This is a genomic window from Streptomyces tibetensis (assembly GCF_040647715.1).
Taxonomy (GTDB): domain Bacteria; phylum Actinomycetota; class Actinomycetes; order Streptomycetales; family Streptomycetaceae; genus Streptomyces; species Streptomyces tibetensis_A.
In genome coordinates this window covers 57,672-100,815 of sequence record NZ_JBEZCR010000020.1, presented here as the reverse complement: position 1 = coordinate 100,815, position 43,144 = coordinate 57,672, and the positions used below count along the sequence as shown (strand labels likewise).

The window sequence follows — 43,144 nt, the reverse complement described above, 5'->3', positions numbered from 1 at the left end:
TCCGACTCTATCAGATCTTTCCGATCCGATTTCCTCGGTGCTTTCCAGGTTCCCGCTTCCGCGTTTCCCTTTCCGGCGGTTCCGACTTTATCAGAGGTTCTGAGTCGGAATTTCCTTCCCGGCCGGGCATGGTCACCGTGCCTGAGTTGGCGCGGGTGCCCCGTCGGGAGGAGTTGTAAACCTACTGGAGCGGGGCGCCTCGATGCAAATCGAGGCGCCCCGCTCCCAGTTGGCCCGGGCTCAGGCCCGACGGACCGTCAGACGTCCACCACGACAGGCAGGATCATCGGCCGGCGCCGGTAGGTGTCCGAGACCCACTTGCCCAGCGTGCGGCGCACGAGCTGCTGGAGCTGGTGGGGTTCCACCACGCCGTCCTGGGCGGAGCGTTCGAGCACTTCCGTGATCCTGGGGGCCACCTCGCCGAAGGCGGAGTCCTCGATGCCGGAACCGCGGGCCTGGATGTGCGGGCCGCCGGTGATCTTCCCGGTGGACGAGTCGATGACCACGAAGACCGAGATGATGCCCTCGTCGCCGAGGATCTTGCGGTCCTTGAGGGCCGGCTCGCCCACGTCACCGACCGAGAGACCGTCGACGTAGACGTATCCCGCCTGGACCTTGCCGGAGATCTTCGCCTTGCCCTCGATGAGGTCGACGGCGACGCCGTCCTCGGCGATGACGATGCGGTCGTGCGGGACGCCGGTCAGGGCGCCCAGCTCGGCGTTGGCCCGCAGGTGGCGCCATTCGCCGTGCACCGGCATCAGGTTCTTCGGACGGCAGATGTTGTAGAAGTACAGCAGCTCGCCCGCCGACGCGTGGCCGGAGACATGGACCTTGGCGTTGCCCTTGTGGATCACGTTGGCGCCCCAGCGGGTGAGGCCGTTGATCACGCGGTAGACCGCGTTCTCGTTGCCGGGGATCAGGGACGACGCGAGGATCACCGTGTCGCCCTGGACGATGCGGATCTGGTGGTCGCGGTTGGCCATGCGGGACAGGGCCGCCATCGGCTCGCCCTGGGAGCCCGTGCAGACCAGGACCACCTCGTTGTCCGGGAGGTCGTCGAGCGTCTTGACGTCCACGACGAGGCCCGGGGGCACCCTCAGATAGCCGAGGTCCCGGGCGATGCCCATGTTGCGGACCATGGAGCGGCCGACGAAGGCGACGCGGCGGCCGTACTCGTGCGCCGCGTCCAGGATCTGCTGGATGCGGTGCACATGGCTGGCGAAGCTCGCGACGATGATGCGCTTGCGGGCGCCGGCGAAGACCTGGCGCAGGACGTTGGAGATCTCCCGCTCGGGCGGGACGAACCCCGGTACCTCGGCGTTCGTCGAGTCCGAGAGGAGGAGGTCGATACCCTCCTCGCTCAGGCGTGCGAACGCGTGGAGGTCCGTGAGGCGGCTGTCCAGCGGGAGCTGGTCCATCTTGAAGTCGCCGGTGTGGACCGCCATGCCCGCCGGGGTGCGGATGGCCACGGCCAGGGCGTCCGGGATGGAGTGGTTGACCGCGATGAACTCGCAGTCGAAGGGGCCGATGCGCTCGCGGTGCCCCTCCGCCACCTCGAGGGTGTAGGGGCGGATGCGGTGCTCCTGGAGCTTGGCCTCGATGAGGGCCAGGGTCAACTTGGAGCCGATCAGCGGGATGTCCGGCTTCTCGCGCAGGAGGAAGGGGACGCCGCCGATGTGGTCCTCGTGCCCGTGCGTGAGCACGATGCCCTCGATGTCGTCGAGGCGGTCCCTGATGGACGAGAAGTCCGGCAGGATCAGGTCGATTCCGGGCTGCTCCTCCTCGGGGAAGAGCACTCCGCAGTCGACGATCAGCAGGCGGCCGCCGAATTCGAAGACCGTCATGTTCCGGCCGATTTCGCCCAGGCCGCCGAGCGGGGTGACACGCAGGCCGCCTTCGGGGAGCGGCGGGGGCGTGCGGAGTTCGGGATGCGGATGACTCAAAAGACTCTCCTCACCACACACGCCACGTACCGGTGGCACGTGGCGCGCGTGACGTTCGTGCAGAAGCAGTTGTCTGTGTGGGGTGCGGGCACCGGTGGCCCGCTTATTCAGTTGTGAAGCAGTTGCGCGGAGGTCCGCGCGAAGTCTGTTGTCAGAGCTGTACCCCACCGGCAGCAAGATCGATCTTGAGTTGCTCGATCTCCTCGGGCGCGCATTCGACCATGGGAGCGCGCAGAGGCCCGGCGGGCAGTCCCTGCAGGGCGAGCGCCGCCTTGGTCGTCATCACGCCCTGGGTGCGGAACATACCCGTGTAGACGGCGAGCAGCTGCTGGTGGATCTCGGTGGCCTTCTGGACGTCGCCCGAGGTGTACGCCTCGACCAGGGCGCGCAGCTCGGGGGTGACGACGTGCCCGACGACCGAGACGAAACCGACCGCGCCGACCGAGAGCAGGGGCAGGTTCAGCATGTCGTCGCCGGAGTACCAGGCGAGGCCGGAGCGGGCGATGGCCCAGCTGGCGCGGCCGAGGTCGCCCTTGGCGTCCTTGTTGGCGACGATGCGCGGGTGCTCGGCGAGGCGGACGAGCGTCTCGGTGCTGATCGGGACGCCGCTGCGGCCGGGGATGTCGTAGAGCATCACCGGAAGGCCGGTGGTGTCGGCGACGGCCGTGAAGTGCCGGTAGAGGCCTTCCTGCGGCGGCTTGTTGTAGTACGGGGTCACGACGAGCAGGCCGTGTGCGCCGGTGCGCTCCGCGGCCCGGGCGAGTTCCATGCTGTGGTGGGTGTCGTTGGTGCCGACTCCGGCCACCACGTGGGCGCGATCGCCGACCGCCTCCAGGACCGCCCGTACGAGATCCGCTTTCTCCGCGTCGCTGGTGGTCGGGGACTCGCCGGTGGTGCCGTTGATGACCAGGCCGTCGTTGCCTGCGTCCACCAGGTGGGCGGCGAGCCGCTGCGCGCCGTCGAGGTCGAGTGCGCCGTCCGCCGTGAAGGGCGTGACCATGGCGGTGAGGACCCGCCCGAAGGGGGTCTGCGGAGTCGAGGTCGGAGCCATGGGTTACACGCTACTCGTTGCTCAGGACCGGGTCTGCCCATGGGGCAGGCGACAAGTCGTGACAAAAGTGGAGCCCGGCACTGCCTGCTCGGGGGTTCAAGCAGTGCCGGACCCGTTTGATCAGGCTAGATGAACTTCTCCAAATGCCGCAATACGGACACTTCGCGCGGCTGAACCGTACATCTGTACCTGATCGGGAAAACCGGGACGCCTTACGGCGCCACGCGTCCGTTCGCATTGAAGGCGGCGTAGGTGAGCGGCATCAGCCGGGACCACTCGGCCTCCATCTTCTCGCCGACCATCTCGATCTCGCGCTGCGGGAAGGACGGGACCTTCGCCAGTTCGTGCTGGGTGCGCAGGCCGAGGAAGTGCATCAGCGAGCGGGCGTTGCAGGTGGCGTACATCGACGAGTACAGGCCGACCGGGAGGACCGAGCGAGCGACCTCGCGGGCGACGCCGGCGGCGAGCATCTCCTGGTAGGCCTCGTACGCCTGCCGGTACGAGTCCTCCATCACACGGCCGACCAGTTCCTGCTGGGCCTGGGTGCCCTCGACGAAGACGTACTTGCCCGGGCGGCCCTCCTGGACCAGCTTGCGGGACTCGTCGGGGACGTAGAAGACGGGCTGGAGCTCGCGGTAGCGGCCGCTCTCCTCGTTGTACGACCAGCCGACGCGGTGCCGCATGAACTCGCGGAAGACGAAGATCGGGGCGCTGATGAGGAAGGTCATCGAGTTGTGCTCGAAGGGGCTGCCGTGCCGGTCCCGCATCAGGTAGTTGATCAGGCCCTTGGAACGCTCGGGGTCCTTCTTCAGCTCGTCCAGGGACTGCTCGCCCAGGGTCGAGACGCGTGCGGCGAAGAGGACGTCCGCGTCGGACGCAGTGTGCTTGACCAGCTCGACGGTGACGTCGCTGCGGTAGCTGGGTTTGAGGTCGTCGGCGGGGGTGTCGGTCACGGTTGGCAGGGCCTTCCCATCTCGTCGTGTGGCGACGCCACTCTACGGCCCGGCCGATTCGCCGCGATCGGTGCCGTGCCGCAATGAAGTCGGTGAAACAGGGCACCTCTGAGGGAGTTCGTTCGTCTCTACAGACGAAAGTGATCCGTTCCACCCTTGAAGGAGACGTACCCCTGATGTTCGGTCGGCGTGAACCCGTACCGTTTGCCTTCGTCGCCGAGGCCGACAGGTTCCGCAGCAATGTCACTCCCCCACCGCGCGAGCGGTCGTCCGTCGGTGAGATGGCCGGGCGCTGGCTGCTGGGGCTCACCATCGTGGCGGGGCTCGTGGGGTCCCTGGTCATCGGGACGCCCGCGCTGACGCCCGACAAGACGGCTGATCAGCCTCAGCAGTCGCAGGCGTCCGACAGGCGCTGACCCGCGCCGGGCCGGCGGTGACTCCATCCGGCCCCCGCCAGTGGTGACCGGGGCCACAGATCGGTAGCCTCACCGGGCACAGCCCACGCATGGATCGAGTGAGGACCAGCCGTGCCCCTGCCCTTCCTGACGGCCGACCGTGTTTTCGAGGCGGCGGACGACGTTCCGCTGCCCCACGAAGACCGTGACCGCTGGCGGCGTCCGTACCGGCCCGGTCCGTGGCGCGTCGTGGTGGCCGCGCTCGCGCTGCTGCTCGCCTCGTTCGTGCTGTTCGCAGCGGTCATCATCGCCGCGACGGCCCAACTCCCCTCTGCGGCCCTGGTGTTCGGGCTGGCGCTGCTCGTCATCGCCGCGGCGCTCCGGCTGCTGCGCATGGGCGTGTGGGTCAGCGCACGCGGGCTGCGGCACGTGGGGTTCCTCACGACGCGCACGGCGTCCTGGGGGCAGGTCGTCTCGGTGCGTACGGTGCAGCAGCCGGTGCGCTGGCTGGGGCTGCCGCGGACCGTGCAGGGGCAGGCGCTGCTGCTCGGGCTCCAGGGCCGGGAGGCGGGCGATCTGCCGCCCCTGATGACCACGCACAACGCGGACTTCCTGGGGCGCGCGGAGGCCTTCGACCGGGCGGCCGACTCGGTCGAGGCGTGGGCCGAGGACTACGGCCCGCGCTGACGCCTGAAGCCTCGTGCCTCATGACGGAGGGGCCGGACCGTTTCACGGTTCGGCCCCTCCGTCATACGTGGGCGGCCTTACAAGCCACTGTCATGCGTGGACAGCGGTTCAAGCTGCTTCGGGCTGCTTGCCGTCGTGCAGGGCGATCGCGCGCTGCATCGCCTTGCGGGCGCGCGGGGTGTCACGGGCGTCGTGGTAGGCGACGGCGAGGCGGAACCAGGTGCGCCAGTCGTCGGGGGCGTCCTCCGTCTCGGCCTTGCGCCGGGCGAAGACCTCGTCGGCCGAGTCGCGGTCGATGCGCCCGCTGGGGGTGCGCCGCAGTTCGTCGACGGGCAGCCCGCCCTCGGCGTCGAGTTCGGCGGCCAGTTGACTGGCCCTGCGGGCGAACTGCGTGTTCTTCCAGAGGAACCACAGGCCGATGACCGGCAGGATCAGCACGGCGACACCGAAGGTGACGGTGAGGGGCGTGCCGATCTCGATGAGCAGGACACCACGGCTGCCGACCAGGACGAAGTAGACGACCAGGACGGCGGCGGTCAGAGCGTAGGTGAGCTTCGCGCGCATGACGGTCAGGGGCTCAGTTCAGGTCCAGGAAGTGTTCCAGGCCGAACGTCAGGCCCGGGGTGCTCACCACGCGGCGGGCTCCCAGCAGGATGCCCGGCATGAAGCTGCTGTGGTGGAGCGAGTCGTGCCGGATGGTCAGCGTCTCGCCTTCGCCGCCCAGCAGCACCTCCTGGTGGGCCAGCAGGCCGCGCAGGCGGACGGAGTGCACGGGGATGCCGTCGACGTCCGCGCCCCGCGCGCCGTCCAGGGCCGTCTCCGTGGCGTCCGGTGCCTCGGCGGCACCCGCCTCGGCACGAGCCGACGCGATGAGCTGGGCGGTGCGTGTGGCGGTGCCCGACGGGGCGTCGACCTTCTTCGGGTGGTGGAGCTCGATGACCTCCACCGACTCGAAGTACGGTGCCGCGATCTGCGCGAACTTCATGTTCAGCACGGCGCCGATGGAGAAGTTCGGCGCGATGAGCACACCCGTCTCCGGGGAGGCGGACAGCCAGCCGTTCAGCTGCGCGAGGCGTTCGTCGGTCCAGCCGGTGGTGCCGACGACCGCGTGGATGCCGTGGCCGACGCAGAACTCGAGGTTGGCCATGACCGAGTCGGGCGTGGTCAGTTCGACCGCGACCTCGGCGCCGGTCTCGGTCAGCGTCTCCAGCTTGTCGCCCCGGCCGAGGGCGGCGACCAGTTCCATGTCCTCGGCGGCTTCGACGGCCCGGACGGCTTCCGAGCCGATCCGGCCCTTGGCGCCGAGGACCGCCACGCGCAGCTTGCTCATCTCTTGTGCTTCCTTCAACCAGGGGATCGTCAGGCGACGGCGTCGTTGAGGCGGGTCGCCTGTTTGTCCTTCAGCGGGCCGATGACCGACAGGGAGGGCCGCCGTCCCAGGATCTCGCGGGCGACCTCGCGGACGTCGTCCGGGGTGACCGACGCTATCCGCGACAGCATGTCGTCGACGGACATCTGCTCGCCCCAGCACAGCTCGCTCTTGCCGATACGGTTCATCAGCGCGCCCGTGTCCTCCAGGCCGAGGACCGTGGACCCCTGGAGCTGGCCGATCGCACGCCCTATCTCGTCGTCGGAGAGGCCGTGCTGGGCGACCTGGTCGAGTTCGTCGCGGCAGATCTTCAGCACGTCGTGCACCTGCGCAGGCCTGCAGCCGGCGTAGACGCCGAACAGGCCGCAGTCGGCGAAGCCCGAGGTGTACGAGTACACGCTGTAGGCCAGGCCGCGCTTCTCGCGGACCTCCTGGAAGAGGCGGGAGGACATGCCGCCGCCGAGGGCGGTGTTCAGTACGCCCAAGGCCCAGCGTCGCTCGTCCGTGCGGGACAGGCCCGGCATGCCGAGCACGACGTGCGCCTGCTCGGTCTTGCGGTCGATCAGGTCGACACGGCCCGCGGTGCGCAGGGCTCGCGTGCCGCTGCGCGGGGCGACCGGGTCGGCGGCCGGGTTCTTGAAGGCTCCGGCCTTCTCGAAGGCGGCACGGACCTGCCGTACGACCTTGGCGTGGTCGATGTTGCCGGCGCAGGCCACGACCAGGTGGGTCGGGTCGTAGTGCTTCTTGTAGAAGCGGCGGATGCGGTCGGCGGTGAGGGCGTTGACCGTGTCGACCGTGCCGAGGACCGGGCGGCCGAGGGGGTTGTCGCCGAACATCGTGTGCGCGAACAGGTCGTGCACGCAGTCGCCCGGGTCGTCCTCGGTCATGGCGATCTCTTCGAGGATCGCGCCCCGCTCCACGTCGACGTCGTCCTCGCGGATGAGCGAGCCGGTCAGCATGTCGCAGACGACGTCGATGGCCAGCGGCAGGTCGTTGTCGAGCACGCGTGCGTAGTAGCACGTGTACTCCTTGGCCGTGAACGCGTTCATCTCGCCGCCGACCGCGTCCAGCGCGGCGGAGATGTCCAGGGCCGACCTGCGGCTGGTGCCCTTGAAGAGCAGGTGCTCCAGGTAGTGGGTGGCGCCGTTCAGGGCCGGGGTCTCGTCGCGGGAGCCCACGTGCGCCCAGATGCCGAAGGTCGCGGAGCGGACCGAGGGCTGGGTTTCGGTGACGATGCGCAGGCCGCCGGGGAGGGTGGTCTTGCGGACCGTACCGATGCCGTTCTCGCCCTTGATGAGGGTTTGGGTACGGGCGACGGCCCGCGCCTCCGAGGAGGTGCGGGCCGTCGCCTGGAAGCCGCGGGACGTCACTTGTCGCCGTCGTCCTTCTTCTCGTCGCCGTCTTCGCCCTCGATGACCGGGATCAGGGAGAGCTTGCCGCGGGAGTCGATCTCGGCGATCTCGACCTGGACCTTGGCGCCCACGCCGAGAACGTCCTCGACGTTCTCCACTCGCTTGCCGCCGGCCAGCTTGCGGATCTGCGAGATGTGCAGCAGGCCGTCCTTGCCGGGCAGCAGGGAGACGAAGGCACCGAAGGTGGTCGTCTTCACGACCGTGCCCAGGTAGCGCTCGCCGACCTCGGGCATCGTCGGGTTGGCGATGCCGTTGATCGTGGAGCGGGCGGCCTCGGCGGCCGGGCCGTCGGCGGCACCGATGTAGATGGTGCCGTCGTCCTCGATCGTGATCTCGGCGCCGGTGTCCTCCTGGATCTGGTTGATCATCTTGCCCTTGGGGCCGATGACCTCGCCGATCTTGTCCACGGGGATCTTGACGGTGATGATCCGCGGGGCGTTCGGGGACATCTCGTCCGGGGTGTCGATCGCTTCCATCATCACGTCGAGGATGTGGAGGCGGGCGTCACGGGCCTGCTTGAGGGCCGCGGCCAGGACGGAGGCCGGGATGCCGTCCAGCTTGGTGTCGAGCTGGAGGGCGGTCACGAAGTCCTTGGTGCCGGCGACCTTGAAGTCCATGTCGCCGAAGGCGTCCTCCGCACCGAGGATGTCGGTGAGGGTGACGTAGTGCGTCTCGCCCTCGATCTCCTGGGAGATCAGGCCCATGGCGATACCGGCGACGGGGGCCTTCAGCGGCACACCGGCGTTCAGCAGCGACATGGTGGAGGCGCAGACCGAGCCCATGGACGTCGAGCCGTTGGAGCTCAGCGCCTCGGAGACCTGGCGGATCGCGTAGGGGAACTCCTCACGCGTCGGCAGGACCGGCACGAGGGCGCGCTCGGCGAGGGCGCCGTGGCCGATCTCGCGGCGCTTCGGGGAGCCGACGCGGCCGGTCTCGCCGGTGGAGTACGGCGGGAAGTTGTAGTTGTGCATGTAGCGCTTGCGGGTCACCGGGGAGAGGGTGTCCAGCTGCTGCTCCATGCGGAGCATGTTCAGGGTGGTGACGCCCAGGATCTGGGTCTCGCCACGCTCGAACACGGCGGAGCCGTGGACCCGCGGGATGGCCTCGACCTCGGCGGCCAGGGTGCGGATGTCGGTGACACCGCGGCCGTCGATGCGCTTCTTCTCCTTGATGACGCGCTCACGGACCAGGGTCTTGGTCAGCGCGCGGTACGCGGCGGAGATCTCCTTCTCGCGGCCCTCGAACTCCGGGAGGAGCTTCTCGGCGGCGAGACCCTTGACGCGGTCCAGCTCGGCTTCGCGCTCCTGCTTGCCGGCGATGGTCAGCGCGGAGGCGAGCTCCGGGCGGACGGCGGCGGTGAGCGCCTCCAGGACGTCGTCCTGGTAGTCGAGGAAGATCGGGAACTCGCCGGTGGGCTTGGCGGCCTTGGCGGCGAGGTCCGACTGGGCCTTGCAGAGGACCTTGATGAAGGGCTTCGCGGCCTCGAGACCGGCGGCGACGACCTCCTCGGTCGGCGCCTCGGCGCCGCCCTCGACCAGCTTGATGGTCTTCTCGGTGGCCTCGGCCTCGACCATCATGATCGCGACGTCGCCGTCCTCCAGGACGCGGCCCGCGACGACCATGTCGAACGCGGCGTCCTCGAGCTCGGTGTGCGTCGGGAAGGCCACCCACTGGCCGCGGATCAGCGCGACGCGGACGCCGCCGATCGGGCCGGAGAAGGGCAGGCCGGCCAGCTGCGTGGACGCGGACGCGGCGTTGATCGCGACGACGTCGTACAGGTGGTCGGGGTTGAGCGCCATGATCGTGGCGACGACCTGGATCTCGTTGCGCAGGCCCTTCTTGAAGGAGGGGCGCAGCGGGCGGTCGATCAGGCGGCAGGTGAGGATGGCGTCCTCGGAGGGACGGCCCTCACGGCGGAAGAAGCTGCCGGGGATCTTGCCGGCGGCGTACATCCGCTCCTCGACGTCCACCGTGAGGGGGAAGAAGTCGAGCTGGTCCTTGGGGTTCTTGGAGGCGGTGGTGGCCGACAGCACCATGGTGTCGTCGTCCAGGTACGCCACGGCGGAGCCGGCGGCCTGCTTGGCCAGGCGGCCCGTCTCGAAGCGGATGGTGCGGGTGCCGAAGGCGCCGTTGTCGATGACGGCCTCGGCGTAGTGGGTCTCGTTCTCCACTAGCGTTATCTCCTCGTCTTCGTCCCGTCGCTGCCCGTGTGGCAGGGGGACGGTTGCGGAGAAGCGCTCCGGGCTGTGCGGGCCGGTCTTCGATCGAAGCACCCGGGGCTCGCTTTCCCCGGGGGCCACTACCGAGGACCGGCGGCGGCTAGGTGCGCCTCTCCTCTTCTTGTTGTGCTGTGTCGTCCTTATTGCGTTGTGCTACCACACTACAAAGCAGTGGTGACACTCCGCACGTACAGCAAAGGGAGCGGCCCCCTTTCCTTCGGGAACCGCTCCCCTCACGGCGTCTTACTTGGCGCCCGCCGCACCGCGGCGGATGCCGAGGCGGTCGACCAGCGCACGGAAGCGCTGGATGTCCTTCTTCGCCAGGTACTGGAGAAGGCGGCGACGCTGACCCACCAGGATCAGCAGACCACGGCGGGAGTGGTGGTCGTGCTTGTGGGTCTTGAGGTGCTCGGTCAGGTCCGAGATGCGGCGCGTGAGCATGGCGACCTGGACCTCGGGGGAGCCGGTGTCGCCCTCCTTCTGGCCGAACTCGGTGATGATCTGCTTCTTCGTAGCGGCGTCGAGCGGCACGCGTACTCCTCGTAGTCTGTGGTGGCCACCGAGTGCCCCCGGTCTGTGTCTCGGGGGAGCTTCCATGACTCGGAAGGCGGGGATCCGCTGAGCGCGGCCTCCAGAGCGGTGGGCTCCGGGGGTGCGTACACAAACGGCCGTCGACCAGGGTACCAGGCGAGCGGGGCCCCCTTTGCCCTGGTCTCGCGAACCTCCCGGCTGGAGCCGAGGCGGCCACTAGGGTGAGCAGATTCGGATCGTTCGTACGTCGGGAAGGGGTCGCTGCGGCATGGCGGAGACGGCTGAGGAGATCAAGGCGCGCAAGGAGCGGGAGCGGGACGAGCTCTACGCCCTCGACATCTCCGGTGTCGAGTGGCACGGCGCGCCGGGCACCGAGGCGCACGAGGAGCGGGTCGAGATCGCCTACCTGCCCGAGGGGGCCGTGGCGATGCGCTCGTCGCTCGACCCGGACACGGTGCTGCGCTACACGGAGGCGGAGTGGCGGGCGTTCGTGCTGGGGGCTCGGGACGGGGAGTTCGATCTCGAGCCGGGGACGCACACCGGGGGGCTCGAAGCGGGGCAGTAGGCATCGTCGTGGACGAAGAGGGGCGCGCCTGCGAACGGCCGCCCCTCTCCTCATGTCTCCTGCGCGTGAAGGCGACTGCGTTCTCGTGACCTCAAGGCAGCTACTTCGCAAGGTGGTTCACGACTCTTCACATGTAACGCCCTTTTCCTTCACCGAACTATGTGCCGTATACGTCACTTCCGGGCACCTTCTGGGCAGGTTGTGACGCGGCGGACGGCTGCCAGGGGATGGACGGGCCTGCCGGGGCGGGGCTTGTGGTGATTAGGCTGGGAGGGGGCGCGCCGTCAGAACCCGTGGTAGGCGTCGGCGTCCCAGGGGGAAGGCGGGGGAGCCTGTGGAACGGACGACCTCTGACGACCCTCGATACGCCGCAAACGACGTCGCACGACTGCGTACGACGTCGGACGACAAGCAAGGGTCGCCCCAGCACGCATGAGGGTGCTCGACCACACCAGGAGGAACACTGTGAGCAGCGATCGGGACGGGATCCGCGGGGGCTGGGCGACACCCGGCGATGACCAGCCCGACGCGGAGTCCGCAGCGGAGATGACGGGCGAGTTCACCATCGACTACGCCCCGCCCGCCTGGTACACGCAGAACGCCTCGGGGAGTTCGTCCTCGGGGCAGGGGGCGGAGGCGTCCGAGGACTCCAGCGCCGCGGGGGCGTCCGGTTCCGGGGCGGGGGCTTCCGGGGTGCACGGCGGTTCCGGAGTGCCTGGGGGCTCCGGGGCGAACGGCGCATCCGGGGTGCCCGGTGGTTCCGGAGCGGCTGGGGCTGCCGGGGGGTCTGGCGGTGCCACCGCGCCTAAGGGGCCGGTGCCGCCGCTGCCCGGGCTGACTCGGCCCGCGCACGCCAATCCCGACGGCGGGCCTTCTGCTCTGCCGACCTCTCTGCCGGGGCAGGGCTCCGCACCGGCTCCGGCGCCTGGGGCGCCCTTCACACCTCCTGCTCCGGCTCCTGCTCCGGGCGCCCCGTTCACACCTCCCGCGCTGGCTCCTGCTCCGGGCGCCCCGTTCACACCTCCCGCGCCCGCGCCGGGTGCGCCCTTCGCGCCGCCGGTGCCGCCCACACCCTCTTCGGGCGGTCCTTCGGCCGTGCCCAGGCTTCCGATGGGGAGCGGGTTCGAGCCGCAGGGGTCTCCGCACAGGGACCGGTCTCCCGGGCAGGCCGAGGCGCCCGCGGGTGATCCCCCGGTGAATGCGGCCACTCCTACGGCCGTGCCGCACATCCCCGTCGGCGGGTATCAGTCGCAGTGGACGCCGCCGGCTCCGCGGCAGGCCCCGGCCGTTCCCGAGGCTCCGGCAACTCCGCCTGCCGCTCCGGCAACTCCCGCCGCTCCGCCGGCTCCGCCTGCAACTCCGGCGACTCCGCCCTTCGCTCAGGCGCCTTTGGCCACTCCCGGGGCTTCGAGCACTCCCCAGGCTTCGGACTCCCCCGCGGCTTCGGCTGCGGCGGCTTCCGGTGATGCCGCGGAGCGGGAGAACGGCGATCTGGAGAGCGGCGCCACCATGCGCTTCTCCGCCGTCGCCCTGAAGCGGGAGATCGAGGAGCGTGCCGCTGCGGAGGCGGCTTCCACGTCCGGCGCCCCCGAAGACGCCGTAGAGAGCGCCGCCCCCGCCGCCCCCGGGGTCGCCGGGGTCGCCGAGGCGAAGGACGTCGGCGAGGCCGGTGACGCTGCTCGTGCCGAGGGCACGGAGGACGGCGCTCCTGACGTGGAGGCAGACGACTCGGCTACGGTTTCGGATTACGCGCTGGACGCGGACTCCTTCACCGACGTGCCGCCGGCCGATGAGGCCGAGTCGGAGAAAACGCGGTCCGAAGCGGAGGATGCGGCACCCGAGGGCTTGGAGCCGCAGGTGGCAGCGCCCGCAGGCACTGAGGCCGAGGACACCGAGACCCAGGACGCAGGGGCGGAGGACGCGGAGTCCTCGGACGGCAACGCCGACGAGGCTGAACCGGAGCAGTCACGGGTCGAGGACGCGCTGCCCGAGGGCACGAAGTCCGAGGACCCGAAGTCCGAGGACCCGAAGGCTGAGGACGGCCCGCACAAGGACAGCAAGTCCGAGGGCCCGAAGTCCGAGGACGGCCTGTCCGAGGACCCGCGCCCCGAGGACGCGCAGCTCGAGCCCGCGATGCCCGGTTTCGACGAGCCTGTGGACGCGGTACCGGCCGGTGCCTCGCACGACGAGGGTGAGGACTGGGTCGCGCCCGCTGCCGAGCCGTCTGACGCGCCCCCCGCCGATCGCGCGCCCGCACAGAGTGAGCCCGAGGACGCCGTACCGGCCGCCCCGGCGTCCCCCGACGCCCCTGTCAGCACCCCGTCCGACGTCACTCCCCCGCCCCCGCCGGGCGTGCCGCCACTGCCGCCGTCGTACCAGCCGGCCGCCCCGGCCCCGGCGAGTGAGTGGCCCGCCCAGCCGCAGCAGCAGCCGACGGCGCAGCCCTCCGACCCGCACGCGCCCGCCCAGCCGCAGTCGGCGGCCGCACAGGGACAACCCCCGGTGCCGCCGCAGCCCTCCGTGCCGGCACAGCAGCCGCCGTTCCAGCCGCAGGCGCCGCAGCCCGCGCCCGCCGCGTGGAACCAGCCCGCCGCGCCGACGCCGCCTCACCAGCAGCCCCCGCAGCCCACACCGCAGCCCGGCGGCTACGGCTTCCCCCAGCAGGGCACTCCGCCCACTGCCCCGCCCGCTCCGCAGGGCGCCTATGGCTTCCCGCACCCCGGCGCACCCACCCCGGCCGCACCCAACCCCCAGGGCGGCTACGGCTTCCCGCACCCCGGTGCCCAGCCGCCGCACCAGCAGGTTCAGCCGCAGCCTCACATCCCCCCGCAGGCCCAACCCCACCCCGAAGGCCAGTCCCCGCAGCACGACCCGTCGGGGCAGCCGCAGCAGCCCGTCGACCCCCGTACCGGTGCCGCCTGGCCGCAGCCCATCCAGCACGACCAGCGGCAGCCGACCAACCCCGGTGCCGCGCCGCTCGGTTACACCGCTGCCGTGGAGCTGTCGTCCGACCGGCTGCTCAACAGCAAGAAGCAGAAGGCGAAGAGCAGCCGTCCGGCGGCCGGTGGCGGGCGGTTCAAGATCGGCGGCAAGAAGGAGGAGGCCGAGCGGCAGCGCAAGCTCGACCTGATCCGCACGCCCGTGCTGTCCTGCTACCGGATCGCGGTGATCAGCCTCAAGGGCGGTGTCGGCAAGACGACCACGACCACCGCGCTCGGCTCCACCCTCGCCACCGAGCGGCAGGACAAGATCCTCGCGATCGACGCCAACCCGGACGCGGGCACCCTCGGACGCCGGGTGCGGCGGGAGACCGGGGCCACCATCCGTGACCTCGTCCAGGCGATCCCGTACCTGAACTCGTACATGGACATCCGGCGGTTCACGTCGCAGGCGCCCTCCGGCCTGGAGATCATCGCCAACGACGTCGACCCGGCCGTGTCCACGACCTTCAACGACGAGGACTACCGGCGCGCGATCGACGTGCTGGGCAAGCAGTACCCGGTGATCCTCACCGACTCCGGTACCGGTCTGCTGTACAGCGCCATGCGCGGGGTGCTGGACCTCGCCGACCAGCTCATCATCATCTCGACGCCGTCGGTGGACGGGGCGAGCAGCGCGAGCACGACCCTCGACTGGCTGTCGGCGCACGGGTACGCCGACCTCGTCTCGCGGTCCATCACCGTCATCTCCGGGGTCCGCGAGACCGGCAAGATGATCAAGGTCGAGGACATCGTGTCGCACTTCGAGACGCGCTGCCGGGGTGTCATCGTCGTGCCCTTCGACGAGCATCTCGCCGCCGGTGCCGAGGTCGACCTCGACATGATGCGGCCGAAGGTGCGGGAGGCGTACTTCAACCTGGCCGCGATGGTCGCCGAGGACTTCGTCCGGCACCAGCAGTCGCACGGTCTGTGGACCTCCGACGGCAACCCGCCACCGGTTGCGGCGCCGCCGATGCCCGGCCACGCCATGCCTGGCCAGCCCTACGCCCAGCCGGAACAGCCCATGCCCGGCCAGCCCTACGCCCAGCCGGAACAGCCCGCGCCCGGCCAGCCCTACGCCCAGCCGGGCCAGCCCGTGCCCGGCCAGCCGTACGCCCAGCCCGCGCAGCCCTCTCCCCAGCCGGGTCAGCCCCCGTACCCCGGCCAGCAGCAGCCGGCTCCCGGACCGCAGGTTCCCGGCCAGCCAGGCGCGTACCCGCCGCAGCCTCAGCCGCAGCCCGGGGAGCCGCACGCCCAGCCCGGCCAGCCCTACCCGCACCCCGGCCAGCCCTACGCCCAGCCGGGGCAGCCGTACCCGCAGGCCGCCGGCCAGCCGCCCTACCCTCAGCCGGGGCAGCCGGGGCAGCCGGGCCAGCAGCCGGGCCAACCGGTGGCCCACCCCGGCCAGCCGTACCCCCAGCCCGGTCAGCCCCCGGCCGCTCCCCCGCAGCCGGGATACGGCTACCCCCAGCCCGGACAGCCGGGCTACGGCTACCCCCACCCCGGGCAGCCGGGTCAGCCCGGCCACCCGCCCCAGCCCCAGCCCCAGCCCGACGGGCAGACTCCGCCGCCCCCGCCTCCGACGCAGTAATCGCTCCACCCGATCGGCCCCTTCTCAGGGGCCGATCCCCTTAGGGCCCGCGCCGCTTCGACTCGGTGCGGGCCTCGGCGCGTTCAGGGACGAATTCCGTTGCCAGGCCCTGGCCAGGGGCGCGTCAGTGGTCTCGACCAATGGGGGCAGAAACCTCGCCAATTCGTTATTTCCGCAGGCCACAAGGGGTGAATGCGCCGTTGACGGTGGACTGGGCCACTGGTACACACACATCACGCATCTGACAGCTGATCAACCCGTCCTTCCCGTCCGAGCGATGACGCGAGGTCCGACCATGGGCACGAACGATCAGAAACGCAGCCTCCCGCACGGCCTCCGGCTCGTCGCCCTGGCCGGGGCGGCCGCGCTCACCCTCACCGCCGGTCTCGCGACCCCGCTCGCCCCGGCGCCCCAGCAGGCCCGGGCGGCCGACGACGGCAAGAAGGTGCTGACCGTCGCCGTGGCGCAGAGCGTGGACTCGCTCAGCCCGTTCCTGGCGGTCCGGCTGCTCAGCACGAGCATCCACCGGCTCATGTACGAGTACCTGACGAACTACGACCCCAAGGACAACCACGCCATCGCGGGCCTGGCGACCAAGTGGGAGCCGTCGGCGGACAAGCTGACGTGGACGTACACGATCCGCGACAACTCCAAGTGGTCGGACGGTAAGCCGGCCACCGCCGAGGACGCCGCGTGGACGTTCAACAAGATGATGACCGACTCCGGCGCGGCCACGGCGAACGGCAGCTACGTCGGGAACTTCAGGAAAGTGACGGCCCCTGGCCCCACCAAACTCGTCATCGAGCTGAAGAAGCCGCAGGCCACGATGGCCGCCCTGGACGTGCCGATCGTGCCGAAGCACGTGTGGGAGAAGGTCTCGGACTTCTCCGAGTTCAACAACGACAAGAGCTTCCCGGTCGTGGGGAACGGGCCGTTCGTGCTCAGCGGCTACAAGGCCGACAGCTATGTCCGGCTCAAGGCCAACAAGAGCTTCTGGCGGGGGTCGCCGAAGTTCGACGAGCTGGTCTTCCGCTACTACAAGGACCAGGACGCGGCCGTGTCGGCGCTGCGCAAGGGCGAGGTGTCCTTCGTCGCCGGGTCCCCGTCCCTGACGCCCGCTCAGGCGGAGTCGCTGAAGGGCGCGGACGACATCCAGGTCAACGACGCCCCCGGCCGCCGCTTCTACGCCCTCGCGACCAACCCGGGCGCGAAGGCGAAGAACGGCGAGAAGTTCGGTGACGGCCACCCCTCCCTGCTGGACCAGCGGGTGCGCAACGCGCTGTTCCGGGCCGTGGACCGCGAGGCCATCATCGACAAGGTGTTCCGGGGCCACGCCGTCGAGGGCGAGGGTTACCTCCCGCCGCGCTTCAAGGACTACTTCTGGAAGCCGTCCGCGGACCGGAAGCTGGCGTACGACCCGGCCGAGGCCGCCCGGCTGCTCGACCAGGCCGGGTACAAGAAGAACGGCGACGGCAAACGCGTCGGCAAGGACGGCAAGCCGATCACCTACCGCGTGCTGTGCCACGCCACTGACCCGAACGACAAGGCGGTCGGCAAGTACCTCCAGGAGTGGTGGGGCGACCTCGGCATCGGTGTCCGGCTCGACTGCCTGGACAACGTGACCGACCCGTGGCTCGCCGGCACGTACGACCTGGCGTTCGACGGCTGGTCGGTCAACCCCGACCCGGACTTCGTGCTCTCCATCCACACCTGCGGGGCGCTCCCGGCGACCCCGAAGGACACGGGCGCGACGGACAACTTCATCTGCGACAAGAAGTACGACGAGCTCTACGCCCGGCAGCTCGCCGAGTACGACCCCGCCAAACGGGCGGACATCGTCAAGCAGATGGAGTCGCGGCTGTACGACCTCGGGTACATGAACGTCATGGCGTATCCGAACGCGGTCGAGGCCTTCCGGACGGACCAGATCAAGTCGATCACGACCATGCCGGCGAAGGCGGGCAACATCTACGGCCAGGACGGCTACTGGAGCTGGTGGTCGGCGGTCCCCGCCGACTCCGACGGCTCCTCCGACACCGCGTCGTCGACGGGGGTCGTGGTCGGGATCGTCGCGGGGATCCTGATCCTCGGCGGGCTCGGCGCCTTCGCGGCGATGCGGCGGCGGGCCACCGCAGAGGAACGCGAGTGAAGCGGCGAGCGGGTGCCCATGACCGCTGACGCGACCCCCGCACTGGTCGAGGACAAGCAGCAGGCGGCGTCCGGGCCGCGGGTGCGCAAGAGCTCCGCGTACCCGCGCTATCTGGCGGGCAAGCTGGCCGGTGCCGCCGTGTCGCTGCTGGCCGTCCTCGTGACCAGCTTCTTCCTCTTCCGGCTGATCCCCGGCGACCCGGTGAAGACCATGACGGGCGGCCGTCAGGTGTCGGCGGAGCAGCTGGCCGCCTATCGCGCGGAGTTCGGGCTCGACCTGCCGTTGTGGCGGCAGTTCACCGACTACTGCGGCAAGGCGCTCACGGGTGACTTCGGGACGTCGTACCAGTTCCGGGCACCCGTCATCGACAAGATCACCGAGGCGCTGCCGAACACCCTGCTGCTCACCGGGACGGCGTTCGTCCTCTACACGGCGCTGGGCATCTTCCTCGGCACCCGGTCGGCCTGGCGGCACGGCAGGCTGGGCGACCGCCTCAACACGGGCCTCGCGCTGACGCTGTACTCCATCCCGTCCTTCTGGCTGGGGCTGCTGCTGATCATCGTGCTGTCGGTGGGCATCGGCCCGCTGCCCGGGATGTTCCCGACCGGGGGCATGGAGTCGGGCGGCGAGCAGGGCTTCGCCCACGTGCTGGACGTGGCGCACCATCTGGTGCTGCCGGTGGTGACGCTGGTGGCCGTGGAGTACGGGCAGACGCTGCTGGTCACGCGGTCGGCGCTGCTGGACGAGATGGGCAGCGACTATCTGACGACCGCGCGGGCCAAGGGGCTGCGCGACGACCTCGTACGCCGTCGCCACGCCGTGCCGAACGCGCTGCTGCCGACCGTGACGCTGATCTTCATCAATCTCGGCCGGACGGTGGCGGGCGTGATCCTGGTGGAGACGGTGTTCTCCTGGCCGGGGCTCGGCGGGCTCTTCTACCAGGCGCTGAGCGTGCCCGATCTGCCGCTCGTGCAGGGCCTGTTCTTCGTGTTCGCCGCCGCGGTGATCCTGATGAACACCCTCGCCGACCTGGTCTATCCGCTGCTGGACCCCCGGGTGGCCCGATGACGACGACCGAGGTGGCCCCGAGCCCGCGTGCCCTGGCCCGGCAGCGGCGCCGGGCGTCCGTCGCCCGCTTCTGGCGGCAGTACCGCTCCGAGCGTGCGGGGCTGTACGGGCTGACCGCACTGACACTGTGCGCGCTGCTGGCGCTGTTCGCACCGCTGTTCGTCGGGTCCGACGTGAGCAGCGTGACCGACGCGCCGGGGCGTCCGATGCAGAGCCCGAGCGCCCGGTTCCCGCTCGGCACCGACCAGTTCGGCCGTGACCTGCTGGGCCTGGTGATCTGGGGCTCGCGGGTGTCGCTGCTGGTCGGGCTGCTGGCCGCCGTGCTGTCGGTGGCGATCGGCACCCTGATCGGGGTGACGGCGGGGCACTTCAGGGGCTGGTACGCGACCGTGATGATGCGGATCACCGACTGGTTCCTGGTGATGCCGACGCTGGTGCTGGCGATCGCCCTGGCGACCGTGATGTCCCGCTCGCTGACCACGACCGTCGTGGCGATCGGCGTGACCACCTGGCCGACCACGGCCCGGCTGGTGCGCGCGCAGACCCTGGCGGTGGAGACCCGGCCGTACATCGAGCGGGCGAAGGCGCTCGGCGGCGGCCACTGGCACGTCATGTCCCGGCACGTGCTGCCCAACGTGATGCCGCTGGTGCTGGCCCAGACGACCCTGGTCATCTCCTCGGCGATCCTCGCCGAGGCGACGCTCGCCTTCCTCGGCCTGGGCGACCCCACGGTCGTGTCGTGGGGCGGGCTGCTCCAGGACGCACGGGAGGCGGGCGCGGTCAGTGCCGGGCACTGGTGGTACCTGGTGCCGCCGGGCATCGCCATCGCCGTGGTGGCGCTGGCGTTCACGCTGTGCGGGCGGGCCGTGGAGTCGGTCCTCAACCCCAGGCTGGGGGTGTCGCGTTGAGTCTCCTCGACGTCAGGAACCTGACGGTGACGTACGCGGGCGGGGCGGCGGCCGTGCGCGGGGTGGATCTGCGGCTGGACGCGGGCCGCAAGCTCGGCCTGGCCGGCGAGTCCGGCTGCGGCAAGTCGACGCTGGCGCTGGCCCTGCTGCGGCTGCTGCCGGCGGGCGCCCGGATCACCGGGGAGGTGCTTCTAGACGGCGAGGACGTGCTGGCCATGAAGTGGGGCCGGGTCCGGGCGGTCCGCTGGGCCGGGGCCTCGATCGTCTTCCAGGGCGCGATGCACTCCCTCAACGCCGTGCACCGCATCGGCGACCAGATCGCCGAGCCGATCCTGCTGCACCGGAAGGCGACCGCCGCCGGGGCGAAGAAGAAGACCGGCGAGCTGCTGGAGCAGGTCGGCCTGCCGGCCGCCCGCGCACACGCCTACCCGCACGAGCTGTCCGGCGGACAGCGTCAGCGCGTCATGATCGCCATGGCGCTGGCCTGCGACCCGCTGCTGATCATCGCCGACGAGCCGACCACCGCCCTGGACGTGATGATCCAGGCCCAGATCCTGCGGCTCATCGAGCAGCTGGTCGCGGACCAGGACCTCGGACTGATCATGATCAGCCACGACCTGGCGGTCCTCGCCGACACCTGTGACCGGCTGGCGGTGATGTACGCGGGCCGGGTGGTCGAGGAGGGGCCCGCCCGGCAGGTGTACGAGGACGCCCGGCACCCGTACGCCCGGGCCTTGTCGGCCGCGTTCCCGCGGATCGGCGACCCGGCGTCCCGATTCGCGCCGCAGGGGCTCGCGGGCGATCCGCCGGACCCGGCCGCGCTGCCGTCGGGGTGCACGTTCCATCCCCGGTGCCCGGTGGCCCTGGAGTCGTGTTCCGCGCAGGATCCGGTGCTGCGCGCGGCGGGACCGGAGCGGCGGGCGGCGTGTGTGCTGGCCGGGCCGCCGGGAGCCGAGACCGCCCAAGAGCGCGCTGCGGTGGAACCGGGCGGCGGGGAAAGGGGCCCGGCCGCCGGACCGGGAGCCCTCGAGGAGCGGTCGGCCGAGGGCCCGGAGGCCCTGGAGGAAGCGAGGCGCAGCACGCCATGACCACGTCCCCCACCGCCCCCGAGGTCACCACGGCCCCGCTGCTGAGCGCCCGGGGCCTGCACGTCACCTTCCCCGGACGGCACGGCGGCCCCCGGGCCCGGGCCGTGGACGGGGTCGACCTCGACATCCGCCCGGGCGAGATCGTCGCGCTGGTCGGCGAGTCGGGCTGCGGCAAGACGACCCTGGCGCGCAGTCTGCTCGGCCTGGTCGCACCTACGGAGGGCCAGGTCACCTTCGACGGCCGCCCGCTGGAGTACTCGGGCCGGTCCCTCAAGGCCTACCGCAAACGCGTCCAGCTGGTCCTCCAGGACCCCAGCGGCTCCCTCAACCCCCGCCACACGGTGTATGACGCGGTCGCCGAGGGCCTGCGCATCCACGGCCACGGCGGCGACGAACGCACAGCGGTCGCCGACGCCCTGTCCCGGGCCGGGCTGCGCCCCCCGGAGCGCTTCTTCCTGCGCTACCCGCACGAACTGTCCGGCGGGCAGCGCCAGCGGGTGGTCATCGCGGGCGCGCTGGTCCTGGAACCCGAACTCCTCGTCGCGGACGAGCCGGTGGCCTCCCTGGACGCCTCGGTGCGCGGCGAGATCCTCGCCCTGCTGCTGCGGCTGCGGGCCGAACTGGGCCTGTCCGCCCTGGTCGTCACGCACGACCTGGGCCTGGCGTGGAACATCGCCGACCGGGTGGCCGTGATGTACCTGGGCCGGATCGTGGAGACGGGCGCGGTGGAGCAGGTCCTGACGGCCCCGAGGCACCCCTACACCCAGGCCCTGCTGTCCGTGCTCCCGGAGGCCCCGGGTGCCCCGGTGGTCCTCACCGGCGAGCCCCCGGATCCCTCCCGCGTCCCACCCGGCTGCCGCTTTCACGCCCGCTGCCAGATCCTGGCAGGTGGAGAGGCGGAGGCAGCGGGCGTGGCGGACGCGTGCAGAGGCCAGGACCTGCCGGTGCTGAGCGGGGGCGGGGCGTCACAGGTCGCTTGCCATTGGGCGACGTCCCTCAAGGGCGCGGGGAACTGCGCGACAAGCCACAACCCACCCGCAGACGGCCCACAAGGGGACTAGGCAGCCCCCTCGCCGGCCACCAACTCCCTGCACTTCTCGACGTCCTGCCCCATCTGAACCAACAACGCATCGAGCGTCTCGAACTTCGCCTGCCCCCGCACGAACGCCAGGAAGTCGACCGCGACATGCAACCCGTACAGATCGAGCCCCACCCGGTCGATGGCGTACGCCTCCACCGTCCGCTCGGTCCCCTCGAACTGCGGATTCGTCCCCACGGAGATCGCCGCCGGCATCGCCTCGCCCTGGGCGTGCAACCAGCCGGCGTACACACCGTCGGCCGGAATGGCGGTGTGCGGCAACGTCTCGACGTTGGCCGTCGGGAAACCCAGTTCGCGTCCGCGCTGGGCGCCCCGGACGACGACGCCCTCCACGCGGTGCGGACGCCCCAGGATCTCCGCCGCGCCCCGGACGTCGCCCTCGGCGACCAGCCGACGCGTCAGGGTGGAGGAGAACGGCTCCCCGCCGCCCGCCTCACCCGTCACGTACAGGTCGACGACCTCAACCTCGAAGTCGTAGGTCTTGCCCTGCGTGGACAGGAACTCCACGTTCCCGGCGGCCTTGTGGCCGAAGCGGAAGTTGGGGCCCTCGACGACGGCCTTGGCGTGCAGCTTGTCGACCAGGACCTTGACGACGAAGTCGGCCGGGGACAGCTTCGAGAACTCGGTCGTGAAGGGGAGGATGAGCACCGCGTCCACGCCCAGGTCCGCCATGAGTTCGGCGCGGCGGTGGTGCGGGGCGAGCAGTGGTGGGTGGCTGCCGGGGCGGACGACCTCGCTGGGGTGCGGGTCGAAGGTCACGACGACGGCGGGCACGCCCAGTTCGCGGGCGCGGTCCACGGCATGCCGGATGATCAGCTGGTGCCCGCGGTGCACTCCGTCGTAGGAGCCGATGGTGACGACGCTGCGCCCCCAGTCCTGGGGGATGTCCTCCAAGCCACGCCAGCGCTGCACTGTGCCTGCTCCTTGTCGAAAACTCGTCGAACCCGTGTCCGGTCGGTTGTCCGTGGTTGCCTCGTGCGCAGGTCTAAGGGTGCCATGCCGGGTGCCTCCTGCCCGCATCGGCATGGGGGCTGTGACAGGGCGCACGACACCGTACTGCCCTCCCGGCCCGCAAGGGCGGTCACACGGGGACGCCGGCACCCGCCAGGTTTCCGATCATCCGGTGGGAACTGGGCCCGACCAGCGTCGCCCATTCCCCGGGCGCCTCGGCCAGCCAGGCGGCCACGCGGGCGGCGAAGCCGGGCACGTGCCGGCCCAGATCGACCAGGGCGCGGTCGAAGCGGGTGGCGCCCTGAGGGGTGCGCACGAGGAGCAGTCCTACGCGGTGGACGAGGTCGCGCAGGTCGTCACCGCCGTTGCGGGCGGCGGTGTGCAGCAGTGCGTCCAGGACGTCCGTGTCGTGCTCACGGGCCAGGAGGACGTCACGCAGTTCTCGGCGCAGCGGGCGCGAGGCGGGGATGCCGGGCGGCGTGAGGACGGCGGCCAGGGCGCAGCGCAGCCGCACGTCGCCGTCCTCCAGCAGGCCGGTGACCAGGGGCAGGAGTACGGGCCGGGCGGCGGGGCCCCGGTCGAGCCGCTGGTCCGCGTACGCGGCCACCTGCCCGGCGAGTTCCGGCCGCCCGTGTGCCGCCCGGCACAGCAGCGCGGCGATCCGCCGGGCCTGGTCCGGCGGCGTCGCGTCGGCGAGTGCCCGTAGCGCCTCCTCCGCGTCCGGCCGCTCCAGCCGGGCCGTGAAGGCGGCGAGGACCGGCTCGGGGTCGGTCAGGAGGGCCCCGGCCAGTGCGTCCGGCGAGAACCGCGGGTCGCCCGCCGCGAAGTACTCCAGCGCCCGCGGGAGGTAGCGGCCCCGTGTGTGGGGGTCCTGGACGAGGAGGGCGAGTGCGCCGCCGTGCAGGGCGCGGTCGGCGGGGCGGGCGAGCAGGGTGAGGGCCGCGTAGCGCAGGAGGGCCCGGTCGCCTCCGGTGCTCACGTGGGGCGCGACGCGCAGTCCGTGCGCGACCGCGGCGCTCCGCCGCGCGGGCCGTTCGTCGCGCGCCCACCGGTCGGCGGCCCGGCACACCGCCGACGGCTCCTCCTCCGCGAGCACCCCGAGCAGTTCGTCGGCCCGTGGGTGGGCGCGGTCGACGAGCACGTCCGTCAGATCGTCCAGGGCGGTGTGGCGGTGGGTGTGCAGCAGCACCTGCGCGGCCGTGGCGACGGTCGCGTGGGGGGTGGCGGGCAGCGGCTGCTCGTCGTCGAACCAGTGGACGAGCTGGGGTTGCACGGCGGTCGGGTCGGCGGTGAGGAGTCCGGCGACGGCGTCCAGGAACCGGGGCCCGGCCTCGCACGGCGGCCGGTCGGCATGGACCAGCCGCCGCAGCAGCGCGCAACGCGCCTCCAGCGGAAGCCGTACGCCGGTCCAGAAGGGGGGCCCGAGCTCCTCCGGGACGGGCCGCTCCCGCCGCCGCCAGGCCACGATCCGGTCGGCGAGCAGCCGCAGCACGTCCGTGTACGGTGCCGCGTCGGGCAGGGCCGACAGCGTCCCGGCGAGCAGCCGTACGGCCCACCAGGACCGCGGGTCGGAGTCCAGCGCGTGCACCAGGTCGGCCAGGCGGGAGGCCAGGTGACCGGCGCCGCGCTGGCGGCCGAGGCACAGCAGGGCCTGGATCACCGGCCCGATGCGGTGACGCGGCACGGGGCCGGTCTGCGCGTCCTCGCCGCGGTGGACGAGGGCGTGCAGCGCCTCGTCGAGGTCGAGGTGCGTGCCCTGGAGCCAGTCGGCGAGCCCCTCGTACGCGAAGCGGTAGCCGGGTCCGGTCGGCACGAGCAGGCCCTCGGCGAGCACGGCCGACGCCCAGCCGGAGCAGTCGCCGAGTCGCTCGGGCCCGGTGTCCCAGGGGAACACCGCCGCGAACGTCTCCCGGTCCAGGTCCCCCTGCCCCGGCCCGAGACCCCGCCGGGCGGCCTCGTGCACCTGCCCGGCGACCCTGGCCGCCAGCCGGCGTACGGCCGTGCCGTGCAGGCCGTTGCCTGCGGCCAGCCGGGTGGCGATGCGCAGCGACATCAGGTCCAGGTAGGCGGAGAAGATGTCGTCCCGGCCGAGGGGACCGGCGAGCAGGACCGGCGTTTCCGACGCGTCGGTGAGTTCCTCCCGGATCTCGGCGGCCAGGCGCAGGGTGAGGGGGTGCCGGGCATCGGTGCCGGCGAGGGCGCCCTCGCCGATGCCGTACCGCAGCCGGGCCTCCCGGGCCTCGTCCTCGGTGAGGTCGCCGAGTCGCACGCACGCCGGACGGTGCAGCAGACCGGACACCTCCTCCCAGTACTCCGGTCGGCACGCCATCACCAGCCGCGCTCCTGTCGCCGTGAGCCACCGCAGGGTCCCGCCCGCCCAGTCGGCCAGGCGTCGGGCCGCCGCCGGGGGCATCTCCTCGGGGCCGTCCAGGAGGAGCAGCAGGGGCCTGCCGAGCGAACCGGCCAGGCGGGCGAGGCGCTCGGGCGTCACGTCCCCCGGGCCGGCCGGGGAGGGCAGGGAGGGCGGAGAGGGGGCCTGTGCGCCGGCCACGACGGGGGCGGCCCGGGTGAGCGCCCTGCGGACCGCGTCCGCCACCGACACGTCGTCGTCCCGCAGCTCGCAACCCCGCAGCCAGAGCGTGGGATGCCCGCTGCGGCCGCGACGCGCGGCGAGTGCGGCGAGTTCGGTCGTGCGACCGCTGCCGGGTGCCCCGACGAGACCGATGACGGCCGCCGTGCCTGCCGTGAAGGCCTCGAACTCGGCGGCCACATCCGCCCGTTCGACCGGCTCCGGGACTCCCGTCCCGCCGGGCGGACCGTCCAGCGCCACTGATGCGCCGATCAGCTCCAGCACCCCGGCGAGGTTCAGGTCGGGTCCGAAGGCGGGGACCGTAGCGGCGTTCTCGGCGAGCAGCCCGGCGAGCGGGCCCGCCGCACCGGCGGTTCCCGCACACAGCGGTACGGCGAACCCGGCGTCGCGATGGCCGGAGCTGAGCGCGGTGCCGAGGACTCCGACGACGGCGCCGGTCCCGGCGTCGAGCACGGGGCCGCCGGCCGCTCCACCGCCCTGCCGCAGCGCGTCCCGCCCCGCGGTGCCGATCGCCAGCTCCAGCGCGTCGTCGAGGCGGTGGAAACGGTCCGTGGCCGCGTAGGTCACACAGGCCGGGCCGAGAACCCGTGCCTCGCGCCAGCCGCCGGCGGCGATCCGCACATAGGCGCCGGTCTCTGCCCCGTCCCGTACGGACACCGGCAGCGGCGGCACGCCGAGCCCCTCGGTCCGTACGAGGGCCAGGTCCAGCGCCGGCAGCGGAGTGACCGCGTCGGCGGACACGACCCGGCGGCGGCCACCGGCCCCGTGCAGCACGAGCCGGGGCAGGCCGTCGACGGCCTCGTGGCTGGTGACCAGCGTGCCGTGGTGATCGGCCAGGAAGCCGGTGCCGCGCGGCCGACCGGCCGGATCGTGGATACGGACGAGACGGTCGTCGGGGACCGCCCCCTCGTCGGACCCCGCTGCCCCCGGGCCGGGGGCCGCCCCGCCCACGTGCCCTGTCCCAAAGCCGGGGACCGCCCCGCCTACGTGCCCTGTCCCAGGGCCGGGGGCCGCCTCTCCCTCGTGCCCCGCTGTTCCGGGGCGGTCCGGGGAGCCTTGTGGGCTGTCGTCCGTCTCCCGGGACCGGTTCCGCGACGCCATCGTCGAGCCTCCCCGCCGTACACCCGTGCCCTCGTGTTCGACAGTAGGGGCGAGATGATCAGCGGGACAGATCGCTCGGTGAAAGCGCCCCCTTCCGCTCCCCCGGTTCACTCCGAGCGCCCGCACAAACGGGTGAAGGAACGGGGGCGGCTGGATAACCCTAGGGGTGGGGGAACCGAGGGGGGACCGTGGAGCGGCGGCGATGGAGGCATCCGTGGCCGCCGCTCCACGGGCGGACACCCGCTCGGCGAGCCGTCAGGCGAAGACGGCCAGACTCCTGGCCTTGCCCCGCTGCTCCTCGACGAGAGCGAGGAAGCGGCCCTCCGGGTCGAAGACGGCGACGGGGCCGGCAGCCGCGTACGTCTCGGGCATCTCCAGCCGCACGCCGTTGGTCAGCAGCTTGGCCCGCCGGGCGTCGACGTCCCACCGGGGGAACGCGGCGGCGGCGGCCTCGGCCATCGGCATCACGGTCAGCTCCTGCTGGAGCTGGTCGAGGGTGCGGGCCGCGTCCAGCTTGTAGGGGCCGACGCGGGTGCGGCGCAGCGCGGTGAGGTGACCGCCGACCCCCAGACCGGCTCCCAGATCGCGGGCGAGGGCCCGGATGTAGGTACCGGAGGAGCAGACGACCGAGACGACCAGGTCGAGGACGGCCGTGCCGTCGTCGGCGACGGCGTCCCGGACGTCGTACACACCGAAGGACGAGACCGTGACCGGCCGGGCCGGGATCTCGAACTCCTCGCCCTCCCGCGCCCGCTTGTACGACCGCACGCCGTTGATCTTGATGGCGCTGACCTTGGAGGGCACCTGCATGATGTCGCCGGTCAGCGCTGCGATGCCGGCGTCGATGGCGTCGCGGGTGACCTTGGAGGCGTCCACGGAGGAGGTGATCTCCCCCTCGGCGTCGTCCGTGAGGGTGTTCTGCCCGAGCCGGATGGTGCCCAGGTACTCCTTCTCGGTCAGCGCGAGGTGGCCGAGGAGCTTGGTGGCCTTCTCGACGCCGAGGACGAGGACGCCCGTCGCCATCGGGTCGAGGGTGCCGGCGTGCCCGACGCGTCGCGTCCTGGCGATGCCGCGCATCTTGGCGACGACGTCGTGCGAAGTGAAGCCCGACGGCTTGTCGACGATGACAAGGCCGTCGGGCGTGGTGGGCTTCTGGGTCATTCGGCGCTGTCGTCCGTCTCGTCGTCCTCGTCGGGCTTGCGGTACGGGTCGGCCTCGCCGGCGTACTTGGCGCCCGCGGACGCCTCGCGCACCTTCTCGTCGGACTGACGCGCCTTGTCGAGGAGGTCCTCGATGTTCCGGGCGGTGTCCGGGAGGGCGTCCATGACGAAGGCCAGGGTCGGCGTGAACTTCACACCGGCGGCCCGGCCCACCTCGGAGCGCAGGATGCCCTTGGCGCTCTCCAGGCCGGCTGCGGCCGCCGCGCGCTCCTCGTCGTCCCCGTACACCGTGTAGAAGACGGTCGCCTCCCTGAGGTCGCCGGTGACCCGGGTGTCCGTGATGGTGACGTGCGAGCCGAGCCGCGGGTCCTTGATCCCGCGCTGCAGCTTCTGGGCCACCACCTCTCGGATGAGGTCCGCCAGCCTTTTGGCGCGCGCGTTGTCGGCCACTGGTCCGTCTCCTTAAGTGCTTTCTTGTTGCTTCAGTCTTCGTCGCTGTGGAGCCTGCGTCGAACCGAGAGCAGTTCGATTTCGGGCCGCCCGGCGACGAGCCGCTCACAGCGGTCCAGTACGTCGGTGAGGTGCCCGGTCTCCCCCGAGACCATCGCGAGCCCGATCTCGGCCCTGCGGTGGAGGTCCTGGTTACCCGTCTCGGCCGCGCTCACCCCGTACTTGCGCTGGAGTTCGGCCACGATCGGACGGACGACGGAGCGTTTTTCCTTGAGCGAGTGGACGTCGCCGAGGAGCAGATCGAAGGACAGAGTCCCCACATACATGTGTGTATCCGGATGTCCCGCCGGTTCGGGGTACGGGCGCCACGCTTCGACGCCGATACGGGAACCGTACACGCAACGGCCGGGGCCGATCGACGGAATAAGTCCCGCCGACCGGCCCCGATCGTGGCTCAGGTCAGACGCGCGGCTTCTCGCGCATCTCGTACGTCGCGATGACGTCGTCGACCTTGATGTCGTTGAAGTTGCCGAGGTTGATACCGCCCTCGAACCCTTCGCGGATCTCGGTGACGTCGTCCTTGAAGCGACGCAGACCCTCGATGTTGAGGTTCTCCGCGACCACCTTGCCGTCGCGGATGAGGCGCGCCTTGGTGTTGCGCTTGACCTCGCCGGAGCGGATGAGAACACCCGCGATGTTGCCCAGCTTGGACGACTTGAAGACCTCGCGGATCTCCGCCGTACCGAGCTCGACCTCTTCGTACTCCGGCTTGAGCATGCCCTTGAGGGCCGCCTCGATCTCCTCGATCGCCTGGTAGATGACCGAGTAGTACCGGACGTCGACACCCTCGCGCTCGGCCATCTGCTGCGCACGCCCGGCGGCGCGCACGTTGAAGCCGATGACGATGGCGTCGGAGCCCATGGCCAGGTCGATGTCGGACTCCGTGACCGCACCGACGCCGCGGTGCAGGACGCGGATGTCGACCTCTTCGCCGACGTCCAGCTGGAGCAGCGAGGACTCGAGCGCCTCGACGGATCCGGAAGCGTCACCCTTGATGATCAGGTTCAGCTGCTGGACCTCGCCGGCCTTGAGCACCTTGTCCAGGTCCTCGAGCGAGACGCGGCGCGTGCGCTTGGCGAACGCGGCGTTGCGCTCACGGGCGGCGCGCTTCTCGGCGATCTGACGGGCCGTACGGTCCTCGTCGACCACCAGGAAGTTGTCGCCCGCACCCGGGACGTTGGTCAGGCCCAGGACCTGAACCGGCGTCGACGGGCCGGCCTCGGCCACGCTGTTTCCGTTGTCGTCGTGCATGGCCCGGACTCGGCCGTACGCGTCGCCGACCACCATGGTGTCGCCGACCCGCAGCGTGCCTCGCTGGACGAGGACCGTCGACACGGCACCACGGCCGCGGTCGAGGCGGGACTCGATCGAGATGCCCTGCGCGTCCTGGTTCGGGTTGGCCCGCAGGTCGAGCGAGGCGTCGGCGGTGAGGACCACGGCCTCCAGCAGGGAGTCGATGTGCAGACCCTGCTTGGCGGAGATGTCGACGAACATCGTGTCGCCGCCGTACTCCTCGGCCACCAGGCCGTACTCGGTCAGCTGACCACGGACCTTGGTCGGGTCCGCGCCCTCGACGTCGATCTTGTTGACCGCGACGACGATCGGAACGTCGGCCGCCTTGGCGTGGTTGAGCGCCTCGACCGTCTGCGGCATGACGCCGTCGTTGGCCGCGACGACCAGGATCGCGATGTCCGTCGACCGCGCACCACGGGCACGCATGGCGGTGAACGCCTCGTGACCCGGGGTGTCGATGAAGGTGATCTTGCGCTCTTCTTCGTTGACCTCGGTCGCGACCTGGTAGGCACCGATGTGCTGGGTGATGCCGCCGGCCTCGCCCGCGATGACGTTCGTCTTGCGGATGGCGTCGAGGAGCCGGGTCTTACCGTGGTCGACGTGACCCATGACGGTGACGACGGGCGGACGGACCATCAGGTCCTCCTCGTCGCCCTCGTCCTCGCCGAACTCGATGTCGAAGGACTCGAGGAGCTCGCGGTCCTCCTCCTCCGGGCTGACGATCTGAACCGTGTAGTTCATCTCGTCGGCGAGGAGCTGCAGCGTCTCGTCGGAGACGGACTGCGTGGCCGTGACCATCTCGCCGAGGTTCATCATGACCGCGACGAGCGACGCCGGGTTGGCGTTGATCTTCTCCGCGAAGTCGGTGAGCGAGGCACCGCGCGACAGGCGAACGGTCTCGCCGTTGCCGCGAGGCAGCATCACACCGCCGACCGACGGGGCCTGCATGGCCTCGTACTCCTGGCGCCTCTGCCGCTTCGACTTGCGGCCACGACGCGCGGGACCGCCGGGACGGCCGAAGGCACCCTGCGTGCCACCACGGCCACCGGGACCACCGGGACGGCCACCGAAGCCGGGACGGCCACCGCCACCGGGACCACCCGGACGGCCGGCGAAACCGCCGCCACCGCCACCGGGACCACCGGGACGACCGGCGAAACCGCCGCCGCCACCGGGACGACCGGCGAAGCCGCCGCCACCCGGGCGACCGCCGCCGCCACCGGGACGACCGCCGCCACCGGGACCGCGGCCGCCGGGGCCACCGCCACCGGGACGCGGGCCGGCAGCCGGACGCTGCGGCATCATGCCGGGGTTCGGACGGGGGCCACCGGGACCGCCGCCGGGACGCGGGCCGCCGCCCTGCGGACGGGGCATGCCGCCCGGGGTCGGACGCGCGCCGCCCGGAGCCTGCGGACGAGGACCGCCGCCGGCACCCTGCGGACGGGGACCGCCCTGACCGCCCTGGCCCTGCGGACGCGGGGCGCCACCGGGCGCACCGGGGCCGCCCGGACGCGGGGCGCCGCCCGGACGGGGCGCCTGCGGGCGCGCCATGCCGGTGGAGCCGCCGGAGGTGAAGGGGTTGTTGCCCGGGCGGGGACCCGCCGGACGGGCGCCGGGACGCGGGGCGCCGCCACCCGGGCGCGGAGCGCCGGGACGGTCGCCGCGGTCACCACGGCCCTGGCCGCCCTGGCCGGAACCGCCCTGACGGGGGGCACCCGGACGCGGGGACTGGCCGGCCGGACGCGGGGCGCCCGGACGCGGGCCGGAGCCCTGGCCCTGCGAGGCAGCCGGGGCGGCGGGGGCCGCCGGGGGTGCCGTGAACTCGGGGGTGGTCGGAGCCGGGGACGCCGGAGCGGGCCGCGGCGCGGGCTTCGGGCCCGGGGTGGGACGGGGGCCGGGAGTGGCCGGCGCGGCGGGAGCCGCGGGCTTCTCGGCGGCGGCCGGCTTGGGGGCCGGCGGGCGCGGGGCGGCCGGACGGGCGGCCTGCGCGGGAGAGGGGGCGCCCGGCTTGGCCGGGGCAGCCTTGCGGGCGGGGGCGCTCTTGCCGCCGCCGCTGCCCTGCTGGAGGGCGTCCGTCAGCTTGCGAACAACGGGCGCTTCGATCGTCGAAGACGCCGAACGGACGAATTCACCGAGTTCTTGGAGCTTGGCCATGACGACCTTGCTCTCGACGCCGAACTCCTTGGCGAGTTCGTATACCCGGACCTTAGCCACTTCGCTCCTTTGAGGTCCGGGTTGCGTCCGGACCGTCGCTAGTTCATGGGCGTACTCATCGCGTACTCATCGAGTGCTCATCGCAATCTCGACCTGCTTTCGACTCGCGAGGTACCTAGCCGCACGGGGTTCCGTGCGGCACGTCTTACCGTGTTGCCTGCTCGGCAACTGTCGTCTGCTCGACGTACTGGCGCAACGCCTTTGTGTCGAGCGGTCCCGGGACGCGCAGTGCCCTCGGGAACGCCCGGCGGCGTACCGCCTGGTCGAGACAGACCGGTGCGGGGTGTACGTACGCACCCCGGCCGGGCAGCGTACCGCGTGGATCAGGGACGCACGCGTCCTTGATCGCTACGATCCGCAGCAGTTCGGCCTTGGCCGCTCGCTCCCGACACCCCACACAGGTGCGTTCAGGGCATGCGCGGGCGCGCGTCCGGCCAGACACTGCTAAGTCTACCTCCCCGTACGCTCCTCACCCCTTTGGGGCAGGATTCGAACAGTTGCCGCGCGTGAACCTGTCGTGATTTGAACGGCGCGCGGCTTGGATCTATTCCTCGGAGCCGGCCGCGGCCGGCTCGGTGTCGGGACGGATGTCGATCCGCCAGCCGGTCAGCCGGGCCGCGAGGCGGGCGTTCTGCCCCTCCTTGCCGATGGCCAGGGAGAGCTGGTAGTCGGGCACGGTCACCCGGGCCGACCGGGTGGCCATGTCCACGATCTCCACCTTGGAGACCCGGGCCGGGGACAGCGCGTTCGCCACCATGTCGGCCGGGTCGTCCGACCAGTCCACGATGTCGATCTTCTCACCGTTCAGCTCGGCCATGACGTTGCGTACGCGGCCGCCCATGGGACCGATGCAGGCGCCCTTGGCGTTCAGGCCGGAGCGGGTGGACCGTACGGCGATCTTCGTGCGGTGACCGGCCTCACGGGCGATCGCGGAGATCTCCACCGAGCCGTCAGCGATCTCCGGCACCTCCAGGGCGAAGAGCTTCTTCACCAGGTTGGGGTGCGTGCGCGACAGGGTGACGGAGGGCCCGCGGACGCCCTTGGCCACCCGGACGACGTAGGAGCGCAGGCGCATGCCGTGCGGGTAGGTCTCCCCCGGCACCTGCTCCTGCACGGGCAGGATGGCCTCGAGCTTGCCGATGTCGACCAGCACGTTCTTCGGGTCGCGGCCCTGCTGGACCACTCCGGTGACGATGTCGCCCTCGCGGCCCGCGTACTCGCCGAGGGTCGCGTCGTCCTCGGCGTCGCGCAGGCGCTGCAGGATGACCTGCTTGGCCGTGGTGGCGGCGATACGGCCGAAACCGGACGGGGTGTCGTCGAACTCGCGGGCCTCCTGACCCTCCTCGAGGTCGTCGGGGTCCTCCTTCGCCCACACGGTCACATGGCCGGTCTCCCGGTTGAGCTCCACGCGCGCGTGACGGCGGCTTCCCTCGGTGCGGTGGTAGGCGATGAGGAGGGCCGACTCGATCGCCTCGACCAGCAGGGGGAAGGAGATCTCCTTCTCCCGAACCAAGCCCCGCAGGGCGCTCATGTCGATGTCCACGGCTACGCCTCCTCTTCCTTCTTGTTGTCCTTGCGGCTGAACTCGACCTGGACACGCGCCCGGACGATGTCGTCGAAGGCGATCCTGCGCGCAGTGGCCTTGCGGCCCTTCACGCCGGGCACCTCGGTGTCGACACCCTCGTCGTCGACCTTCAGGATCCTGGCGACCAGCTCGCCGCCCTCGGCCAGCTGGAACTTCACCAGCCGGTCCGTGGCGCGCACGTAGTGGCGGTGCTCCGAGAGGGGGCGCTCCGCGCCCGGGGTGCCGACCTCGAGGGTGTACTCGCCCTCGCCCATCGCGTCCGTCTCGTCGAGCTTCGCCGAGAGCGCGCGGCTCACATCGGCGATCTGGTCCAGGTCGGCGCCGGTGTCCGAGTCGACGACGACGCGCAGCACCCGCTTGCGTCCGACGGAGTCCACCTCGATCTCCTCGAGATCCAGGCCCTGGGAGCTGACGAGCGGTTCCAGTAGCTCTCGCAGCCTCTCGCTCTGGGTGGTGCTCATCCGGGTGACTCCTCGGCCGCGTGTGCTGTTGTGGGTTGGGTCGCGTGTCTGGTCAAAGGGTATCCGGTCGCGGGGAGTGTTGCCGTCCACCCGGTCACGAACGGTGCCGCTGAGTGATGCCGGGCGCAGGCCCGGGTACCGTGATCGCGGGCGCGCAGCCCTTGCGGTCCCCTCTCTCCCGAATGCTTCTCGATCTTTCTCGAATGTTTCTCGACACGAGCCCCGAGGACGTCTGACGTGCCGTTCCCCCCATCGCCGCGTGCCCGTTCGGGGCCGCGCAGAAGGAGTCTGCTCGCCGTCGCCCCGGCGGCCCTCGCGCTGACGGGCTGCACCGGCGGGGACGCCGGCGCCCCGGCCGGGGACGGTACGGCTGCCGCAGACCGGGCACGCGCGCGTGCGGCCCGCGACAGCGAGGGGCTGACGGAGCGCTACGACGCGGTGATCGCCGCCCGGCCGGGCCTCGCGGGCCTGCTGCGGCCGCTGCGCGAGGAGTGCGCACGACACGCCCAGGCGTTCGGCGGTGGCCGAAAAGCATCGCCTTCGGCGTCCCCGTCGGCCGCGGGGTCCGCGTCGGCTGCTGCATCGCCGTCCGCGACCGTGCCGGGGAACGACAGGGACGCCCTCGCCGGGCTCGTCGCGGCGGAGCGGGAGCTCGTCGACCGGCGGGTGAAGGCGCTGGGCGGGGTTCCGGGCGAGCTGGCGCGGCTGCTGGCGTCGGTGGCTGCGGCCGGGACGGCGCATGTGTATCTGCTGACGAAGGGGAACGCGTGAGCGCGGCGAAGGACGGGGAGCTGCGGGCTCTGCAGGCGGCGCTGGCTGCCGAGCACGCGGCGGTCTACGGGTACGGCGTCGTCGGCGGGAGGATCGGTGAGGGGCGGCGCAGCGAGGCGGTCGCGGCGTACGACGCACACCGGGCGCGCAGGGACGCGCTGGTGCGCGAGGTGAAGGACCTCGGGGGCCGGCCCGTGGCCGCGTCGGCCGGTTATGCCCTGCCCTTCCAGGTGCCGGACGCGGCGGCGGCCGTACGGCTCGCCGCCGAACTGGAGGACCGGGTGGCCGGGGTGTACGCCGACCTGGTGCGCGCGGCGGGCGGCGGGCGGCGGGCCCTGGCCGCCGAGGCGCTGCGGGAGGCGGCGGTGCGGGCGGTGCGCTGGCGCGGGGAGAGCGTAGCCTTCCCTGGGCTCGCCGAGCGGGCCGGTACGGCCCCGCCCTCGGCGGCGCCGACGGCGTGACCCGGGCAGGGCACGCACCGCGGACAGCACGAAGGGAACGACTCGCGCATGGCTTTCGAACCGCCGCAGCGTCTGGTGAGGGCGCTCGGTGAGACGGCTCCGGACGGTGACGACTGGCTGGAGAAGCTGCCCGCGGCGGCTCAGCAGGCCGTCGCGCTACGCGAGTTGACCGTGGAGCGGGTGCAGGTGCCCGGTGGGCGCAGCAGCCTGGTCGTGCTGGTGCGGGCGGCCGACGGGACACCCGCCGTGCTCAAGCTGGCGCCGGGCCGGGCCCGTCCGGAGGCGGAGCGGGCCGCGCTCGCGCACTGGGCCGGGCGGGGCGCCGTCCAGCTGCTCGAACCGGTGTCGGCCGAGGGCGTGCTGCTGCTGGAGCGGCTTCACCCGGACGTGTCGGTGCGGTCGCTGCCGGAGGCGAAGGCGTTGCTGGAGGCGGCGGGAACGCTGCGACGGCTGTGGGTGGAGCCGCCCGCCGGGTTTCCCTTCGAGACGGTGGCCGAGCGGACCGGGCGGCAGGCCGAGGCGATGCGCGCCCGGGCCGGGACCGAGCCCGCGGTGGCTCCGCTGGTCGATCTGGCGCTCGCGGCGCGCGAGGAGCTGCTGGCCGCACCGCCGGAGCATCGGCTGCTGCACGGCACGTTCCGGCAGAGCAAGGTGCTCGCCGGGGAGCGGATGCCGTGGCTGGCCGTGGGGCCCGACCCGGTGGTCGGCGAGTGCGCCTTCGATCTGGCCCGGCTGGTCCGGGACCGGGTGGAGGACCTGATCGCCCAGCCGTCCGGCGCGGCCACGACCCGGCGGCGCGTGAAGCGGCTCGCCGAGTCCCTGGACGTGGACCAGGAGCGGCTGCGGGGCTGGACGCTGTTCCGGGCCGTGGAGTCGGGCGTGCGCGCGGGGCGGGTCGGACGGCCGCGGGACGCGGAGCTGTTGCTGGAGTTCGCGGGGTGGCTGTAGGGCGCGGGACCGATCGGTGGGGTTCGAGGGAAGCACTGCGAACCCGCACCCCGGATCGGCCCGGCCCGCAACTCGGGATCGGCCCGGCCCGCAACTCGGGCTCAGCCCCGCCCGCAACTCCGGTTCAACCCCGCCCGCAACTCGGGTCCGGCCCAACCCGGAACTCGGGTCCGGCCCAACCCGGAACTTCGGTTGGGTCCCTGCTGTGAAGGCAGGCCCGAGGGGCCGGGCGAACTGGATCGGCGTCCGCCCGGCCCTCTCGGGGCTACGCCGTGAGGCGGGCGACGGCCTCCTCGACCGTCAGTTCCTCGCGCTCGCCGGTGCGGCGGTCCTTCAGCTCCACCACGCCGTCGGCCGCGCGACGGCCCGCCACCAGGATCTGCGGCACACCGATCAGCTCGGAGTCGGTGAACTTCACGCCCGGGGAGACGCCGGGGCGGTCGTCGACCAGGACGCGGACACCGGCGGAGGCCAGCTTCTGGGAGATGTCCAGGGCCAGTTCGGTCTGGAGGGCCTTGCCGGCGGCGACCACGTGGACGTCGGCCGGGGCGACCTCGGCGGGCCAGCACAGCCCCTTTTCGTCGGCGCTCTGCTCGGCCAGGGCGGCCACCGCACGCGAGACCCCGATGCCGTAGGAGCCCATGGTGACACGGACCGGCTTGCCGTTCTGGCCGAGGACGTCGAGCTTGAGGGCGTCGGCGTACTTGCGGCCCAGCTGGAAGATGTGGCCGATCTCGATGGCGCGGTCCAGGACCAGCCCGGTGCCGCACTTCGGGCAGGGGTCGCCCTCCTGCACGACGACGACGTCGACGTACCGGTCGACCTCGAAGTCACGGCCCGCGACGACGTTCTTGGTGTGGGTGCCGGACTTGTTGGCGCCGGTGATCCAGGCCGTGCCGGGGGCGACGCGCGGGTCGGCGATGTACGTGACCTTGTCCAGGCCCTGCGGTCCGACGTAGCCGCGGACCAGGTCGGGGCGGGCGGCGAAGTCCGTCTCGGTGACCAGCTCGACGGCGGCCGGGGCGAAGTGCGCCTCGACCTTGTCCAGGTCGACCTCGCGGTCCCCGGGGACGCCGACGGCGACGATCTCGCCGTCGACCTTCACGAGGAGGTTCTTCAGCGTGGCCGAGGCCGGGACGCCGAGGTGGGCGGCGAGGGTCTCGATGGTCGGGGTGTCGGGGGTGGGGATGTCCTCGGCGGCGGGCACGTCCGAGCCGTCGACGGGCTTCAGCTCGTACGTGATCGCCTCGGTGTTGGCGGCGAAGTCACAGTTCGGGCAGTCGGCGAAGGTGTCCTCGCCGGCCTCGGCCGGGGCGAGGAACTCCTCGGACTTCGAGCCGCCCATCGCGCCGGCCGTAGCGGCGCAGATGCGGTAGTCGAGGCCGAGGCGCGCGAAGATCTTCTGGTAGGCCTCGCGGTGCAGGGCGTAGGACTTGGCGAGGCCCTCGTCCTCGGTGTCGAAGGAGTAGGAGTCCTTCATGAGGAACTCACGGCCGCGCAGGATGCCGGCGCGGGGGCGGGCTTCGTCGCGGTACTTGTTCTGGATCTGGTAGAGGATGACCGGCAGGTCCTTGTAGGAGGACGCCTGGTCCTTCACCAGGAGAGTGAAGATCTCCTCGTGGGTGGGGCCGAGGAGGTAGTCGCCGCCCTTGCGGTCCTGCAGGCGGAACAGCTCGGGGCCGTACTCGTCCCAGCGGCCGGTGGCCTCGTAGGGCTCGCGCGGGAGGATGGCGGGGAGCAGGACCTCCTGGGCGCCCACGGCGTCCATCTCCTCACGGACGATCCGCTCGACGTTGGACAGCACCTTCTTGCCGAGGGGCAGCCAGCTCCAGACGCCGGCGGCGGTGCGGCGGACGTAGCCGGCGCGGACGAGGAGCTTGTGGCTGAGGACCTCGGCGTCGGCCGGGTCGTCGCGCAACGTCTTCGCCAACAACTGGGACATGCGCTGGACCGGTGCGTTTGCCATGGTTCCTCTGCTCCTGCTGCTGGGGGTCCCCCGCTCGAGCGGAGCCGAGAGCGGGGGAAGGTGATGGCAGGAGGTTATCCGGGGGGTGCGCGGCGGTGGAAATCGGTTATCCGCGGCGCAGGGGAAGGGGGGCGCCCATCACCGCGTACGGCTTCGGCGCGCTGGGGAAGAGGACCTGGCGGGCCAGGTCCTGGTAGCCGAGGGAGCGGTAGAGGGCGCGGGCCGGACTGTCGGTGTCGATCGCGGAGAGGATCGAGCGGGGTTCGTCGGCGCCGTCGGTGATCGTGGTGATGAGGGAGCGTCCGAGGCCGCGGTTCTGGTACGCCGGGTGGACGTGCAGTTCGGTGATCACGAAGGAGTCGTCGAGCCAGTGGGCGTTGTGCTGGGCGCGGAGGTAGGGCTCGACGACGGTGGACCACCAGTGGGTGCGGTCGTTGGGCATGCCGTAGACGAAGCCGGCGAGCCTGCCGTCGGCTGTGGCGCCGAGGGCCCTCGCACCCGGGTAGGTCATGTGGCGCAGGACGATCTGGCGGCGGACGGCCACCTCGTCCGGGCCCAGGCCGAAGGCCACGGCCTGGACGGCCAGCGCTTCGTCCACGTGGGCGGAGAGGTCGAGTGGGCCGATCACCAGGTCCATGGCGGGGAGCCTACAGGGGGGCTCCCGTTCCGTGCCGGGTGCAGGCCGGATGTGGCTGATCGCGCCCACGCGGCGGAGCCGCACATCGGATACAGCCCCGCGCCCCTTCGGGGACGCCCTCAGAACAGGACGCTCATGAAAGCGCCCACTTCCTGGAAGCCCACCCTCTGGTACGCCCTCCTGGCCGCCGTGTTGAAGTCGTTGACGTAGAGGCTCACCACGGGGGCGACGTCGGCGAGGGCGTAGCGCAGGACGGCCGCCATGCCGGGGGCCGCCAGGCCGGTGCCGCGGTACTCGGGGGCCACCCACACGCCCTGGATCTGGCAGGCTCGGTCGGTCGCGGCACCGATCTCGGCCTTGAAGACGACCTTGCCGTCCGCGTCGAAGCGGGCGAAGGCGCGGCCGGAGCCGACGAGTTCGGCGACGCGGGCCTGGTAGAGCAGGCCGCCGTCGCCGGCCAGCGGGGAGACGCCGACCTCTTCGGTGAACATGGCCACGCACGCCGGCATGATCGTCTCCATCTCGTCCTTGCGGACGCGACGGACGTAGGGGTCCGGGGTGACGTCGGCCGGGAGGCGGTCGGTGACCATGAGCGGCTGGTGGCGGCGGATGTCGCGGGCCGGGCCCCACTGGGGTTCCAGGAGCCGCCACAGGTCGGAAGTCGCGCCGGAGGGGCCGACGATGGAGGAACAGCGGCGACCGGCCCGGCGGGCACGGTCGGCGAAGGCGCGGACGGCGCGCGGGCCCGCGCAGATCGGGACCAGGTTGGCACCGGCGTAGCAGAGGGAGGTGAGTATGCCGTCCTCGTACCAGCCCCACATCTCACCGCCGAGCCGCCACGGGTCGAGTCCGGCGATCTGGACGCGGGACGTCACGAAGGCGTTCGCGACGGGCTCGCGGTCGAGGACGGCGAGCGCGGCGTCCAGGTCGCTCGGTTCGAGGACCCGTGAGGTGGTCTGCGTCAACACGTGCGGGCCTCACGAACTGGGGTTGCTGGTCTCCGCACTATAGCTGCGCTGCCTGGGCGGGACGCCTCGGAGCCCGGGACCGACGGTATGAGGCGGCCTGCGGGTACGTCGTGGCCTTTCGCGCAGTTCCCCGCGCCCCCGGAAAAGCGGGGCGCGGGCACCATCGTCGCCAAGTGATCAGCCCGCGACCGCCACCGACGGTTCGCCCGAGATCACGCCGTCCTTCTCCATCTGCTCGGCGAGCTTCATGGCCTCCTCGATGAGGGTCTCCACGATCTTCGACTCGGGGACGGTCTTGATGACCTCGCCCTTGACGAAGATCTGGCCCTTGCCGTTGCCGGAGGCGACGCCGAGGTCGGCCTCGCGGGCCTCGCCGGGGCCGTTGACGACGCAGCCCATGACGGCGACGCGCAGCGGGACCTCCATGCCGGTGAGGCCGGCCGTGACCTCTTCGGCGAGCTTGTAGACGTCGACCTGGGCGCGGCCGCAGGAGGGGCAGGAGACGATCTCCAGGCCGCGCTGCTTGAGGTTCAGGGACTCCAGGATCTGGTTGCCGACCTTGACCTCCTCGACCGGCGGGGCCGAGAGGGAGACGCGGATGGTGTCGCCGATGCCCTGGGAGAGGAGCGCGCCGAAGGCGACCGCCGACTTGATCGTGCCCTGGAAGGCCGGGCCCGCCTCCGTGACGCCGAGGTGCAGCGGGTAGTCGCACTGGGCGGCGAGCTGCTTGTAGGCCTCGATCATGACGACCGGGTCGTTGTGCTTGACGGAGATCTTGATGTCACGGAAGTCGTGCTCCTCGAAGAGGGACGCCTCCCACAGGGCCGATTCGACCAGGGCCTCGGGGGTGGCCTTGCCGTACTTCTGGAGCAGGCGGCGGTCGAGGGAGCCGGCGTTGACGCCGATGCGGATCGGGGTGCCGTGGTCCCGGGCCGCCTTGGCGATCTCCTTGACCTTGTCGTCGAACTGCTTGATGTTGCCGGGGTTGACGCGGACCGCCGCGCAGCCGGCCTCGATCGCGGCGAACACGTACTTCGGCTGGAAGTGGATGTCGGCGATGACCGGGATCTGCGACTTGCGGGCGATGGTGGCGAGGGCGTCGGCGTCGTCCTGGGTCGGGCAGGCGACGCGGACGATCTGGCAGCCGGAGGCGGTCAGTTCGGCGATCTGCTGGAGGGTCGCGCCGATGTCGGAGGTGCGTGTCGTGGTCATCGACTGCACCGACACGGGGGCGTCTCCGCCGACGGCCACGGTCCCGACCTGGATCTGGCGGCTCTTCCGGCGCTCGGCGAGCTTGGTCGGAACGGACGGCATGCCGAGAGAAATCGCAGTCATCTGCTGTGCAACCCCAAGTCGTGGATCAAGGTCCGGTCCCGTGAGCAGCGGGCTCCGGGCTCCGAGATTACGGCACATGCCTCGGGGCGGGCACATCCCACCCGCTGTGCCACTCGATGGGGGGCGGCCCGGCGAAAAGCGTGCCGGGCCGCCGTGAACGCCGTATGACTAGGAGATTTTCACCGGGTTGACCACGTCTGCGATCAGCACCAGGATCGTGAAGCAGACGAAGATCCCGGCGACGACGTAGGCGACCGGCATGAGCTTCGCCACGTCGAAGGGGCCCGGGTCCGGCCGGCGCAGCACCTTGGCCGTGTTGCGGCGCAGCGACTCCCACAGCGCGCCCGCGATGTGACCGCCGTCGAGCGGCAGCAGCGGGAGCATGTTGAACAGGAACAGCGACAGGTTGAAGCCCGCGACCAGCATCAGGGCCATGGCCAGCTGCTGGGTGGGCGGGATGTCGAGGGTGAAGATCTCACCGCCGACGCGGGCCGCGCCGACCACGCCCATCGGGGAGTCGGCCTCGCGCGGGGCGCCGTCGAAGGCCGCGTTCCACAGGGCCGGGATCTTGCCGGGGAGGGCGGCGAGGGAGTCGACGGCCTCGCCGATGCGGTCGCCCATCCAGGTCACGGACTCGCCGAAGTCCTGCTTGACCACGCCGGTGGCGGCGCTGAAGCCGAGGAAGCCGGCCTGGACGTACTGGCCCTCGACAATCTGGCCGCTCGCGTCCTTCTTGGCGACCCGGTTGGTGGCGATCTTCGCGTGCAGGGTGACGTCCTGGCCCTTGCGGTCGACGACGATCGGCACCTCCTTGCCAGGGGTGGCGCGGATCAGGTCGGACAGTTCGTTCCAGTCGTCGGTCCTCACCCCGTTGAAGGAGACGATCTTGTCGCCCGCCTTGAGGCCCGCCGCGGCGGCGGGGGCGGCCGGGTCGCCCTTCTCGCACTTGTCGCGGTTCTCGTTCTGCGCGATGACGCACTGCGAGACCGAGCTGACCGTGGTGGTCTGCTGGGTGATGCCGAAGCCCATCAGGACGGTGAGGAACAGCGCCACCGCCAGGATCAGGTTCATGAAGGGGCCGGCGAACATGACGATCACGCGCTTCCAGGGGGCGCGCGTGTAGAACATGCGCTTCTCGTCACCCGGCTGGAGTTCCTCGTAGGCGGCGGTGCGGGCGTCCTCGATCATGCCGCGCCACGGGGAGGTGGAGCGCGCTTCCATCCGGCCGTCGGGGCCTGGCGGGAACATGCCGATCATGCGGATGTAGCCGCCGAACGGGATGGCCTTGATGCCGTACTCCGTCTCGCCCCTGTTGCGCGAGAAGATCGTGGGCCCGAAGCCGACCATGTACTGCGGCACACGGATGCCGAAGAGCTTGGCGGTGGACAGGTGCCCCAGCTCGTGCCACGCGATCGAGACGAGCAGGCCGACCGCGAAGAGGACTATGCCGAGGATGAACATCAGGGTCGTCATGCACGGGCCTCCGCCGTCTGTGCCGCCAGTTCCCGGGCCCGGGTCCGCGCCCAGGTCTCCGCTTCGAGGACGTCCGACACGGTGAGCGAGGTTCCCGTACGCGGGGTGCCGTGCTCCTCGACGACCCGGGTGACGGTGTCCATGATCCCGTTGAAGGGCAGTGCCCCCTGGCGGAACGCCTCCACGCTCTCCTCGTTGGCCGCGTTGAACACCGCAGGGGCGGTGCCCGCGAGCTCGCCCACGTGCCGGGCGAGGTTCACCGAGGGGAACGCCTCGTTGTCGAGCGGGAAGAACTCCCAGGTCGAGGCCTTGCTCCAGTCGAACGCGGGGGCGGCGTCGGGCACGCGCTCGGGCCAGCCGAGGCCGATGGCGATGGGCCCGCGCATGTCGGGCGGGGTCGCCTGGGCCAGTGTCGATCCATCCGTGAACTCAACCATCGAGTGGACATACGACTGGGGATGCACGACCACCTCAATGCGGTCGAAGGGAATGTCGTAGAGGAGGTGTGCCTCGATGACCTCCAGGCCCTTGTTGACGAGGGTCGCGGAGTTGATCGTGATGACCGGGCCCATGGCCCAGGTGGGGTGGGCGAGGGCGTCCTCGACGGTGACGCTCGCGAGCTCGGCCTTGCCGCGGCCGCGGAAGGGGCCGCCGGAGGCGGTGACGACCAGCTTGCGGACGTCGGCGCGGGTACCGGCGGCCAGGGCCTGGAAG

At 71.6% G+C, this 43,144-nt stretch carries 35 protein-coding genes and 1 pseudogene (1 of these 36 running past the window's edge); 13 read left to right on the top strand and 23 right to left on the bottom strand.

What is annotated here, in order from left to right; translation table 11 throughout:
• Window positions 1-257: 257 nt before the first annotated feature.
• The 3 genes from AB0B29_RS36110 to thyX form a co-directional block, all read right to left on the bottom strand.
• Window positions 258-1,943, bottom strand: coding sequence for a ribonuclease J (locus AB0B29_RS36110; RefSeq protein WP_362246693.1), 1,686 nt, complete (start codon window positions 1,941-1,943; stop codon window positions 258-260).
• Window positions 1,944-2,094: 151 nt separating this feature from the next.
• A complete protein-coding gene (dapA, locus tag AB0B29_RS36105; protein WP_104789166.1) occupies window positions 2,095-2,994 on the bottom strand; it encodes a 4-hydroxy-tetrahydrodipicolinate synthase in 900 nt (299 codons plus the stop codon).
• Window positions 2,995-3,206: 212 nt separating this feature from the next.
• Entirely contained in the window at window positions 3,207-3,947 is a 741-nt protein-coding gene (thyX, locus tag AB0B29_RS36100; RefSeq protein ID WP_351641728.1) for an FAD-dependent thymidylate synthase, read from the bottom strand.
• Window positions 3,948-4,123: 176 nt separating this feature from the next.
• Between thyX and AB0B29_RS36095 the strand changes: the two genes are divergently transcribed.
• Window positions 4,124-4,363: a hypothetical protein gene (locus AB0B29_RS36095; RefSeq protein WP_362246691.1), complete on the top strand. Its 240-nt coding sequence runs from the start codon at window positions 4,124-4,126 to the stop codon at window positions 4,361-4,363.
• A gap of 111 nt (window positions 4,364-4,474) precedes the next feature.
• A complete protein-coding gene (locus AB0B29_RS36090; RefSeq protein ID WP_362246689.1) occupies window positions 4,475-5,029 on the top strand; it encodes a hypothetical protein in 555 nt (184 codons plus the stop codon).
• Window positions 5,030-5,137: 108 nt separating this feature from the next.
• Here AB0B29_RS36090 and AB0B29_RS36085 read toward each other — a convergent pair whose 3' ends face one another.
• From AB0B29_RS36085 to rpsO, 5 genes are all read right to left on the bottom strand, one after another.
• Window positions 5,138-5,593, bottom strand: a complete 456-nt coding sequence (locus AB0B29_RS36085) for a hypothetical protein (protein ID WP_362246687.1) — start codon at window positions 5,591-5,593, stop codon at window positions 5,138-5,140.
• A 13-nt stretch (window positions 5,594-5,606) separates the two neighbouring features.
• Entirely contained in the window at window positions 5,607-6,359 is a 753-nt protein-coding gene (gene dapB, locus AB0B29_RS36080; protein ID WP_362246685.1) for a 4-hydroxy-tetrahydrodipicolinate reductase, read from the bottom strand.
• Window positions 6,360-6,388: 29 nt separating this feature from the next.
• Entirely contained in the window at window positions 6,389-7,768 is a 1,380-nt protein-coding gene (locus tag AB0B29_RS36075; RefSeq protein WP_362246683.1) for a M16 family metallopeptidase, read from the bottom strand.
• On the bottom strand, window positions 7,765-9,981 hold the full coding sequence (locus AB0B29_RS36070; protein ID WP_362246681.1) for a polyribonucleotide nucleotidyltransferase: 2,217 nt from the start codon (window positions 9,979-9,981) through the stop codon (window positions 7,765-7,767). Before AB0B29_RS36070 ends, AB0B29_RS36075 begins: the two co-directional genes overlap by 4 nt.
• A 291-nt stretch (window positions 9,982-10,272) precedes the next feature.
• A complete protein-coding gene (gene rpsO / locus AB0B29_RS36065) occupies window positions 10,273-10,560 on the bottom strand; it encodes a 30S ribosomal protein S15 (RefSeq protein WP_362246679.1) in 288 nt (95 codons plus the stop codon).
• A gap of 268 nt (window positions 10,561-10,828) precedes the next feature.
• Here rpsO and AB0B29_RS36060 point away from each other — a divergent pair, with 268 nt between their 5' ends.
• The 8 genes and pseudogenes from AB0B29_RS36060 (at window position 10,829) to AB0B29_RS36030 (ending at window position 21,968) form a co-directional block, all read left to right on the top strand.
• Window positions 10,829-11,125, top strand: a complete 297-nt coding sequence (locus AB0B29_RS36060) for a DUF397 domain-containing protein (protein ID WP_362246677.1) — start codon at window positions 10,829-10,831, stop codon at window positions 11,123-11,125.
• Between the two features lie 432 nt (window positions 11,126-11,557).
• A pseudogene (locus AB0B29_RS37835) lies at window positions 11,558-11,671 on the top strand (hypothetical protein); the annotation flags it as partial.
• Between the two features lie 963 nt (window positions 11,672-12,634).
• Complete coding sequence (locus AB0B29_RS36055; protein WP_436845968.1) at window positions 12,635-15,694, top strand: AAA family ATPase; 3,060 nt, start codon at window positions 12,635-12,637, stop codon at window positions 15,692-15,694.
• Window positions 15,695-15,989: 295 nt separating this feature from the next.
• Window positions 15,990-17,843 carry an ABC transporter substrate-binding protein gene (locus AB0B29_RS36050; protein WP_362246673.1) on the top strand — a complete coding sequence of 618 codons (1,854 nt, stop codon included), beginning with the start codon at window positions 15,990-15,992 and terminating at the stop codon, window positions 17,841-17,843.
• 18 nt (window positions 17,844-17,861) lie between these two features.
• The gene (locus tag AB0B29_RS36045; protein ID WP_362246671.1) at window positions 17,862-18,911 is read left to right on the top strand and encodes an ABC transporter permease; all 1,050 of its coding nucleotides are present in this window, start codon (window positions 17,862-17,864) and stop codon (window positions 18,909-18,911) included.
• Complete coding sequence (locus AB0B29_RS36040) at window positions 18,908-19,819, top strand: ABC transporter permease (protein ID WP_362246669.1); 912 nt, start codon at window positions 18,908-18,910, stop codon at window positions 19,817-19,819. The genes AB0B29_RS36045 and AB0B29_RS36040 overlap by 4 nt, the downstream gene beginning before the upstream one ends.
• Window positions 19,816-20,907 (top strand): ABC transporter ATP-binding protein, encoded by a 1,092-nt coding sequence (locus AB0B29_RS36035; RefSeq protein WP_362246667.1) that lies wholly within the window; start codon window positions 19,816-19,818, stop codon window positions 20,905-20,907. The genes AB0B29_RS36040 and AB0B29_RS36035 overlap by 4 nt, the downstream gene beginning before the upstream one ends.
• Entirely contained in the window at window positions 20,904-21,968 is a 1,065-nt protein-coding gene (locus AB0B29_RS36030) for an ABC transporter ATP-binding protein (protein ID WP_362246665.1), read from the top strand. The genes AB0B29_RS36035 and AB0B29_RS36030 overlap by 4 nt, the downstream gene beginning before the upstream one ends.
• On the opposite strand, the gene AB0B29_RS36025 is transcribed toward AB0B29_RS36030, so the two are convergent.
• The 9 genes from AB0B29_RS36025 to rimP all read right to left on the bottom strand — a co-directional run bounded on the left by AB0B29_RS36025 (window position 21,965) and on the right by rimP (window position 33,871).
• Complete coding sequence (locus AB0B29_RS36025) at window positions 21,965-22,918, bottom strand: bifunctional riboflavin kinase/FAD synthetase (protein WP_362246663.1); 954 nt, start codon at window positions 22,916-22,918, stop codon at window positions 21,965-21,967. The two genes, AB0B29_RS36030 and AB0B29_RS36025, sit on opposite strands and share 4 nt — an antisense overlap.
• Before the next feature lie 169 nt (window positions 22,919-23,087).
• Window positions 23,088-26,648: a serine protease gene (locus tag AB0B29_RS36020; protein WP_362246661.1), complete on the bottom strand. Its 3,561-nt coding sequence runs from the start codon at window positions 26,646-26,648 to the stop codon at window positions 23,088-23,090.
• 255 nt (window positions 26,649-26,903) lie between these two features.
• Entirely contained in the window at window positions 26,904-27,809 is a 906-nt protein-coding gene (gene truB, locus AB0B29_RS36015; RefSeq protein WP_362246659.1) for a tRNA pseudouridine(55) synthase TruB, read from the bottom strand.
• Window positions 27,806-28,258: a 30S ribosome-binding factor RbfA gene (gene rbfA, locus AB0B29_RS36010; RefSeq protein WP_362246657.1), complete on the bottom strand. Its 453-nt coding sequence runs from the start codon at window positions 28,256-28,258 to the stop codon at window positions 27,806-27,808. The genes truB and rbfA overlap by 4 nt, the downstream gene beginning before the upstream one ends.
• 32 nt (window positions 28,259-28,290) lie before the next feature.
• Window positions 28,291-28,584, bottom strand: coding sequence for a DUF503 domain-containing protein (locus AB0B29_RS36005; RefSeq protein ID WP_362246655.1), 294 nt, complete (start codon window positions 28,582-28,584; stop codon window positions 28,291-28,293).
• A 133-nt stretch (window positions 28,585-28,717) separates the two neighbouring features.
• A complete protein-coding gene (infB, locus tag AB0B29_RS36000) occupies window positions 28,718-31,825 on the bottom strand; it encodes a translation initiation factor IF-2 (protein ID WP_362246653.1) in 3,108 nt (1,035 codons plus the stop codon).
• Between the two features lie 145 nt (window positions 31,826-31,970).
• Complete coding sequence (locus tag AB0B29_RS35995; protein ID WP_078955822.1) at window positions 31,971-32,267, bottom strand: YlxR family protein; 297 nt, start codon at window positions 32,265-32,267, stop codon at window positions 31,971-31,973.
• 102 nt (window positions 32,268-32,369) lie between these two features.
• Window positions 32,370-33,368, bottom strand: a complete 999-nt coding sequence (nusA, locus tag AB0B29_RS35990; protein ID WP_104781352.1) for a transcription termination factor NusA — start codon at window positions 33,366-33,368, stop codon at window positions 32,370-32,372.
• 2 nt (window positions 33,369-33,370) lie between these two features.
• Window positions 33,371-33,871, bottom strand: a complete 501-nt coding sequence (rimP, locus tag AB0B29_RS35985) for a ribosome maturation factor RimP (RefSeq protein ID WP_362246651.1) — start codon at window positions 33,869-33,871, stop codon at window positions 33,371-33,373.
• Window positions 33,872-34,108: 237 nt separating this feature from the next.
• On the opposite strand from rimP, the gene AB0B29_RS35980 reads away from it, so the two are divergent.
• The 3 genes from AB0B29_RS35980 to AB0B29_RS35970 are packed head-to-tail and all read left to right on the top strand — an operon-like array spanning window position 34,109 to window position 36,051.
• The gene (locus AB0B29_RS35980) at window positions 34,109-34,642 is read left to right on the top strand and encodes a hypothetical protein (RefSeq protein WP_362246649.1); all 534 of its coding nucleotides are present in this window, start codon (window positions 34,109-34,111) and stop codon (window positions 34,640-34,642) included.
• The gene (locus AB0B29_RS35975; RefSeq protein WP_362246647.1) at window positions 34,639-35,103 is read left to right on the top strand and encodes a ferritin-like domain-containing protein; all 465 of its coding nucleotides are present in this window, start codon (window positions 34,639-34,641) and stop codon (window positions 35,101-35,103) included. Before AB0B29_RS35980 ends, AB0B29_RS35975 begins: the two co-directional genes overlap by 4 nt.
• A gap of 48 nt (window positions 35,104-35,151) precedes the next feature.
• Window positions 35,152-36,051 (top strand): aminoglycoside phosphotransferase family protein, encoded by a 900-nt coding sequence (locus AB0B29_RS35970; protein WP_362246645.1) that lies wholly within the window; start codon window positions 35,152-35,154, stop codon window positions 36,049-36,051.
• Window positions 36,052-36,316: 265 nt separating this feature from the next.
• Here AB0B29_RS35970 and AB0B29_RS35965 read toward each other — a convergent pair whose 3' ends face one another.
• The 6 genes from AB0B29_RS35965 to dxr all read right to left on the bottom strand — a co-directional run.
• On the bottom strand, window positions 36,317-38,017 hold the full coding sequence (locus AB0B29_RS35965) for a proline--tRNA ligase (protein ID WP_362246643.1): 1,701 nt from the start codon (window positions 38,015-38,017) through the stop codon (window positions 36,317-36,319).
• Window positions 38,018-38,123: 106 nt separating this feature from the next.
• A complete protein-coding gene (locus tag AB0B29_RS35960; RefSeq protein ID WP_362246641.1) occupies window positions 38,124-38,654 on the bottom strand; it encodes a GNAT family N-acetyltransferase in 531 nt (176 codons plus the stop codon).
• Between the two features lie 119 nt (window positions 38,655-38,773).
• Window positions 38,774-39,622, bottom strand: a complete 849-nt coding sequence (locus AB0B29_RS35955) for a GNAT family N-acetyltransferase (protein WP_362246639.1) — start codon at window positions 39,620-39,622, stop codon at window positions 38,774-38,776.
• 177 nt (window positions 39,623-39,799) lie between these two features.
• Window positions 39,800-40,957, bottom strand: a complete 1,158-nt coding sequence (gene ispG / locus AB0B29_RS35950) for a flavodoxin-dependent (E)-4-hydroxy-3-methylbut-2-enyl-diphosphate synthase (protein WP_362246637.1) — start codon at window positions 40,955-40,957, stop codon at window positions 39,800-39,802.
• 168 nt (window positions 40,958-41,125) lie between these two features.
• Complete coding sequence (locus AB0B29_RS35945; protein ID WP_362246705.1) at window positions 41,126-42,418, bottom strand: M50 family metallopeptidase; 1,293 nt, start codon at window positions 42,416-42,418, stop codon at window positions 41,126-41,128.
• 8 nt (window positions 42,419-42,426) lie between these two features.
• Window positions 42,427-43,144, bottom strand: partial view of a 1-deoxy-D-xylulose-5-phosphate reductoisomerase gene (dxr, locus tag AB0B29_RS35940; protein WP_362246635.1) — the 3' portion only. It continues 539 nt past the right edge of the window; 718 of the gene's 1,257 nt are visible here — the last part of the coding sequence; its start codon lies beyond the right edge, outside the window — the gene reads right to left on this strand; it ends in the stop codon at window positions 42,427-42,429.

Excerpts from the sequence above, each read along its gene's own strand:
- dapA (WP_104789166.1), bottom strand. The coding sequence starts at position 2,994 with ATGGCTCCGACCTCGACTCCGCAGACCCCCTTCGGGCGGGTCCTCACC.
- AB0B29_RS36095 (WP_362246691.1), top strand. The coding sequence starts at position 4,124 with ATGTTCGGTCGGCGTGAACCCGTACCGTTTGCCTTCGTCGCCGAGGCC.
- AB0B29_RS36085 (WP_362246687.1), bottom strand. The coding sequence starts at position 5,593 with ATGCGCGCGAAGCTCACCTACGCTCTGACCGCCGCCGTCCTGGTCGTC.
- dapB (WP_362246685.1), bottom strand. The coding sequence starts at position 6,359 with ATGAGCAAGCTGCGCGTGGCGGTCCTCGGCGCCAAGGGCCGGATCGGC.
- AB0B29_RS36060 (WP_362246677.1), top strand. The coding sequence starts at position 10,829 with ATGGCGGAGACGGCTGAGGAGATCAAGGCGCGCAAGGAGCGGGAGCGG.
- AB0B29_RS36055 (WP_436845968.1), top strand. The coding sequence starts at position 12,635 with ATGCGCTTCTCCGCCGTCGCCCTGAAGCGGGAGATCGAGGAGCGTGCC.
- AB0B29_RS36050 (WP_362246673.1), top strand. The coding sequence starts at position 15,990 with ATGGGCACGAACGATCAGAAACGCAGCCTCCCGCACGGCCTCCGGCTC.
- AB0B29_RS36045 (WP_362246671.1), top strand. The coding sequence starts at position 17,862 with ATGACCGCTGACGCGACCCCCGCACTGGTCGAGGACAAGCAGCAGGCG.
- AB0B29_RS36040 (WP_362246669.1), top strand. The coding sequence starts at position 18,908 with ATGACGACGACCGAGGTGGCCCCGAGCCCGCGTGCCCTGGCCCGGCAG.
- AB0B29_RS36030 (WP_362246665.1), top strand. The coding sequence starts at position 20,904 with ATGACCACGTCCCCCACCGCCCCCGAGGTCACCACGGCCCCGCTGCTG.
- AB0B29_RS36020 (WP_362246661.1), bottom strand. The coding sequence starts at position 26,648 with ATGGCGTCGCGGAACCGGTCCCGGGAGACGGACGACAGCCCACAAGGC.
- truB (WP_362246659.1), bottom strand. The coding sequence starts at position 27,809 with ATGACCCAGAAGCCCACCACGCCCGACGGCCTTGTCATCGTCGACAAG.
- AB0B29_RS36005 (WP_362246655.1), bottom strand. The coding sequence starts at position 28,584 with ATGTATGTGGGGACTCTGTCCTTCGATCTGCTCCTCGGCGACGTCCAC.
- rimP (WP_362246651.1), bottom strand. The coding sequence starts at position 33,871 with ATGAGCACCACCCAGAGCGAGAGGCTGCGAGAGCTACTGGAACCGCTC.
- AB0B29_RS35970 (WP_362246645.1), top strand. The coding sequence starts at position 35,152 with ATGGCTTTCGAACCGCCGCAGCGTCTGGTGAGGGCGCTCGGTGAGACG.
- AB0B29_RS35965 (WP_362246643.1), bottom strand. The coding sequence starts at position 38,017 with ATGGCAAACGCACCGGTCCAGCGCATGTCCCAGTTGTTGGCGAAGACG.
- AB0B29_RS35960 (WP_362246641.1), bottom strand. The coding sequence starts at position 38,654 with ATGGACCTGGTGATCGGCCCACTCGACCTCTCCGCCCACGTGGACGAA.
- ispG (WP_362246637.1), bottom strand. The coding sequence starts at position 40,957 with ATGACTGCGATTTCTCTCGGCATGCCGTCCGTTCCGACCAAGCTCGCC.
- AB0B29_RS35945 (WP_362246705.1), bottom strand. The coding sequence starts at position 42,418 with ATGTTCATCCTCGGCATAGTCCTCTTCGCGGTCGGCCTGCTCGTCTCG.